Below are 56,151 nucleotides of genomic sequence, written 5' to 3'. Positions count from 1 at the left end.
CAAGCATAACACGACGATTTTGGGACTCATACGAATCAATCCGATTCGCCAAGACTCTAGCGTCCGTGTTCTGCGCCTCCGGGAACACTTGCGAATGGGAATCCGCGCCGTCCCCACAAGTCCCACTGTTAAAGGAACCGTAGGTAATTGTTGATAGGCTCTCCCAATCGGCAAAAGTTCCTCGCGGTGGGGTTGACTCCGTCCAGAGGACTCTGTCCCGCCCGTTCTTGCGGGACGCTGAAGGCGTAATTCGTGCGTACGCGCGGCCTGCGGACTTCCGCGGGCAGCGTCGGGAGAGCCAATGATGCGTGTCGACGGAACGGTGGCGAGCGACGACGACGGGGGCCGCAGCGGCGGCAACGCGGATTACGGGTCCGCCTGGGCGCGGGTGAAGCGCCGGCTGCGGGCTGAGCTTGGCGAAGATGTGTTCGCGAGCTGGTTTGCCCGTCTGGAGCTGGAGGCTGTTGCCGGCGGAACGGCCCGGCTGACGGTCCCGACCCGCTTCCTTAAGAGCTGGATCGAGTCGCACTACCTCGACCGCGTGCTCAACACGTTCAAGGCCGAGGTCGAGGAGATCGCGCGGATCGAGGTCGGCGTGCGCGGGACCGGGGCCCCGGTCCGTCCGGTCGCCGCGGGCGTTTCGAAGCCCGGCCCGGCCAGCGGCCCGCTCGCTCGCCTCCACGCGACCAGCGCGCCGATGCCGGTCGCCGCGGTCTCGCCCTCGCCCGAGGCGCGCAATGCCGAGGCCGGCGGCGACCTCAGCGGCACGCCGCTGGACGCGCGGCTGACCTTCGCGAGCTTCGTGATCGGGCGCTCCAACGCCCTGGCGCATGCAGCTGCCGAGCGGGTCGCCAATCACCAGGGGGAGGGCGCGCTCTACAACCCGCTCTACCTCCATGCCGGCGTCGGGCTGGGCAAGACCCACCTGCTGCACGGAATCGGCCATGCCGCCCGCGAAGCCGGGCGCCGGGTGATCTACCTGACCGCCGACCGGTTCATGTACGGCTTCGTCAACGCCCTGAAGACCCAATCGGCGCTGGCTTACAAGGAGCGCCTGCGGGGTATCGACCTGCTGATCCTCGACGATGTGCAGTTCATCCAGGGCAAGTCGATCCAGGCCGAGTTCGGCCACACGATCAACGCGCTCATCGATGCAGGCCGTCAGGTCGTGGTCGCCTCGGACCGGCCCCCGACCGAGCTGGAGGCCCTGGACGAGCGAGTGCGTTCGCGGCTCGGCGGCGGACTCGTCGTCGAGATCACCGCCCTCGACGAGGCCCTGCGCGTCTCGATCCTGTCGGCGCGGCTCGCCGCGGTGCGGGCATCCCATCCGGGCTTCGATGTCTCGCCGCAGGTGGCGGCCTACGTGGCCCGTGCGATCACCGCCAACGGCCGCGACCTCGAAGGCGCGGTGAACCGCCTGCTGGCCCACGCGACGCTCACCGGCACCGCCGTGACGATGGAGACCGCCGAGAGCGCGATCCGCGACCTCGTGAAGAACCGCGAGCCGAAACGCATCAAGATCGAGGACATCCAGAAGCTGGTCGCCTCGCGCTACAACGTCTCGCGCTCGGACATCCTGTCGGAGCGGCGGACCGCCGCCGTGGTCAAGCCGCGTCAGATCGCCATGTACCTCTCGAAGGTGCTGACGCTGCGCTCGTTGCCGGAGATCGGCCGCCGGTTCGGTGGACGCGACCACACCACGGTGCTGCATGCCGTGCGCAAGATCGAGAAGCAGATCGGCGAAGATTCGGTGCTCGGTGATGAAGTCGAGCTGCTGAAGCGGATGCTCCAGGACTAGTCGAGCATCTTGATCTTCTGGAAGAACCTGCTCCCGCCGGAGCAGGTTCGCTCCGGAAAGGCTGCGGGAATCTTCCCGTTCCGGCGTGATCGATGCCGCCCCCGGACGATCACTGCCAAATCATTGCTGCTGTCACGCGCGGTTCGCCAGCGCCCTGCTTTCGGGGCTGGCGGAGGGCGCGCGCCCCGTGGCAGACTGGCGCGAACCGAGACGGCCCTGTAAGGCCGCGTCGCCGACCGGCGAAGATCGACGCCCCGGGGGAGTGCTGATGACGGACGCCTTCATCTACGACCACGTTCGCACGCCGCGCGGGCGCGGCAAGGCGGACGGCTCCCTCCACGAAGTCACCGCCCTGCGGCTGGCCGAGACGGCGCTCCGCGCGCTCAAGGACCGCAACGGCCTCGACACGAGCCTCGTCGATGACGTGGTGCTGGGCTGCGTCGATCCGGTCGGGGAGGCGGGGGGCGACATCGCCCGCGCCGCCGCACTGGTGGCCGATTACGGCGCGCATGTCCCGGGCGTGCAGATCAACCGCTTCTGTGCCTCCGGTCTCGACGCCGTGAACTTCGCCGCCGCGCAGGTCATGAGCGGCCAGCACGAGATGGCGGTGGGCGGCGGTGTCGAATCGATGAGCCGCATCGGCATCGGCGCCTCGGGCGGCGCATGGCCGGTGGACCCGGCGATCGCCATCAAGTCCTACTTCATGCCGCAGGGCGTGTCGGCGGATCTGATCGCCACCAAGTACGGCTTCAACCGGGACGATTGCGACGCCTATGCGGTGCGCTCGCAGGAGCGCGCGGCGAAGTCCTGGGGCGAGGGCCTGTTCGACCGCTCCGTGGTTCCGGTCCGCGACGTGAACGGCATCACGCTCCTCGACCGCGACGAGCACATGCGTCCCGGCACCGACATGCAGTCGCTGGCCGCGCTGAAGGCCTCCTTCGTGCAGATGGGCCAGATGGGCGGCTTCGATGCCGTTGCGACGGACGCGCATCCGGACGTCGAGACGGTCGAGCACGTCCACCATGCCGGCAACTCCTCCGGCATCGTGGATGGCGCGGCCGCCGTGCTGATCGGCTCCCGGGCGGCCGGCGAGGCGGCGGGGCTGCGCCCGCGCGCCCGGATCCGCGCCTTCGCCAATATCGGGTCGGACCCCGCCCTCATGCTCACGGGCCCGGTGGACGTCACCCGCAAGGTCCTGGCGAAGTCGGGCCTGAGCCTGTCGGATATCGACCTGTTCGAGGTCAACGAGGCCTTCGCGGCGGTCGTCCTGCGCTTCTGCCAGGCGTTCGACCTCGACCCGGAGGCGGTCAACGTGAACGGCGGCGCGATCGCCCTCGGCCACCCGCTGGGCGCCACCGGCGCGATGATCCTCGGCACGGCGCTCGACGAACTGGAGCGGACCGGCAAGGAGCGCGCGCTGATCACGCTGTGCATCGGCGCCGGCATGGGCACCGCGACCATCATCGAGCGGGTGTGAGCCACCGCGTGCGAGGGAGCGGCGCACCGCCGCTCCCCAAAGTCCGGGAACGCTGCTAGAGGCGCGGGCGACGTCCGGCCCCATCAGTGGGCCGGACGATAAAACAACGGGAGACAAGCCCTTGAACCGCCTGATTGCGACGCTCTGTCTGGGCGTCACCCTGAGCCTGCCGGTCGCCGCACGTGCCGATGAAGCCGCGGACCGCGTCGCTGCGGCCACGACGCTGGTCAACAAGACCCTGATCAAGAACCTCCAGACCGGGTTCAACGTCGCCCTGGAGAAGACCGTGGCGCCGATGCCGGAGGCCCGTGCCGAGGCCGTGCGCAAGGAATTGCTGGACGAGTTCGAGAAGCAGCGAACCCTCATGGTCCAGGGGCTGTCGAAGGATTACGCCGAGAAGTTCAGCCTCACCGAGCTGAAGCATCTCGACGAGATCTACTCCGATCCGACCTACCTCAAGTTCCAGACGATGAACGCCGATCCGAACTCGTCGGTGACGGCGATCTCGCAGAACTCCGTCACCAAGCTGCTCAACATGCTGGCGGTCGCTTCAGCGACCGACAACACCCCGAAGCCGGGCGCCGCGCCGGTGCCGCCGATTGCGGCGCCGGCTCCGGCCCCGAAATAGGCGGTGGACGCCGCGCGTGTCGGGCCGGCCTCAGGCTGCGCGCGCGGCCGCCACGGGGGTGAAGCCCGCGACCGGGGGCAACGCCTGCAGAAGGGGCTTGGCGAAGTGATAGCCCTGAACCAGCGTGATCCCGATGCTACGCAGAGCCTCGAGCTCCGCCGCGGTCTCGACCCCCTCGGCGAGCACTGTCACGTCGAGGGCGCGAGCGATGGCAACGACACCGGAGACGATGGCGTATCGTCCGGCATCGCTGTCGAGGCCGCGCAGCACGTCCATGTCGATCTTGATGAGGTCGGGGCGGAAATTGGCAAGCAGGCTCAGGCCCGCGAAGCCCGCGCCGAAATCGTCGAGGGCGGTCAGGAAGCCCTGCTTCCGGTAGGCGGCGACGATGCCCTTGACGTGATCGAGGTCCCGGAAGCGTTCCTGCTCGGTGAACTCGAACATGATCCGCCGGTGCTCGAAGTCGATGCGCCGCGCCGCCTCCAGCGAGGCGCGGATGCAGGCATTCGGCTCGTAGACCGCATTCGGCATGAAGTTGATCGAGAGCCGCGTGGCGCTGTCGCGCGGAAACAGCGCGCCTGCGAGTTCGATCGCCTTCACGCGGGCGGCCTGATCGAACTGGTAGCGGGTCTCGTCGGTCACCCGATCGAGAATCGTGTAGGCCGGCTCCCCGTTCGGGCCACGGACCAGGGCCTCGTAGGCCCAGACGGAGCCGTCGGCGAGGTCCAGGATCGGCTGGAAGGCCATCGTGAAGTCGAAGTCGAGTTTGGTGCCGGCACGACAGGCGCGGCAGCCGATATCCTTCGTCATGTCTGGCTTCCGTCGGTGCCCCCCGACCGGCGGATCCTGGACTCCGCCGCTCTACGCAACCTTAACGTCACCACCTTGGTACTTCGCTAACGCTCTCCTGGGAGGACGGCACCGTGACGCTGACCGATTTCCGCTTCGAGACCGATCCCGACGGCATCGCTGTGGCGACCTGGGACATGCCCGGCCGCTCGATGAACGTGATCACCGAAGGGGTGATGGACCAGCTTGACCAGATCATCGAGCAGGTCGCCTCCGATCCGGCGATCAAGGGCTGCGTCATCGCCACCGGCAAGGACAATTTCTCCGGCGGTGCCGACCTCACCATGCTCCAGGGCCTCGGCCGGGCCTACGAGCAGTTGAAGGCCGAGCAGGGCGAGGAGGTGGCGATGCGCCACTTCTTCGACGCTTCCCGGCGACTCTCTCTCCTGTTCCGGCGGCTGGAGACCTGCGGCAAGCCCTTCGCGGCGGCGATCCGGGGACTTTGCCTCGGGGGGGCCTTCGAGCTGGCGCTCTCGTGCCATTACCGGGTCGCCTCCGACGACGGGAAGACGCGGGTCGGCCTGCCGGAGATCAAGGTCGGCTTGTTTCCGGGCGGCGGCGGCACGCAGCGGGTCGCCCGGCTGATGCAGACCGGCGACGCCCTCCAGATGCTGTTCAAGGGCGAGCAGATCCGCGCGCCCATGGCCAAGGGCATGGGGCTGATCCACGCGGTGGCGCCGCATGCCGAGATCGTCGAACGCGCCAAGGCCTGGATCCGCGAGGGCGGCTCGGCGGTGGCGCCGTGGGACGTGCCGAAGTTCAAGGCGCCCTCCGGCAAGGTCTACTCGCCGGCCGGCATGATGATCTGGCCGCCGGCCAACGCGATCTACCGGCGCGAGACGCACGACAATTACCCGGCCGCCAAGGCGATCCTGGCCTCCGTCTACGAGGGCCTGCAACTGCCGATGGACCTCGCCCTGCGGGTCGAGAGCCGGTACTTCGCCCACATCCTCCGATCGACCGAGGCGGCGGCGATGATCCGCACGCTGTTCATCTCCATGGGCGAGCTGAACAAGGGCGCCCGCCGGCCGAAGGACGTGCCGGCCACCAATCTACGCAAGGTCGGCGTGATCGGTGCCGGCTTCATGGGCGCGGGCGTGGCCTACGTGACCGCGCAGGCGGGTCTCGAGGTGGTGCTGATCGACCAGTCGGTCGAGGCCGCCGAGAAGGGCAAGGCCTACGCCCACACGCTCATCACCGGCCAGATCAACAAGGGCCGGGCCAAGACCGCCGACCGCGATGCCTTGCTCGGCCGGATCACCGCCACGGCGGATTACGGCGCGCTTGCCGAATGCGACCTCGTGATCGAGGCCGTCTTCGAGGATCCGAAGGTGAAGGCCGAGGTGATCCAGAAGGTCGAGGCGGTAATCCGCCCCGACGCGATCTTCGCCTCCAACACCTCGACCCTGCCGATCACCGGGCTGGCGAAGGGCTCGCAGCGCCCGGCGCAGTTCGTGGGCATCCACTTCTTCTCGCCCGTGGAGAAGATGATGCTCGTCGAGATCATCAAGGGCGAGGCCACCGGCGACGCGGCGCTCGCCACCGCCCTCGACTACGTGCGCCTGATCAAGAAGACGCCGATCGTGGTGAACGACGCCCGCGGCTTCTTCGCCAACCGCTGCGTCGGCGCCTACATCCTCGAAGGGCACAAGATGCTGGCCGAGGGCGTGCCGCCCGCGATGATCGAGAGCGCCGGGCGGCAGGCAGGCATGCCGGTCGGGCCCCTGTCGCTCAACGACGAGGTTGCCCTCGACCTCGTGCTCAAGATCGCCAAGGCCACCGAGGCCCAGGTGGGGCAGGGCGCCGTGGATCCGGCGCAGAAGGCGATCCTCTCCGAGATGGTCGAGAACCAGGGTCGCCTCGGCCGCAAGAACCGCAAGGGCTTCTACGATTATCCGGAGGGCGCGCCGAAGCGCCTCTGGCCCGGCCTCAAGGATCTGCAGCCGAACCGCCTCGATCCCGATTCCGTCGACTTCACCGAGCTGAAGCAGCGGCTCCTGGTGGTGCAGGCGCTGGAGGCGGCCCGCACGGTGGGCGAGGGCGTCGTCACCGACCCGCGCGAGGCCGATGTCGGCTCGATCCTCGGCTTCGGCTTCGCGCCGTTCACCGGGGGTGCCTTGTCCTACATCGACTTCATGGGCGCGGCGGCGTTCGTCGACCTTGCGCGGAAGCTCGAGGCCAAGCACGGGCCCCGGTTCCATGTGCCGGACAACCTGTCTGCGATGGCCGAGCGTGGCGGCACCTTCTACGCGGGGGCCGAGAAGCGCGCCGCCTGAGGTCGACTGGCCGGACGCCCGTTCGCGGCGTCCGGGAGCTGGGCGAGTTCCTCCAAGAGGATTGCCCGTGCGCAGGCGCCGAAGGCCCGCATCAGCCGACCCCGGGCGTGGTCGGGCGGGAACAGCAGCGCGAAATGCACCGGAAGGGCGGGGGCGAAGGGCCGGATCGCGATCGGCGAGACCTTTGCCTCCTCGTAGGCGGCCAGCGGGTTCATCACGCTGACCCCGAGCCCGCCCGAGACCAGGGTGCAGATCGACGCGCCGAGGCCCGCCTCGGCGGTGATGGTCAGGTCGACGCCGGCCGCTTCGAAGATGGCCTCGGTCCGGCTGCGCAGGGCGCTCCCCAGCGAGGAGGCGACGAAGGGAACGCCGCGGAAATCCTCGGGTGCGAGCGCGGTCCGCGCGGTGAGCGGATGATCCTGCGGCAGGACGGCGACGCAGGCGCGCGTCTCGACCTGTTCCAGGCGGGCTTCCGGGGCTTCGCCGTAGAGCATCGTCAGCGCCGCATCGCAGAAGCCGGTGGCGACCCACTCGTTCACGGTCCCGTCGTCGCCGGAATGGATGGCCACGATCACGTCCGGATGCGCGGCGCGGAATCGCACGACTGCCCGCGCGAGGAGCCCTCCCGCCAGACGCGGCATCGCCGCCACACGCAGCCGCTCGGCGCCGAAGGCACGGATCCGTGCGGCCGCTGATTCGAGGCTCGTGAGGCCCACGAAGGCGCGCTCGACCTCCGCGTGGAAGCGCGTCCCGTCGAGGGAAGGGACAACACGGCTCCCGCTCCGATCGAACAGGGGCAGGCCCGTGATCGCCTCCAGCTGCGCGATCAGGCGGCTCACCTGTGGCTGCGAGGTGTGGAGCCGGCGGCTCGCCTCGGTCATCGACCCGGTGGCCACCACGGCCCGGAAGGCCTCGATGTGCCGGAAGGTCATGCGCCGTTCGGCCATATCAGATCCGTATGCTCGGCGGGTGAATCGGCATTGGACGATGGCGCGCGGCCGCTCCTAGGATCGTGCGGCAAAGCTTCCGGACGAGGCCGGGGCGGGACGATGGTTCGGTGCTTCGCCGGGTCAGACATAACGAGGGGGTTCGGATCATGTCGAGGACGCTGTCGCTCCTGCTGGCTTCCCTATGCTGGGCCGGGCTTGCCGCGCCGTCCTGTGCGCAGGGGCGCCTCGACAAGATCCGCGCGACCGGACAGATCAGCCTCGGCTTCCCGGACGCGTCGCCGCCCTTCGGCTTCCTCGATCAGAATGCCAAGCCGGTGGGCTATTCGCTTGAGATATGCGAGCACGTCGCGCAGAAGCTCAAGGCGGCGCTTGGCCTGCCCAAGCTCGACGTGCGGCACATGCCGGTGATGTCGGCAACGCGGATCCCGCTGATCAACAACGGCACGATCGATCTGGAATGCGGCACCGCCAGCAACCTGCCCGAGCGGCACAAGCTGGTCTCGTTCGCGCCGACCACCTTCGTGGCGCAGGTGGTGCTGGTGGCCAAGAAGGACACGCCGGTGGATGTCGACGACATCGCCTCGTTCCGCGGCAAGTCCATTGCGGCGCAGGCCGGCGGCGAGACCCAGCGCGTTGCCACCCGGATCAATGTCCGCGACAAGCTCGACATCCAGGTGATGCCGGCCAAGGACACCGCGGAAGTGTTCCTGCTCGTCGAGACCGGCCGCGCCACGGGCGCCATCAACGACGACGCCCTGGCCCACGCGACGGTGGCGGGCGCCAAGCGGCCGGCGGATTACAAGATCGGCACCAAGGGCCTGGAATTCGCACCCTACGGTATCCTGGAGCCGAAGGACGACCCGGCCTTCAAGGCGGCCGTCGACAGGGCGGTGATCGAGCTGATCCAGGACGGCACCGTGGGCCGCCTCTACAGCCGCTACTTCGAGCAGCCGATCCCGCCCAGGGGCATCAACCTTGAGCTGCCAATGAGCGACGTCCTCAAGCGGGCTCTGGCCCATCCGACCGATTCCGGTGACGAGGCCGCGTACCGATAGGGCGGCGAGAGCGACATGCGAAACGATCAGACCCAAGCGGCGGGGACGCCGGCCGTGGTCGACCTGCGGAGCGACACGGTCACGCGGCCGACAGAGGCGATGTACGCGCGGATGCGGACGGCGCCGCTGGGCGACGACGGGCTCGACGCCGACCCGACGGCCTGCGCGCTGGAGGAGACCGCCGCCGCAATGCTCGGCAAGGCGGCCGGTCTGTTCGTGCCGAGCTGCACGATGGGCAATCTTCTGGCGATCCTGGCCCAGGTCCAGCGCAGCGAGCAGGTCCTGCTCGAGGCGCAGGCCCACATGCTCCACACCGAGCGCGGGGCCGCCACCCTGACCGGAGCGTTTCTCTACGGGATCGGCGGCACGGACGGCGCCATGGACCTCGACCGGCTGGAGGACGCCCTCCGGCCGGGCGCGAGCCCGCTGCGGACGGCCATGATCGCGCTGGAAACCTCCCACAACGCCGCCGGCGGCACCGTCCTGCCGGAGGCCCACATGGCGGCGGTGGCGGACATCGCCCGGGCGCGCGGGATCCCGGTCCATCTCGACGGCGCTCGCCTGTTCAACGCCGCGACCCATCTCGGGGTCGCGCCGGCCACTCTCACCGCCCATGTCGACACCGTGTCACTGTGCCTGTCGAAGGGCCTGAGCGCCCCGGTCGGCGCGGTGCTCGCCGGCGACGGGCCGGTGATCGCGGCGGCGCGGCGCCTGCGGAAGATGATCGGCGGGACGCAGCGACAGGTGGGCATCGTGGCCGCGGCCGGCCTTGAGGCGATCACCGTCATGGGCGCGCGCCTCGCCGAGGATCATGACCGCGCCCGGCAGCTGAGCGACGGGTTGAATGCCCTGCCGCGCCTGTCGGCGAACGCGCCGCAGACCAACATCGTGCAGGTCGATCTCGGGCGGACCGGCCGCGACAGCGCGCGCTGGGTCGCGGATCTCGACGCGGCCGGCATCCGCACGCGCCCGCTCGGTGAGCGGCGGCTGCGGCTCGTCACGCACCGGCACATCGCGGCTGATGATGTCGTGCGCGCCGTGGCGGCCTTCCGCGCCTGCCTCGACGCGGCCTGAGCTGGGTCAGGCCGCGCCCGCGACGGGGGTCTTGGCTCCGAGCATCCGGGCGAGGAGGACGACGTCGCCGGCATTGTCCGAGAGTAGGTCGGTGATGTCGCCGACCTCCAGCGCCTTCACGTGGCGGCAGCGCATCCCGTAGCGGCCGGCCGTGCAGGTGCAGCGCAGCTGCGGGCCGCCCGGTCGTTCCTCGAAACTGACGTGGTAGCGGTTGCCGGTCGATCCCCGCATGGCGAAGCGCAGGGCCGCGGGCTCGTCGCCGAAGGCCGCCAGAACCCGGCCGCTGATTGCCCCCGGGCTGCGACGCGGCACGGCCGGACCGCCAACCGCCCGCGTGACCGGCAATCCGAGCGCGGCCGCGAGGGCGTGCACGTCCGGGACCGCCCGCTCGCGCATCGCGGCCAGCGCGATCTCCGCGCAGGCATAGGCGTCCTCGCCGGCATCGTGGTGCTCGAAGCGGATGCCGAGGCGTCGCGCGACCTTGCCGAGCCCGCAACCCTCCGGGGCGGGGAAGACCCGGCGCGCCACCTGGACCGTGCAGAGATAGGCGAGATCGGGCACGGGCAAGCCCGCCCGCGTCAGGCCGGCGCGCAGGACGCCGATATCGAAGCTCGCGTTGTGCGCCAGGATCAGACCGCGGCCGAGATCGCCGAGATAGGGCGCCATCACGCCGGCGAAATCGGGCTTGTCGGCGACGTCGGCCGGCAGGATGCCGTGCACGCGAATGTTGCCGGGCGCGAAGCGCAACTCCGGCGGCCGGATCAGGTGGCTCTCGCGGCGCACGACTCGGCCATCCGCGATCCAGGCGAGACCCACCGCGCAGGCGCTGTCACGCCGCTCGTTGGCCGTCTCGAAGTCGAGGGCCAGGACCGTCATCGCGGTTCAACCGTGCCGGGTGTGAGTTCTCGGGGTGTTCCCCGAGAGGTCTAGGCCGCCACGACTCGGGCTTCAACCCTGCGCCACCATCGCCAGCCAATCGTCCTCCGAGACGACGCGGACGCCGTGCTTCTCGGCATCCTTCAGCTTCGAGCCCGCCCCCGGGCCGGCCACCACGAGGTCGGTCTTGGCCGAGACCGAGCCCGAGACCTTCGCGCCGAGGCGCTCGGCCACCGCCTTGGCTTCGTTCCGGGTCATCTTCTCCAGGGTTCCGGTGAAGACCACGGTCTTCCCCGCGAAGGCGGAGGCCGAGGCTGCCTGCTCCATCGGCTCGACCGTGACCGCGTCGAGCAGTGCCGCGACGGCGTCGGCATTGTGCGGCTCGGAAAGGAACAGGATCAGGGCATCGGTCGCCACCGGGCCGATCTCACCATCGTCGGCGAAGACCCGGTAGGCATCCCCGGGGCGCTGCGCCGCAGCCCGCGCGATCGCCGCGCGCACCGCGTCGGCATCGCCGTAATGGCTGAGGAGGTTCTCGCGCTGAACGGTGCTCAGGCGCGCCCGCTCCTTGGCCGGTGCCGCGTCATCCTCCGGGAAGCCGAGATCGAGCAGACGATCCCGGGTGGTGCCTCCGACGCGCGGAACGGCGGTGAGCTCGATCCAGTCGGGACCGGGCTGAGTCGCCGAGGCCTCGCGGATCGCTGCGATCAGCGTCGGCATGTCGGCGAAGCGCTTCGCCAGCGCCTTGGCGGTCGCCTCGCCGATCTGCGGGATGCCGAGGGCGAAGAGCAGGCGGTTCATCGGCACCGCGCGGCGCGCCTCGACGGCGGCGAGCAGGTTCTTGATCGCTTTGTCGTCCTCCTCGCCCTTCTTCTTGGCGGCTTTCTTGGGCGGCTCGGCCGTTGCAGCTTCCGCGCGCCGCTCGGCTGACAGCGCCTCGCGCCGCGCTACGATGGCGGCCTTGAGCGTCTCGAAATCGAGCCGGAACAGGTCGGCGGGCTGGCGCACGAGCCCGGCCTCGAACAGGACCTCGATGTAGGTCTCGCCGAAACCTTCGATGTCGAATCCGTTGCGCGACACGAAGTGCTTCATCCGCTCGACGCCCTGCGCCGGACAGATCAGGCCGCCGGTGCAGCGCCGCACCGCGTCGGGCCGGCCGGTGCGCGGGTTGATGGCGCGGACGGCGCGGCTGCCGCAGGCCGGGCAGGTCTCCGGGAACGCGTAGGGCCGCGAGTCGGCTGGGCGCTTGGTGAGGTCGACATCCATGACCTTGGGAATGACGTCCCCGGCCCGGACCACCGTGACTGTGTCGCCGACGCGGATGTCGCGGCCGTCACGGATCGGCTCGCCGTCCGCGCCGACGCCCTTCACGTAGCCCTCGTTGTGGAGGGTGGCGTTGGACACGACGACGCCGCCCACCGTCACGGGCCGGAGCTTGGCCAGCGGGTTCAGCGAGCCGGTGCGGCCGACATTGATGACGATGTCCTCGAGTACCGTCGTCGCTTCCTGCGCGGCGAATTTGTGGGCGAGCGCCCAGCGCGGCGAGCGCGACACGAAGCCGAGCCGCTTCTGCAAGCCGAGATCGTCGACCTTGTAGACGACACCGTCGATGTCGTAGCCGAGCCCCGCCCGGTCCGCCTCGATGCGGCGGTAATGGGCGAGCATCGCCTCTGTGTCGGTGAAGGTCTCGGTGCGCGGGTTCACCGGCAACCCCCAGGACGCGAAGCGCTGGAGCGCGCCGAATTGCGTGTCGGCGATGGGCGCCGACAGCTCGCCCCAGGCATAGGCGAAGAATCGCAGCGGTCGTGACGCGGTGATCCCGGGATCGAGCTGGCGCAGGCTGCCGGCGGCGGCGTTGCGCGGGTTGGCGAAGAGCGGCTTGCCGGCCGCTTCCTGGCGGGCATTGATGGCGGCGAAATCGGCGTGGGACAGGTAGACCTCCCCGCGCACCTCGCAGATCTCCGGCCAACCGGACCCCGAAAGCGTCGCCGGGATGTCTTGCACCGTGCGGGCATTGGCCGTGACGTTCTCGCCGACCTCGCCGTCCCCGCGGGTGGCGGCGGTTTCGAGCCGCCCGTTCACGTAGCGAAGCGACAGGGACAGACCGTCGATCTTCGGCTCGGCCGTGAAGGCGAGGGGGGCGTCGTCGGGCCAGCCGAGGAAGCGGCGCACGCGCGCGACGAACTCGGCCACCTCCGCATCGTCGAAAGCGTTGCCCAGCGACAGCATGGGCACCGCATGCCGCACCTTGGCGAACTTCTCCGAGGGCTTGGCGCCGACCGACGTGCTGGCCGCCCCGGTGCCGGCGAGATCCGGATAACGGGCTTCGATCGCCTCCATGCGACGGCGCAGGCTGTCGTACTCGGCGTCCGAGATCTCGGGCGCATCCTCCTGGTAGTAGAGCCGGTCGGCCTCCAGAATCGCGTCCGAGAGGCGCGCATACTCGGCGCGCGCTTCCTCGGCGGTGAGGTCGAGATCGAGCGGTTCGGATTTCGTGACGGCCATGCCGGGGTTCTAACGCATCGGCGGCCGAGGGGGAGTCGGCCGGGGCCAACACTCCCCGCTTCTCTCAAGGGCGGGAGGCGAGCAGATCGCCGCGCTTCGCCATCCGGAAGGCTGCGAAGAACGCCGCGGCGACGAGGGCGGCGACCGCCTGGAGCGGCAGCACGGGGGCCAGCCAGCCTGCGACCGCGGTCCCGGAGACCGAGCCGAGATTCATCGCCGCCATGTACACCTCGAACTGCGTGGCCGCGCCCGGGCGGCCCCGGCTCGCCTCGAGCAGGGCCGGCATCAGGGCGACGATCAGCAGGCCGGGCAGCACGCTGGTGAGTGCCAGGATCGCCGGTGCCGCGGCCCCGACGAGGCCGGCGCTGATCAAGCCCCCGGCCAGTACGAAGGTGACGGCGCTGCCCAGAAGCAGGACGCGAAGCGGCGCTGCAGCCCCGGCGCGGTCCGACCAGAGTCCCACCGCGACGGCGCCGGCTGTGCCGCTCACCAGGGTCAGCACCGCCTGGAGGCGCGACAGGCCGGCGGCCTCCCAGCCCTGCTGCTGGAGGAGGTCGACCGAGAAGGGCAGCTCGAACAGGCCGAGCGCCGCATCCAGGCCGAAGCACAGGGCGAGCAACCGCAGGGCGCGCGGACGGCGCAGGGCGAGGACCGTCCGGCCCAGGAAGCGCCGGAACGGGACGCGTCGCGGTGCCGGTCCGCGGCGTTCGAGCGACCAGATCGGATCGCTCGGCGCCTCGCGGACCAGGAGCATTGGCAGGCTTGCGAGGATCGCGGCGGCGAGCAGCCAGCGGGTGCTCGCCGCCAAGCCGCAGCTCGCGAGCATCCAGCCGAGGAGCGCGGCGCTGAGGCTGGTTCCGGCCACGAAGCCGGCGCGGGTGCAGGCGCTGACCCGGCCGAGTTCATGAGCCTGCACATGGTCCATGATCATCCGGTCGCAGGCGGTGTCGAGGAGGGACGCGAACAGGCTGTGGACGAGGAAGACCAGGCCCAGTGTACCGATTGCGTCGTCTCCGACGACGAGGAGGAGCGCCAGACTCGCGTGGCAGCCGAGGAGCGCGGCGATCGCGAAGGGCCGGCGCCGTCCCATCCGCGTATCGCCGGCCCGGTCCACCCACGGACCCCAGAGGAACGGCTGCAACGTCCAGGGCAGGCCCGCCAGGGCGAAATGGAGGCCGACCTCGGCCGGCGAAACGCCCTGCGCCGCGAGGTGGTTGGCAAGCGCGGTCAGGGAGAAGCCCGCAATCAGACCCTGATAGAGATAGGTGGCGAAGAACACCCCGTAGCGGACGATCCCCCGGCCGAGATTCAGCCCTCGGAAGGGAAAGCTGCGGAGATCCGCGACGTCCAACGTCATGAAGCCCCGTGCTTCTTGCACGCGACAGGCCGGTTCCCGATGCTGCTCATACCGTCCTCACCGGATCACTGCCCGTGCCGTTTCGCCCTGCCGACGCTAGCGCCAGCCCTCAGTCCCCGCGAGGCGTCGCGTGAGCGCGGCTCAGGTCTGGGTCGTGGACCTCGCCCTCCGTCCGGGCGATCTCGACCGGTGCGGAGCCGTCCTCGACGGTGCGGAACGCCTGCGCGCCGACCGTTTCCTGCGGCCGGCCGATCGGGCGCGCTTCGTTGCCAGCCACGCGGCACTCCGCCTGATCCTCGCCGATGCGCTCGGTGTCTTACCGGCCGCGGTCGAGATTGCGGTCGGCCCCAACGGCAAGCCGGAGCTTGCGGACGCGGCGGAGGGCGTCTTGCAGTTCAACCTGTCGCATTCCGGTGAGCGTGCATTGATCGGCCTCGCGCGCGACACGCCGATCGGCGTCGATGTCGAAGCCGTGCGACCGATGTCGGACGCGCTGCGTATCGCACAGGGGCATTTCGCCGCCGATGAGGTGTCTGCCCTGGCCAAAGCTCCGCGGAGCATGGTCGAGCGGCGCTTTTTTGGCCTGTGGACGCGTAAGGAGGCTGTGGTGAAGGCACTCGGCAGCGGTCTGTCGCTGCCCCTCGATCGGTTCAGCGTCAGCGTCCCGCCCGATGTCCCGCGCCTTCTCCGGGCCGTCGGCGACGAATCCTGGGACCTGGACGGTCCCTGGACTCTGATGGATCTCGATTGTGGCGCAGACCATGTCGCCACGGCAGCGGTCCAAGCGGCCGAGGCAGCGGTCACATGTCACCGGCTCTCCGACGACTGGCCCGATCATCTCGGCCGAAAAGGCGCAACACCGCGCTTGCGGTAGGGGAAAGGCGCGGCTATACACCCGCTCGCCGGCCCTGGCGGTCACGCGGGTCGGCCTTCGGAGTGTAGCGCAGTCTGGTAGCGCACCACGTTCGGGACGTGGGGGTCGCAGGTTCAAATCCTGCCACTCCGACCAAGATTTCCCGAGATCACTGAAAGTAGGCGCCGGTCGGCCTAGTGTTGCCGAACAGGCGTGATGCTTGGGTGCGGGTAACGCGCCGCAGCCGCCTCGACAGCGTCCCGTGTCCGCACGAACGCGTTCATCGGCCTCGCGCAGGCCTCGACGTGTGTCCGACTTGCGCCCCTCGGTCCGATTTTCTGCGCGGGCCGCCTCTGGGTCTTGGTCGACGTGAGGCCTGCCCGGCGGTCGGAGCGCAGACTATCCCCCGCCTCGCCCGTCCGGGCGTCCCGCACTCTGCTTCTGCGGTCGGCGCGGGCCAGCGTCGAGATCCGTCCTTTCGGATCCGACACCGGGAAGCGTGAGCGGCGCGGCGGGTACACTCTCCACCAGTAGCGCGATCATCGCGGATCGCGAGTTCAGGAGAACGGCCGGCGGCTCGCCCGTGATTTGACGCCATCGGGTGACAAAAACGCCCGTCGGCAACACGGCGAGGGCATCCGACTCCGTCGCATGACGGTCCGTTTCGGGAGGCGCGGACTGATCCATGCGCCTAAACGGCCTGGACCCCGATTCAGCAACAGCATCCGCGTGGGATGGTGAAGCGGCCGTTGCCCTGCTCGGAGAAACATCTTCCCGCCGCGACGGGCGGGCCGAAGGAGACGCGATGTGTCGACGAGCAGCGCGGCCGAGCCCACGGGCGATGGGCGAGCTTGGAAGCCCGCCGGCGAAAGGGATCGGGCCACAGGAAGGGACGCGCCGGGCAAAGGCCTACATCCAAGCCTTCAACCAGCGCTCAGCGCCAGCATGAGCCTCTGTCCGATCACGGCCAGGCCTGCCAAGAGGCCACCGATCATGATCAGGTCGGCAAGGCCACGCTTCGGTTCGGGGCGAGCCTGCGTTCCGGGATTGCGGGACCGCATCACGTTGTCCGACAGGCTCATCACCGACCTCCGTTCGTGAGGTCATCCCTATCGCGGTTTGCGTATCCCGGGGTTGCGCAAGCGCACACGGCCGCGCCTGTCGGCGAGCTCCGGGAGACTTCAGGGCGCTCGGTTCAGGCCGGCAGGAGCCAAGGCGTCGACGCACCGCGAGTCCGGGGCTGCGAGATCAAGCCGCCCGGGGAAGACCGGTCCGACGGTCGCTGTGCGCCGCCGCGATGGTCTTGGGCTGGGGCGACAACCGGCCAATTCGCGAGCAGTGAAGCGCCGGGACGTTCTGCTCCTCCGCCATGGCGCCTGCGGCGCCGCTGAATCGGCCATTGATCATCACGCACGCCGTGGAGGATCCGGCACGTTCCGCCGCTGCGGCCACGTCGGATACCGGGAGGCACGCGAGATCCTGATCGGTCCCGTACAGGCACAGGACGAAGCGAATGCGGTCGCGGATCAGAACGAGGTGCTCCTGATCCTGATAGTCCAGATCTCAGCCGGCCGCCCTGACGCACCGCAGCATCGGCGCCTCATAATTGGCCCGAGAGGAGCTGACGTTCACGGACTTCGTCGATCTGACTGTGCGGACACGTGAAGGATCGATCGTTGCGCTGCCCAAGATTGATGCGGCCTGTCTCCGCGCGCGATCCTGCGACGCGGCTCGCAGAACGGGGTAAGGAACTGGCTGATGAAAGCGCCCTCGCACCGCCAAGCCGGTCAGCCCGCAGGATGGACCGGTTTTGCACGCAGCTTCGTCGTCAGTGCCGCCGCTCTGGGCTTGGCGGTGATTGGCTTCGTGGCCGCAATCGATCCCTACGGCTTGCGGGCCGCGCCAGGCCGCCCACCCGGTCCGATCCTGGACGCCAACCAGCGGCTTTCCTACCCTCAGATCGCGCGCGGGGGTCCCTTCGACGCGGCGGTCTTCGGCACCTCGACGGCGCGGCTGCTCGATCCGCAGGCACTGGATGCGGCCTTCGGTGTGCGGTTCGCCAACTTGGCGATGAATGCCGCGACGCCCGACGAGCAGACGCGCCTCGCCACGCTGTTCCTGGCGCGCCGGCCGATCCGCGCGGTCCTGTTCGGTCTCGACGCCACATGGTGCTCCGCCGATCCGCCGGCGCGAACCGCCAACGCTTTCCCGGACTGGCTCTACGCGGATCGGGCTCCCGGTGACGTCCTCCGGCAGGTCAACCTGCGCTCGGTGACGACGGCCGTCAGAACCGGGCTCGCCGATCTCGGGCTGGCACGGTCCAGGATCCGCGGCGATGGCTACGCGGTGTTCACGCCGCCGGATGAGCACTACGATCTCGGCCGCGCCCAGGCGCATATTCGCGCGGGGACCGTCGACGCGACGGCCGACGACCGCCTCGACGCGCCGATGCCGGCGCTCACCCGGCTTGACGATCTGCTCGGACGCCTGCCGGCAGAGGCGCTGAAGGTCGTGGCCTTCATGCCGGTCCATGCGGCGGCACAGGGTCCGCCGGATTCGGCTGCCGGCCGACGCGCAGAGGCCTGCAAGGCGCGGACCGCGATGATCGGGAAACGCCGCGGAGCCGTCGTGGTGGATTTTCGCCTGATCTCGCCGCTCACCACCCGAGACGAGAATTACTGGGACGCGCTGCATTACCGTCTGCCCGTCGCTGCGCGCCTCGTATCGGATCTGAAGGCCGCCGTCGCGACCGGCCGCGACGCTCCGGACGGCGTCTACCGCGTGCTCACGCATCCCTGACGCGAGCGGTCAGGCGGCGGCGCGCTCGGCGCTGGCCCAGCCCGCGCGCGTGCTGACGCAGTAATCCGCGTAGCATCCATCCCGGATCGCCGCGCGGGCGCCGGCCATCAGGTCCTGGTAATAGGCGAGATTGTTCCAGGTCAGCAGCATCATCCCGAGGATCTCGTTCGAGCGCACGAGGTGATGCAGATAGGCACGGGAATAGTCCCGGGTGGCCGGACAAGCGGAAGCCTCATCGAGCGGCGCGGAGTCCTCGGCGTGGCGGGCATTGCGCAGGTTGACCCGTCCGTGGCGCGTGTAGGCGAGGCCGTGCCGTCCGGCGCGGGTGGGCATCACGCAGTCGAACATGTCGATGCCGCGGGCGACCGCGCCCAGGATGTCGTCCGGCGTGCCGACGCCCATCAGGTAGCGCGGCTTCGCCGCCGGCAGGTGCGGTTCCACGGTCTCGATCATGGAAAACATCACGTCCTGAGGCTCGCCGACCGCGAGGCCGCCCACCGCGTAACCCTTCAGATCGAGATCCGCGAGGGCGCGGGCGCTCTCGATGCGCAGGGCCGGCACGTCGCCGCCCTGGACGATGCCGAACAGGGCCCGCCCCGACTGCTCGCCGAACGCGACGCGGCAGCGTTCAGCCCAGCGCAGGGACAGGTGCATGGCCTTCTCGATGGCCGCGTGATCCGCTGGCAGGCGGACGCACTCGTCGAGCTGCATCTGGATGTCGGAGCCGAGCAGGCCCTGGATCTCGATGGAGCGCTCCGGGCTCATGTGGTGGGCAGTGCCGTCGATATGTGAGCGAAAGGTCACGCCCTGCTCGTCGATCTTCCGCAAGGCGGAGAGCGACATCACTTGAAATCCGCCGGAATCCGTCAGGATGGGCCGGTCCCAGTTCATGAAGCGGTGCAGGCCGCCGAGCCGGGCCATGCGCTCCGGGCCGGGCCGCAGCATCAGGTGGTAGGTGTTTCCCAGCACCACGTCGGCACCGAGGTCGCGGACTTGGCCGGGATACATGGCCTTGACCGTCGCGGCGGTGCCCACCGGCATGAAGGCCGGCGTCCGGATCTCACCGCGCGGCGTCGCGATCACGCCGGTGCGGGCCGTGCCGTCCTGCGCCAGCAGATCGAAGCGGAAGTTGGTGCTGTCGGTCATGGGATGTCCGCGCACGGGCCCGGGAAGAGCAGGCTGGCGTCGCCGTAGGAGTAGAATCGATACCCGGCTCTGATCGCGTGCGCGTAGGCCGCGCGCATCGTCTCGAGGCCGGAGAAGGCAGAGACCAGCATGAACAGCGTCGAGCGCGGCAGGTGGAAGTTGGTCACGAGGGCGTCAACCGCGCGGAACCGGTAGCCCGGCGTGATGAAGATCTCGGTCGGCCCCGAGAACGGCGCGAGGCTCCCGTCCGGGCGGGCCGCGCTCTCAAGCAGGCGCAACGCCGTGGTGCCGACCGCGACGATCCGGCCACCCGCGGCCCGCGCGGTATTCAGGGCATCGGCGGTGGCGGCGTCGAGGATGCCGATTTCCGCGTGCATGCGGTGTGCGTCGGTGTCGTCTGCCTTGACCGGCAGGAAGGTCCCGGCGCCGACATGCAGGGTGACGTGATGGCGCACCAGGCCCGCGGCATCGAGATCGGCGAGCAGCGCGTCGGAGAAGTGCAGGCCGGCCGTCGGTGCCGCCACTGCGCCCGGATTTTTCGCGTAGACCGTCTGGTAATCGGTGGCGTCGCGGGAATCCGTGGCGCGCTTGCCGGCGATGTAGGGGGGGAGCGGCAGGGCCCCCTCGAGCGCGATGGCGGCGTCGAGGTCGGGCCCGGCCCGGTCGAAGGCCAGCACGATCTCTCCGGCGTCGGCCTTTTCGATTACCGTGGCGCACAGTGTGCCGAAGCGCAGCGCGTCCCCCGCGGCGAGCCGCTTGGCCGGCCGAGCGAAGGCGCGCCAGCGGTCGGGAGCCTCGCGCAGGTGGAGCATCACCTCCGTGCGCTGTCCTGGGGCGCCGGGGCGGGTGCGAACGCCGTTCAGCCGGGCAGGGATCACCCGCGTGTCATTGAAGACCAGGGCATCGCCGGCCCGGAGGGCGTCAGGCAGATCGCGCACGGCCCGGTCGGCCAAAGGCGCGCCGGGGCGCACCACGAGCAGCCGCCCGGCGTCGCGCGGCTCAGCCGGGCGCAGGGCGATACTGGTCTCCGGCAGTTCGAAATCGAAGAGGTCCACGCGCATCGCCGGCTGCGTGCACCGAACGTCCAGAGGTTTCAACCGCGGAACCGCCTGGGAGCGCGTCCGTTTCCGCGTCACCGAGACGCGAGGCCCTCGATCCATGCCCTGGTACGCCGTTCGCCCCCGTGATGACGCCGACCCCCGATGGCCGTTGCCCGGCACACCCGAAATCGTGCTGAAGGCCGAGGATCCTGCCGACGCCCGCACAAAGTTCGAATCGGCCTATCCGAGCCAGCCCTTCGGCAGTCCGGGCGTGCCGGTCCCGGATGCCGGTGCGGGCAGCTTCCGCGGCGATCCCGACGCCCTGACCGTGGCTGAGACCGGCGAACCGCCCGCACCGCGAGATCACGAACGATGACGCCTCGCCCCCGACTCAGGCGGATCACCCTCGACGGCCAGCTCCTCGGCTACTGGGAGCGCGAGGCCGCCCGTCTGGAGGCCCTCGCCGCCGCGACGCGCTTCGTCTGGCAGCGTCGCCGCTATCTCCGCAAGGCCGAAACCGCGCGGTCCAAGGCGGAACTGAGCCGCCGGCGCGAGGCCGCCCGGGGCGACGGCGGCAGGTCGGAGACTTAGCCGCGGCTAATACGTTTTCGATGGCGTCGAACCTTTGCCGTGGCCTTGGCCGTAGCGGGTGCCGTATGGGCGCGGCGTCACTCGAACGGCGCGCACCATGGACCGCACCCAGAAAGCCGCCCTGTTCAGCGCGGGCATCGGCCTCGCCGTCACGGCGATGAAATTCTACGCCGCGTGGCTCACCGGCAGCCTCGCCCTGTACTCCGACGCGCTGGAGAGCATCATCAACGTGGTCGCGGCGGTGGGCGCTTTCGTGGCCCTGCGGGTCGCCGCCCGCCCGGCCGACGAGGACCATCCCTACGGCCACCACAAGGCCGAGTTCTTCTCCGCGGTCATCGAGGGCGCGTTGATCGTGGTGGCGGCGCTGCTGATCCTGCGCGAATCCTATTACGGGCTGCTCGCCCCGAAGCCCCTCGACGCGCCGACCCTCGGCCTAGCGATCAACTTCGCGGCGGGAATCATCAACGCGGTTTGGGCGGCGGCGCTGATGCGCTGGGGCCAACGGTGGCGGTCGCCGGCCCTGATCGCCGATGCGCGCCACGTCTTCGCCGACGTGGTCACGTCCTGCGGCGTCCTCGCCGGCGTCGGCGCCGTGGTCCTGACCGGCTACCCTGTCCTCGACCCCGTGGTGGCCGGGCTGGTCGCCATGAACATCCTGTGGTCCGGCTTCCGCATGGTCCGGGAATCGGTGGACGGCCTCATGGACCGGGCCGCTCCGGCCGAGATGGTGAGCCAGATCCGGTCGCTCATCTCCCAGCACGGGGAGGGCGCGCTGGAGGCGCACGACGTGCGCACGCGCTCCGCCGGTCAGGCGACCTTCATCGACTTCCACCTCGTCGTTCCCGGCATGATGACCGTCGAGGATTCGCACGCGATCTGCGACCGGCTGGAGACCGCCCTGGAGACCACGATCCCCGGCGCCGTGGTCACCATCCATGTCGAGCCCGGCGATGAGGCCAAGGCCCGAGGATTGCCCGTGCTGTAGCCCTCCGGTCAGCTCCAGGCGTGGAGCGGCGGGTTCACGCCGTTGAGGGCGTGGTTGCCGACGATCGCGTATTTCCAGCGGACCGGATCGTGCAGCGTGTGCGTGCGGGCGTTGCGCCAGTGACGGTCGAGATTCTCCGCCGCCAGGGTCGAGCGCGTCCCCGACAGCTCGAACAGCTTGTTCGCCGCCGCCAGGGCCACCTCGGTGGTCAGCACCTTCGCCTCCGCCACGGCGAGCTGCGCGGCCGCGACGGTCTCGGCATCCGGCCGCGCCACGGCCGCATCCAGGGCGAGGCCGGCCCGATCGAGCAGCGCCTCTGCCGCGTGCTGGCGGATGGTCAGATCGCCGACCGCCTGGATCGTGTAGGGATCCTCCGAAGCCCGCTCCAGCCCGCTGTCGATCCACGGACGGGCCTTGTCGCGGACGAAGCGGATCGTATCGTCGAGGGCCTCGCGGCCGATCCCAGCATCGACGGCCGCCTGGATGATCTGGAACACCGCGCCGTCGGCGGTGGGCGCCTCGTAGCCCTTCCAGGCGGGAACCAGATGACTCTTCGGGACACGCACATCCTCGATCAGCACGGTCCCGCTCGCCGTACCGCGCTGGCCGAAGCTCGACCAATCGTCGATCACCGTCAGGCCGGGCGCATCCCGCTCGGCGATGGCGTACCAGGCGCGCCCCTCGGCATCGAGGGCGACGATCGGGACGAGATGCGCGAGGAGCGCGCCGGTGGCGTAGAATTTCTGGCCCCGCACGACGACGTGATCGCCGTGATCCGTGAAGCGCGTGTCGAAGTCGGCCGCCCGCTTGGTGCCGCGCTCCGAGAAGGCGTTGCCGAACCGCGTTCCGCGCAGAACCTCTCCGAAGAGCAGGTGCTTCTGCGCCTCGTCCGACACGGTCCGGATCGCCGCCAGGATGCCGAGATGGTTCTGGGCGATCTGTGCGATGGCGGGATCGGCGGCCGCCAGAATGGCGATCACCTGGGCGAGGGTCCGGTACGAGACCTCGGGTCCGCCATAGGCCCGCGGCACGTTGATCGACCAGAGGCCGCTCTGGGAGAAGGCATCGAGTTCCGCGAGCGGGCGTACGGCGTGGCGGTCCCGCTCAGAGGCGCCGGCCCGGAATTCGGCGGCCAGCCGTTCGGCGACCGATAGCGCTTCGGCATCGTCACGGATCACATGGGCGGGGGAGGGCGGCCGCGCGGGTCCGGGAGCACCCGGGCGGTGCTCCGGCTCGAGCGTGCGCGCATCGACGGCGATGTTCATGGCTCACTCCGGTCAGACAAGATTCGCATCGGCAGGCGGCGTTCAGGCCGCCTCGGCGCGCCGGTCGCGCGCGGCTTCGAGGGCGCGGACCCGCGGGATCACGTGCGCGCCGAAATACGCGACGTCCTCCTGGAAATGCAGGAAGGCCAGCAGGGCGAGGTCGGCACCGGCATCCTTCAGCGCCAGGATCCGCTCGGCGATCTGGTCGGGCGTGCCGATCAGGTTGGTCTTGAAGCCGTCGTTGTACTGGACGAGGTCCTCGAAGCTCGACTTCGCCCAATTGCCTTCCCCTTCCGGAGAAGCCTTGCCGGCATTCTTCACCTCATGGCCGAAGGCTTTCACGGCGTCCGGATCGGCGTGGTCGATGATCTCCTGAAGGACGGCGCGGGCTTCCGCCTCGCTGTCGCGGGCGATCACGAAGGCGTTCACGCCGATCCGCGGATGATTGCCGGTCTCGGCCGACTTGGCGCGGATGTCATCCACCTGGGCGCGGATCGTCTCCGGCGTGCCGCCATTGGTGAAGTACCAGTCGGAGACGCGGGCCGCCATGTCGCGCGCGGCGCGCGACGAGCCGCCCTGGAAGATCTCGGGCAGCGGCTGGGCAGGCTTCGGCTTCAGCGTGTAATCGCTGTAGCGATAGAAGTCGCCGCGGAAGGTGAAGTTGTCCTGCGTCCAGATCCCGCGCAGGCTCCGGATGAATTCCTCCGATCGGCGATAACGCTCGTCATGGTCGAGCCAGGGTTCACCGATCGCCCGGAATTCGCCCGAGAACCATCCCGAGACGATGTTGACCGCGATGCGGCCTTCGGTGAGCTGCGAGATCGTGGCGATCTGCTTGGCAGCGAGGGTCGGATGCCACGGCCCGGGAAGGAGGGCCGCGATCACCTTGAGCCTGGTCGTGGCGGCCAGCAGGGCGTGGCTGAAGGCGACCGATTCGTGCTGGTACTCGGCCCCATAGCCGGCGGTGAACCGGATCTGCGTCAGCCCGTAGTCGAATCCCGCTTCCTCAGCGATCTGCGCCAGCTTCCGGTTGTACTCCGCATCCCAGCCCGTCCGCTGGGGGATCTTGCTGATCACCAGCCCCCCGGAGACGTTAGGCACCCAATAGGCGAAGCGGATCGGCTCCCGCGGTGCGTTGTCGAAATGGCTGGTCATCCGGCGTTACCTCAGTTGCACGGCGGTCCAGCGCCGTGTCGTCTTCGGATGATCGCCGCGAACTGAATACACTATGCAGGACGCGGCCGATCGCTCAAGAACACTGAAAGTATTCCGGGGCGATGGCGCGCGGTCAAAGGAACGGGATGCCGTTTTTCAGCCGATCCAGGCGAGACCTTTCCTCGCCAGGGACGCGAAGCCGTGGCTTTGTCCTAGGCGATACCTGCCGTGGGCGAATCGTGCAGGCGGCGCCACGCGAAGACCGAGAAGACGCCGATCAGACAGGCTGCGAGGCCGAACCACGTGAACGCGTACTGCAGATGGTTGTTCGGCAGGTCGACCCGTAGCTGACCGCCGCGCGGCCAGGTCGTCTGACTTGGCACGGCATCGGCCTCGATCAGGTAGGGAGCGACCGCGCTGAGGCCGCGCGCCGCCGCGATTCCCGAGACGTCGCGGTTGAACCACTCACCGCGGCTGGGGTCCGGCTCCGGCACGAACAGGCCTCGCGCTTCGCTGGCGCGGAGGATGCCGGTGACCCGTGTCGGCCCTTCGATCAGGCCGTCACGGCGATCGCCCTGCGCCTTCAGCTCGGTGGGCACGAAGCCCCTGTTGATCAGCACAATGCTGCCATCGTCCCGGCGAAGCGGCGTGAGCACGTAATAGCCCTGCAAGGCGCGGCCCGGTGTCTCGCCGGCTGCCAGCCCGTGGACCAGGGTCTCCTGGTCATTGAGGAAGCGCCCCGAGACCTGGACATGTCGAAACTCATCGCGCGCCGGATCCCAGGACTCAACCGCCGGTGGCGCCACCGGCTCCGCCCGGGTCTGCCGCACGATCCGGGCGATGAGGTCCTCCTTCCAGGCCTTGCGCTCAAGCTGCCAGACCCCAAGGCTCAGCAGGATGGCCAGTGCGATCAGCGACGCGACTCCCGGCGCGACGAGATCGCGCCAGGCAGCCCGCTGCATTTCGGCTGCGGTCACGGCTCGAAGCGTCCTTCCTCCGCCCGGTTGCTGTATTGCAGGGCGATCAGAAGACCCTTGAGCGGTCGAACCAGGAGCAGGCTAAGACCGACGGAGAGTGTCAGGGCCACGGCGGCGTGGACCCAGATCGGCGGCTCGTAGGTGATCTCCAGCCACAGGGCGAGGCCGACGACGATCAGTCCGACGATCGACATGACGAAGAAGGCCGGCCCATCTGCCGAGTCGAAATGCGCGTAGTCGAGGCCGCAGGCCTCACAGGTGGGGCGCAGAGTCAGGAAGCCGCGGAACAGATGCCCCTCGCCACAGCGGGGGCAGCGTCCGCGCAGGCCGGTGGGGATCGGGGGCGGCGGAGAATAGGTTCGGTTGTCCACGGGCACACTCCAGAACTGATCCGCGCGGGCCCCGATCGCCCCGCGCCCGGGCCGTCCTATCCGCATATGGGGTTCTCGATCCCTCGGAAACGCAAAAGGGCGGCCTGAGCCGCCCTTCGCAGGTCCGCCATGCAGCGGCGGGATGGTTCGGTTCAGTGGGCGCTGCCGTGGAAGACGCCCGAGCCCCAGACATAGATGGCGGCGAAGAGGAACAGCCACACGACATCGACGAAGTGCCAGTACCAAGCGGCGAATTCGAAGCCGAGATGCTGACGCGGGGTGAACTGGCCCGCATAGGCGCGGAACAGGCACACCGCCAGGAAGATCGTGCCGATGATCACGTGGGCGCCGTGGAAGCCTGTCGCCATGAAGAAGGTCGACGAGTAGATGCTGCCCGAGAAGCCGAACTCGGCGTGGCTGTACTCGTAGGCCTGGCAGGCAGTGAACAGCACGCCGAGGATGATGGTCAGCCAGAGGCCGTATTTCAGCCCCTTGCGGTCGCCCTCGATCAGCGCGTGGTGCGCCCAGGTCACCGTGGTACCCGAGGTCAGCAGGATCAGCGTGTTGAGCAGGGGCAGGTGCCAGGGATCGAAGGCCTCGATGCCCTTCGGCGGCCAGACACCGCCAGTGAACTCCACCCGCGAGACCTGGATCGGGTCGGCTGTGTAGAGGGCAGCCTCGAAATAGGCCCAGAACCACGCGACGAAGAACATCACCTCGGAGGCGATGAACATCATCATGCCGTAGCGGTGATGCAGCTGAACGACGCGGGTGTGGTCGCCGGAATTGGCCTCGTGCGCGACGTCCTTCCACCACGAGAACATCGTGTAGAGGACACCGATCGCGCCGGCCCCGAAGATGTAGGGGCCCGGCGTCAGGGTCCCGATCTGGAGGCTCTTCATCCAGAACACGGCGCCGAACGCCATCAGGAAGCCCGAAAAGGCCCCGATCAACGGCCACGGGCTCGGATTCAGGATGTGATAGTCGTGATTCTTGGCGTGCGCCTCGGCCATCGTCCCGTCGCTCCTCACCCTCGCGCCCCGCGCCGTTCCCGGCATCCGGCCTTACGCTGTTCGTTGCTTACTCTTGGCCGGGCGCGGCACGCACCACGCCCAAGCTTGCCCGAACGTTTAGTCGGTGCAGCCCCGTGTTGTCACGGGCCCGCGATCAGAAATCGCCCTTCGTTCCCGAAGATCCGGACCTCGCCACCGTCGCCTTGACCGGCTGACCGTTCTTCGAGGCGAAGTACGTGTAGGACAGCGTCATCTCCGAAAGATGTGCGGTGTTCGAATCGTCCCGGAGGGCCGGATCGACGTAGAACACCACCGGCACGTCCAGCGTCTCGCCCGGCTGAAGCGTCTGCTCATTGAAGCAGAAGCAGGCGATCTTGACGAAGTAGCCGCCCATCAGCCCCGGCTGCACGTTGAAGGTCGCCACCCCCGCCGAGGGCACGCTGCCGGTATTCTGCACCCGGAAGAAGACCGTCTTGGTCTCGCCGAGCTTCGCCTCGACGCGGCTGACCTCCGGGATGAACTTCCAGGGCAGTCCCGGCGCGACGTTCGTGTCGAAGTGGACGACCATACTGTCATCGGTCCGAGCCGCCGAGTCAGCCAAGGCCGGACCCTGTCGGGGCGTGCCGTCGTAGCCGGTCGCCTTGCAGAAGGCGTCGTAGAGGGGCACCGACGCGAAGGCGAGGCCGATCATGCCGACCGCGAGGCCGGCACAAGCGAGAGCGGTCCGCTTCGCGCCTCGGCTTGGTCCAGGAGGAGTTGCTGCCATCGCGAAAGCCTCAGAGCGGCCGGCTCAGGATCTGCGGTCCGAGCTTGACGATCGTCAGCACGAAGAACAGCAGCACCCATGCGCCGAGGGCCAGCGCGATCGCCACGGAGCGCTTGCGGCGCCGCGCTTCCTCCTCGGGGGTGAGCGGCCGGTAGTGGATCTCGGGATCCGCCATGGCGCTCAGCCCAGGACCGGGCGGAACAGGCCGAAGCTCTGCTCGGCCAGGAGCGCCGAGAACAGCGCGAACAGGTAGAGGATCGAGAACCCGAACATTCCCATGGCGGCGCGCTTCTCGGCATCGCCCTCGCGGTTCCGCAGCACCCGGATGCTGAAGGCGATCATGCCGAGGCCACCCACCAGGCCGATCACCGCGTAGACGAGGCCGCCGAAGCCCAGAGCCACCGGCACGAGGCCGAGGGGCGCGAGGAGCAGGGAGTACCAAACGATCTGGCGGCGGGTGGAGGCCGGTCCGGCGACGTTCGGCATCATCGGGATGCCGGCGCGGGCGTACTCGTCGGCCTTGATCAGGGCCAGCGCCCAGAAATGCGGCGGGGTCCAGATGAAGATGATGGCGAACAGGATCAGGGACTCGACGCCCACCGAGCCGGTGACCACCGCCTGGCCGATCACCGGCGGCAGCGCTCCGGCGGCACCGCCGATGACGATGTTCTGTGCGGTCGCCCGCTTCAGCCACATCGAGTAGACCACTGCGTAGAACACGATGGTGAAGGCCAGCAGCCCGGCGGCCAGCCAGTTCGCCGTCAGGCCCAGCACCAGGACTGAGGCCACCGAGAGGAAGAGGCCGAAGCCGAGGGCTTCTTCGGACGTGATCTTGCCGGCCGGGATCGGCCGCGTGGCCGTGCGGCTCATCACGGCGTCGATATCCGCGTCCCACCACATGTTGAGGCAACCGGAGGCGCCGGCGCCGACCGCGATGGCGAGCAGCGAGATGGCGCCGATCGCCGGCTGCACGTGACCGTGGGACACCACCATGCCGACCAGCGCGGTGAAGATGACGAGAACCATCACCCGCGGCTTCAGCAAGGCGAAATAGTCCGGCACGTCACCACCGGCGCTGGTGAGGGCCGGGGCCGGGAGGTCCGGTCCGATGCTGTTCGTCAGGCTCGTCATCGCGTCTGCCGCTGCTGTGTCGGCGCCCGTCCGCGCGCGTCACGGCCGAGTCGTGTGTCGAATTCGACGTGTTCCAAGAGTCGGCGTGAGCGGGGCCCAGGAGATCTCCCTCGGCCCGTGCAGTTCGCCCTCATCGCTCGCCCTTGCCGGGAGGTCGGTGACCGGCCTCCGGGGAAGGGCGAGGGCCGCCGATGCGGCCCTCGCGAGCTGTCTATCAGTGCGCGCCCGGCTCGTCGACGATGCGGGGCAGGGTCTCGAACTGGTGGAACGGGGGCGGGGAGGAGAGCGTCCACTCGAGGGTGGTGGCGCCTTCGCCCCACGGGTTGTCCGCCGCCCGCTCCTTGGACCGGAAGGCCAGAACCACACCGATCACGAACACGAACATGCTGAGGCCAAAGATGTGTCCGCCGTAAGTCGAGACCTTGTGCCACTGCGCGAACGCATCCGGGTAGTCGGCGTACCGCCGCGGCATGCCGGCCAGACCGAGGAAGTGCATCGGGAAGAACAGGACGTTCGCGCCGATGAAGGCCAGCCAGAAGTGCAGCTTGCCGGCCCATTCCGGAATGATGTGGCCGGTCATCTTCGGGAACCAGTAGTAGACACCGGCGAAGATGATGAACACGGCACCCAGCGACAACACGTAGTGGAAGTGCGCGACGACGTAGTAGGTGTCGTGCAGGTACTTATCGACCGCCGAGTTGGCCAGCACGACGCCGGTCACGCCGCCCACGGTGAACAGGAAGATGAAGCCGACGGCCCAGTGCATCGCCGCGGTGAAGCGGATGGAGCCGCCCCACATGGTGGCGATCCACGAGAAGATCTTCACGCCGGTCGGCACCGCGATCACCATCGTGGCGAAGACGAAGTAGGACTGCGTCTGCAGCGACAGGCCGACCGTGTACATATGGTGGGCCCACACGACGAAGCCGACGACGCCGATCGCCACCATGGCGTAGGCCATCGCGAGATAGCCGAAGACGGGCTTGCGCGAGAACGTGGCGATAATGTGCGAGACGATGCCGAAGGCCGGCAGGATCATGATGTACACTTCGGGGTGACCGAAGAACCAGAACAGGTGCTGGTACAGGATCGGGTCACCGCCGCCGGCCGGGTCGAAGAAGGTCGTGCCGAAGTTCCGGTCAGTGAGCAGCATCGTGATGGCGCCCGCGAGCACCGGCAGCGACAGGAGCAGCAGGAAGGCGGTGACCAGCTCGGCCCAGGCGAAGAGCGGCATCTTGTGCAGCGTCATGCCGGGGGCGCGCATGTTCAGGATGGTGGTGATGAAGTTGATCGCGCCGAGGATCGAGCCTGCGCCCGACAGGTGCAGGGCGAAGATCGCGAAGTCGACGGCCGGTCCCGGATGGCCGGCGGTCGAGAGCGGCGGGTAGACGGTCCAGCCGGTGCCGGCGCCGGACGCGCCGGGTGCGCCCTCGACGAACAGCGAGCAGAGCAGGGAGCAGAAGCCCGCCACCGTCAGCCAGAATGAGATGTTGTTCATGCGCGGGAACGCCATGTCGGGCGCGCCGATCATGAGGGGCACGAACCAGTTGCCGAAGCCGCCGATCAGCGCCGGCATCACCATGAAGAACACCATGATGAGGCCGTGACCCGTGACGAACACGTTGTAGGTCGCGGGGTTCGAGAAATACTGCAGGCCGGGCTGCTCCATCTCCATCCGGATGCCGAAGGAGAGGAACGCGCCGATCATGCCGGCGCAGAAGGCGAAGAGCAGGTAGAGGGTGCCGATGTCCTTGTGGTTCGTCGACAGGAACCAGCGGGCGAAAAACGACGGCTTGTGGTCGTGGACCTCATGGGCCTCGGCATGGGCTGCGGCTGTAGCCATGGATTCGGGTGCCTTGTGGATCTGATGGGTTCGGGTCGGTCAGCCGGGGCTTAGCGCGCCTCGGCGACGCTCGTGCCGTTGTCGATGCGGGCGTACTTGGTCTTCGCCTCCTTCAGCCAGTCGGCGTAGGCCTGCTCGCTGACCACGCGGACCACGATCGGCATGTAGGCGTGGCGCTGGCCGCACAGCTCGGAGCACTGGCCGTGGAAGGTGCCTTCCTTGTCGGCCTTGAACCACATCTGGTTGAGGCGGCCGGGCACGGCGTCGATCTTGAAGCCGAAGGCCGGCATGGCCCAGGAATGCAGCACGTCGGCGGCGGTGACCTGGATCTTCACGATCTTGCCGACCGGGACGACCATCTCGTTGTCGGTCTGGAGCAGGCGCGGCTGCTTGTCCTCGTCGAGGTTGGCGTCGAAGGTGAAGCCGCCGCCGGCCTCGGTCTGCGGGTACTCGTAGGACCAGTACCACGCGTGGCCGATGACCTTGACGATCATGTCGGCCTTCGGATCCGAGAGCTGCGTGCGCAGCAGGCGGAACGAGGGGATCGCCACGGCGACCAGAATGAGAACCGGGACGATCGTCCAGGCGACCTCGATGGCGGTGTTGTGCGTTGTCCGCGAAGGCGTCGGGTTCCGCTTCTCGCCGAAGCGGAAGACGCACCAGAGGATCAGGCCCAGTACGAAGACCGAGATGCCGAGTGACAGCCAGTGCAGGCCGATCTCGAAACTGAGGATGTCGCGACCGTTCTCGGTCACCTGAACCTGGCGGCTCATCTCCCAAGGCTCGGGCTGACCGAAGCCCGCCGCATGAGCAAGGGATATCGGGGAGAGCAGGGCGCCGAAGGCGGCGAGGCTCCAGAGTGACCGGTTGATCGTCCGCACCGTCCGCATCTGCCTCTCGTGGCTCCCCTGGCTAACTGGCTGCCGCCGGACCTTCCCGTCTTGATTGCGTGCGGGATTGTACCGACGTGACGGAGTACCGGTTGTGTCACCCGGCATTATCCGACCGGGGCTTCAGACCACAAGGGCCGACGCGGTGCAACCGCACAAGCGTCGCATCGCGCGCTTTCCGCCCGGTTGACGACCTCTCGTGGCGTCGGCGCACTAGGGGCCCGCGGATATGGCCCCGGTCGCGTTGCGTTGGGGATGAAGCGGCGCCTAGTGTTCGTATCGCCCCATCGGAGTTCAAGATGTCGACCGAAACCGGAGATCGATCATCCGGTCCGCTGCCCTGTGCGGTACGCGTGCCCATGCAGGTGATGGCCTATGGGGGGGCGGCGCCGAAGCCGGATACGCGGGCGCTCGCCGTCGAGGCGCCGGTTAACCTCGTCTACGGCAGCGTGCCGCACGCCGTGATGATGGCGACCCCCGCCGACCTCGAGGATTTCGCCTACGGGTTCAGCCTGACGGAGGGCATCGTGGACAGCGCGGAGGAAATCCGCGCGACCCGGGTCGAGGCAACTGTGGACGGCCTTCGCCTCCACGTCGACCTGGCGCCCGGACGGCTGCGCGAGCACCTGGCGCGCAAACGCGCCATCAGCGGCCGCACCGGCTGTGGGGTCTGCGGAATCGAGGATCTGGCACAGCTGCCGCGGGCCGAGGCGCGGGCGGCAGCTGGAGTCCGCGTCGCGCTGCCGGCCATCGCCCGCGCTTTGTCTGGTCTGGATCGCGCCCAATCGCTCGGGGCAGAGACGCGCGCCGTCCATGCGGCGGCCTGGGCCCGCCTCGACGGAAGCCTCGCGGCGGTGCGCGAGGATGTCGGCCGCCACAATGCCCTCGATAAGCTGATCGGCGCCTTGATCCGGTCAGGCGCGGCCACCGACGCGGGCTTCCTGGTCATCACCAGCCGCTGCTCGTTCGAGATGGTCGAGAAGGCCGCGCGTCTCGGCGCAGCCGTGATCGTCGCCATCTCGGCGCCGACCTCCCTGGCCCTCGAACGCGCTCATTCCTACGGCATGACACTCTGCGCCATCGCGCGGGCCGATACGGTGACGGTCTTCAGCGGTGCCGAACGGCTGACCACCGACCCGTGAGGCGACTGCTGCGGCTTCGTTCCTACTCGGATGGGCCCGGAACGATCGTGGCGCCGCCGATCACGCGCACCGGCTTCTTGTCCGGTGGCGGGTCCTTCCAGTCCTTCGCAGCCGGCTTGGCCGCCTCCGCGACGGCAGCATCGGCTGATTTCGACGACGTGGTGGTCTGAGCCGCGGGGGGCGCTGACGGAGCCTTCTCGATCGACGCCGCCTTGGTCTCCGGTCTGGAATCTGGCGTCGGATCGCTCTTGATCGCTTCGGCTGGAGCGATCTTCGGAGCCGGCGCCTCGGGTGAGGTGCGGTGGGACGGCTTCATGTCGGGCGTACGCGCTGGCGCCGCGCGCGCGGCCTTCCTGGGCGGAGCGCTTCGGCCGACGCCGTCGGGATTTACGCCATCGGGATTGGCGTCAGGTTTGACGGCTTCAGGTCTGAGGGCTTCGCCGCTCGACCGGCGCTGCGGTCGCGCCGCCGGAACATCCTCGGAGGGGACAGGACGGATCACGCGGTGCGGGACGGCCTCATCCTCGGTCCAGCCGAAGCCGGGCGCCGGTCGCTCCAAACGCGCGTAGGATTCCGGTGCGCCGATCCGCTGGCGGCCCACGATCGCCGCGGTCATAGGGTCGACGAAGAGGCGGACTGGCATGCCGGTCGGACCGACCGCATCGACCACGTAGACCCGCCCGTCGAAGCGCGGGCGACTGAGGCCGCCGAAGCCGCGCTCTGCGAGGCGCCAGGCCACGACCCGCGGCGGCAGGACCTCGTCCTCGAAGGCGAATTGCGCATGCGCGCCGCTGGACGCACCCAGAAGGGTCGCCGCCGATATGACGATCGCGCCAAGCGTTTGGCTGCGGAAGCGTGCGGCTCTGCTCTTCATCGTCACTCTTGTGCGTTCCCGATTCGGAGACCCGCAGAGTATCCGGTTCCGGCATGGTCCGGGCCGGTGGACCCGGACCTCGACCATGCCGGCGAGGTCGTTGCCCCGCATGCCGCTTGTGCTCGGCTCGTCCCGTAGATCCCCCGATTCGGGCGAGATTGCGGAGGCCGGAACCCGGCGCCGGCCGGCTATCCAGAGCGGCAACGCTGCAGACGCGCGCGGTCTCTTGCTGAAAACATTTCAATCTGGCAGTTTCCCGCCGTTAGGACAGCACAACTGTCCCATCGGCCGTGCATCCCGGCCGTCGCCGTCTCGCGCGCGGGCGAGTTCTTCGGCTGACGGATACGGGCGCGCCAGCGCACCGCTCCTCGAGCGGTCTGGGTCCTCGATGAACGTGAGCCGACGGACGTGTCCAACCGGACCGGCCGGATGGCCTGCGGCAAGAGGCCGGAGCGCCGGGCGCCGACGGCTTGCGGGCATGAAACATGCTCGCGGGTTCATTGGCTGCGGACGGGTTCGAGGGAAGGACGAGACGAAGCATGTCACAACGCAGACCCGCCGAAGAGTTTGCTGCGTCCACGGTCCAGGCTGCCGCCCCGCGCGGTGGCGCGATGCCGCTCATCGTGCGCGATCCCGCGCTCCCGAAAGCCCAGGGTTCCTACGATCCGGCGAACGAGCGCGACGCCTGCGGCGTCGGCTTCATCGCCGATATGCATGACCGCCGGACTCACGCCATCGTCGCGCAGGGTCTGAAGATCCTGGAGAACCTCGATCACCGCGGGGCGGTCGGCGCCGATCCCAAGATGGGCGACGGCTGCGGCATCCTCACGCAGATCCCGCACGGCTTCTTCGCCGAGGAGTGCTCGCGCCTCGGCTTCGAGCTTCCGCCGGCCGGCGACTACGCCATCGGCCAGTTCTTCATGCCGAAGGCCGAGGAGCCGCGCGCGATCATCCAGGACATCGTCGAATCGGCGCTCGCCGCCGAGGGGCTGCCGCTCCTCGGCTGGCGCGATGTTCCGGTCGATCCGGAAGATCTCGGCGAGGCCGTGAAGGCCACCGAGCCGCATCACCGTCAGGTCTTCATCGGCCGGCCCGCCTCGGTCACTGACCAGGACGCGTTCGAGCGCCGGGTCTACGTCGCCCGCAAGGTGATCTCCAACAAGGTCTACGGCCTCGACGACCCGCGGGTGAAGGAATTCTACCCGGTCTCCGTCTCCACCCGGACCATCGTCTACAAGGGCATGGTGCTGGTCACGCAGCTCGGGAACTACTTCCTCGACCTGAAGGACGACCGCTTCGTCTCGGCGATCGCCCTCGTCCACCAGCGCTTCGCCACCAACACCTTCCCGACCTGGCGGCTCTCGCACCCGTACCGGATGGTCGCCCATAACGGCGAAATCAACACGCTGCGCGGCAACGTCAACTGGATGGCGGCCCGTCAGGCGAGCGTCGATTCCGACCTGTTCGGCAACGACATCTCGAAGCTGTGGCCGATCTCCTACGAGGGGCAGTCCGACACCGCCTGCTTCGACAACGCCCTCGAGTTCCTCGTGCAGGGCGGCTACCCGCTCGCCCACGCGATGATGATGCTTATCCCGGAGGCCTGGGCCGGCAATCCGCTGATGAGCGAGGAGCGGCGCGCCTTCTACGAGTACCACGCCGCCCTGATGGAGCCGTGGGACGGCCCCGCCGCCGTGGCCTTCACGGACGGCCGCCAGATCGGCGCGACCCTCGACCGCAACGGCCTGCGCCCGGCCCGCTACATCGTCACCGACGACGGCCTCGTGGTGCTCGCCTCCGAGATGGGCACGTTGCCGATCCCGGACGAGAAGATCGTGCAGTCCTGGCGCCTCCAGCCGGGCCGGATGCTGCTGATCGACCTGCAGAAGGGCCGCATCGTCTCCGACGAGGAGATCAAGGGCGAGCTCGCCGCCGCGCACCCCTACGCCGACTGGGTAAAGAACACCCAGATCGTCCTGGAGGATCTTCGCCCGGTGCAGCCGCGCGAGTCGCGCGGCGACGTCAGCCTGCTCGATCGCCAGCAGGCTTTCGGCTACACGCAGGAAGACCTCAAGCTGCTGATGCAGCCCATGGCCGTCACCGGCCAGGAGGCGGTCGGCTCGATGGGAACGGACACGCCGCTCTCGGCCCTCTCCGAGAAGTCGAAGCTGCTCTACACCTACTTCAAGCAGAACTTCGCGCAGGTGACGAACCCGCCCATCGACCCGATCCGCGAGGAGGCCGTGATGAGCCTCGTCTCGTTCATCGGGCCGCGGCCGAACCTGCTCGACATGGAGGGCGCGTCCCGGCGCAAGCGCCTGGAGGTCCGCCAGCCGATCCTCACCAACGCGGATCTGGAGAAGATCCGCTCCATCGGCCATTTCGAGGACCGGTTCGATACCAAGACCCTCGACATGACCTACCCGGCCGAGACCGGCGCGGCGGCCATGGACGGGGCGCTGGACCGCCTCTGCGACCGTGCCGAGGCGGCGGTGCGCGGCGGCTACAACATCATCGTGCTCACCGACCGGGCGGTCGGGCCGGACCGGATCCCGATCCCGGCGCTGCTCGCCACGGCCTCGGTGCACAACTACCTGATCCGCAAAGGGCTTCGGACCTCGGTCGGCCTCGTGGTCGAGTCGGGCGAGCCGCGCGAGGTGCATCACTTCGCGTGCCTGGCCGGCTACGGCGCCGAGGCGATCAACCCGTACCTCGCCTTCGAGACGCTCCTCGAGATGAAGGACGAGTTCCCGCCGGATCTCACCGACGACGAGATCATCTACCGCTACATCAAGGCGATCGATAAGGGCCTGCTGAAGGTGATGTCCAAGATGGGCATCTCCACCTACCAGTCCTATTGCGGCGCCCAGATCTTCGACGCGGTCGGCCTGAACTCGACCTTCGTGGGCCGTGACTTCTTCGGCACGGCGACGACCATCGAGGGCGTCGGCATGGCGGAGATCGCCGAGGAGACGGCGCGCCGTCACCGCGACGCCTTCGGCGACGCGCCGATCTACCGGAACGCCCTCGATGTCGGTGGCGAGTATGCCTACCGCCTGCGCGGCGAGACCCACACCTGGACGCCCGACACGGTGGCGACCCTGCAGCACGCGGTGCGCCTGAACGTGCCCGAGCGCTACCGGGAATACGCCGCGCTGGTGAACCGGCAGGAGCACCAGCTCAAGACGCTGCGCGGCCTGTTCCGGCTCAAGTCCGCTGCCGAGATCGGCCGCGCGCCGGTACCGCTCGAATCGGTCGAGCCGGCCTCCGAGATCGTGAAGCGCTTCGCCACGGGCGCCATGTCGTACGGCTCCATCTCCAAGGAGGCGCACGAGACGCTCGCCATCGCGCTGAACTCCTTCGGCGGCCGCTCGAACTCTGGCGAGGGCGGCGAGGAGGTCGAGCGGTTCAAGCCGCTGCCGGACGGGCGCTCGCGCCGGTCCTCGATCAAGCAGGTCGCCTCCGGCCGCTTCGGCGTCACGACGGAATACCTCGTCAATTCCGACATGATGCAGATCAAGGTCGCGCAGGGTGCCAAGCCGGGCGAGGGCGGCCAGCTGCCCGGCCACAAGGTCGACGCGAAGATCGCCAAGGTCCGCTACGCAACCCCGGGCGTCGGCCTGATCTCGCCGCCGCCGCACCACGACATCTACTCGATCGAGGATCTCGCCCAGCTGATCTTCGACCTGAAGAACGTGAACCCGTCGGCCGACGTGTCGGTGAAGCTCGTCTCTGAGGTTGGTGTCGGCACGGTGGCGGCCGGCGTCGCCAAAGCGCGTGCGGACCACATCACGATCTCGGGCTTCGACGGCGGCACCGGCGCGGCGCCGCTGACCTCGCTCAAGCACGCGGGCGGCCCCTGGGAGACCGGCCTCGCCGAGACCCAGCAGACGCTGGTGCTCAATGGCCTGCGCGGCCGCGTCGCCCTCCAGGCCGATGGCGGCATCCGGACCGGGCGCGACGTGATCATCGCGGCGCTCCTCGGCGCCGACCAGATGGGCTTCTCCACCGCCCCGCTGATCGCGGCCGGCTGCATCATGATGCGCAAGTGCCACCTGAACACCTGCCCGGTTGGCGTCGCCACGCAGGATCCGGTGCTGCGCAAGCGCTTCAAGGGCACGCCCGAGCACGTGGTGAACTACTTCTTCTTCGTGGCCGAGGAGGTGCGGGAGATCCTGGCCTCCCTGGGCTTCACGAAGCTGGAAGAGGCGGTCGGACGGTCGGATGTCCTCGACAAGGTCGAGGCCATCGCCCACTGGAAGGCGAAGGGGCTCGACTTCACCAAGCTGTTCCACCGGCCGAAGGTGGCCGAGGGCACGGCGATCCGCCACGTCGAGGTGCAGCATCATCCGATCGACACGGTCCTCGATCGTCGTCTGATCGAGGGCGCCAAGCACGCCGTCGAGACCGGCGAGCCGGTTGTCCTCACCGACACGATCCGGAACTCGGACCGGGCGGCCGGGGCGATGTTGTCCGGCATGGTCGCCAAGGCGCACGGCCACGAGGGCCTGCCCGACGACACCATCGTGGTGAAGCTCAGCGGCACCGCCGGCCAGAGCTTCGGCGCCTGGGTTGCGGCCGGGGTGACCCTCGAACTCACCGGTCACGGCAACGACTATGTCGGCAAGGGTCTGTCGGGTGGCAAGCTGATCATCCGGCCGAGCGATGCGCTGAAGTCGCCGCCTGACCGGACCATCATGGTCGGCAACACCGTGCTGTACGGGGCGATTGCCGGGGAGTGCTACATCCGCGGCGCGGCCGGTGAGCGCTTCGCAGTGCGCAACTCGGGCGCCATCACGGTGGTCGAAGGCATGGGCGACCATGGCTGCGAGTACATGACCGGCGGCGTGGTCGTGTCGATCGGGGAGACCGGCCGCAACTTCGCGGCTGGCATGTCGGGCGGCATCGCCTACGTGCTCGACGAGGACGGCTCGTTCTCGGCGCGCTGCAACTTGTCGATGGTCGATCTGGAGCCCGTCGAGGAGGAGGACGACCTGATGCGCCGCTTCCACCAGGACGGCGACCTGGAAACCAAGGGCCGGGTCGACATCCTGGCCGACATGTCGGGGCACGACGAGGAGCGGCTGACGCAGCTCATCACCAACCACCTCAAGTACACGGGCAGCCCGCGGGCGAAGACGATCCTAGACAACTGGTCGGCCTACCGCACCAGGTTCGTGAAGGTGATGCCGGTGGAGTACCGCCGGGCGCTCCGCGAGATGGAGATGGCCCGGATACCGGTGGCCGCCGAGTAGCCGGCGCTCAAGGCCGGGCGGTGCGCCGCCCGGTCCCGCACACACGAGACGAGACGACGCGGGCAGCGCAGTCACAGACTGGCCGGCCCAGGGGCTGACCAATGGGCAAGATCACAGGCTTCCTCGAATTCGACCGGCAGGAGCAGAAGTACCAGCTCGCCGCCGATCGGGTCCGGCACTTCCGCGAATTCACGCTGCCGCTCGACGAGCACGACCTGACGAAGCAGGCGGCCCGGTGCATGGATTGCGGCATCCCGTTCTGCCATGGCCCGACCGGCTGCCCGGTCCACAACCAGATTCCGGACTGGAACGACCTCGTCTTCCAGTCGGATTGGGAGGAGGCCTCGCGCAACCTCCACTCCACAAACAACTTCCCCGAATTCACCGGCCGCGTCTGCCCCGCGCCCTGCGAGGAAGCCTGCACGCTGAACCTCGAAAACCAGCCGGTGGCGATCAAGACGATCGAGCAGGCCATCGCCGACCGGGCCTGGAACATGGGCTGGGTCAAGCCCGAGTTGGCGCAGTCTCGCACCGGAAAGCGTGTCGCCGTTGTCGGCTCAGGGCCGGCTGGCATGGCGGCGGCGCAGCAGCTGGCCCGCGTCGGGCACGATGTCCACGTCTTCGAGCGCGAGGCGAAGGCCGGCGGTCTCCTCCGCTACGGCATCCCGGACTTCAAGATGGAGAAGCGGCACATCGACCGACGCGTGCGCCAGATGGAGGCCGAGGGCGTCGTCTTCCACTACAACCAGAATATCGGCGTGACGAAGTCGGTGGATGAACTGAAGGCCGAGTTCGACGCCGTGATGTTCTGCGGCGGCGCCGAGGATCCGCGCAACCCGCAGCTTCCGGGCCAGGATCTCGACGGTGTCCACTACGCGATGCCGTACCTCGTCCAGTCGAACCGTCGGGTGAGCAACGAGCCGATCCGCGGCAACGGCGAGCAGCCGATCCTGGCCAGCGGGAAGAACGTGGTCGTCATCGGCGGCGGCGACACCGCCTCCGACTGCGTCGGCACCGCCTTCCGCCAGGGCGCCCTGTCGGTGACGCAGCTCGACATCCGCCCGCGGCCGCCGGAGCGGGAGGACAAGCTGACCGTGTGGCCCTATTGGCCGACGAAGATGCGGACCTCCTCAAGCCAGGCGGAGGGGGCGGAGCGTGAGTTTCAGGCCGCGACGCTTCGGCTCCAAGGCAACAAGAAGGGTCAGCTTACCGGCGTGGTCTGCGCCCGGGTCGATGCCAAGCGCCAGCCGATCTCCGGCACCGAGTTCGTTCTGCCCGCCGACCTCGTCTTCATGGCGATCGGCTTCGCCGGCTCGGTCCAGAAGGGTCTGCTGGAGCAATCCGGAATCGGCGTCAGCAAGCGCGGCAATGTCGAGGCGAACGAGGACGATTACCGCACCTCGGATCCGAAGATCTGGGCGGCTGGCGACATGCGGCGCGGCCAATCCCTGGTGGTCTGGGCCATCCGCGAGGGGCGTCAGGCGGCGCGAGCCATCGACGAGACGCTGATGGGGGCCAGCGTCTTGCCGCGCTGAGGCCGAGCGACAGGCGCGCCCTGTTCAGCCGGGCGGCCAGCGGAAGTCGTCGGCGCGGCCGGGTTGTGGCATCGGCGCGTTGCCGCGCAGCAGCGTTCGCTCGACGGTGCCGAAATTATCCGGCTCGCGCGGCCGCCCGTTCAGCAGCGCGCCGCCGGGCGAGACCTCCGTTCGGCTCAGCGGGACTACGGGGCCGGCCGCGGGCTTGACCGGCAATGCCGGAACGCCGGGTGGTTCCGGCAGGCTCGGTAGCATCGCGGTGATCTGGCGATCGATTGCAGCGGTGTCGGTCGCAGGTGCGGTCCCGTCAAGGCTCGGCCCGGTGGTCGGGGTCGCTGCGGTCGGCGCCACGGTTGCGGTGGGCGCAGGCTCGGCCGTACCCGGGACTGCCCCCATGAGTCGCTTCAGCTCCACATCGGCGAAATGGGCGAGCTTCCGGTCGCCCGCCTTTGTGAAGTGAACACCATCCGCAGTGCGAAGCTTGGCGATCTGCCCCTCCGGATCCGGTCCCGATGCGGCGTAGCGGTCGCGGTCGTCGACGAAGCCCGGCCAGATGTCGACATAGGTCCCGCCGGCCTTGGTGACCGTGTCCCGAACGATGTCGTTCAGCGCGGCGAGATCGCGGCTCAGCGCTTCACTCTGCATGGGCGGCAGGCCGACCCAGATCAGCGGGATCTTGCGATCGACGAACACCTTCGCCAGGGCTTCCACCCGCGCGTGGTAGAGGGCGCGCCATCTGTCCGTAAGGGGCTCGACCGTCTCGTCTCCCTCGCGCATCGCCTGCCGGTCGTTGGCGCCCATCATCACGATGGCATAGCGAACCTTGGAGTTACTCTGCAGGTAGTCCTGCGCAATTTTCGGCCAGTCGACCGCATCCTTGCGCACCAGGCCGCTGTCGCCCTTGGCGCGGTCGATCACGGCGACGTCGGCATTGTCCTCGAACACGTCGTCGAGGCCTTTCGCGAGGTGATCGGCCAGGGAATCGCCGAACACGGCAATCTGGACATTGGGCTCGGTCTTGGCGATTGCGGGCTTCGGCGGCGTCGGCGCCCGGGCCGGACGCACCCGACGCTTGACCGCCGGGGCCGGTCGCTGCGCCTCCCCGGTTCCGTAGGGCGTGCGTGGGCGCGGCGCCCGGTAGGTGCGCTCCGGCTGCGGCGCCACCTGCTGCGGCCTGTCCTCCCACGGCCAGTAGAACTGGCGCGGCGCCTCCTGCTGCGGCGCGTAGCGGGGCTGGCGCCCGTAGGTCCCGTCGTCGCGGTAATAGGCATCTCGCGGGCGACGACGCGGCGGCGCCTCGTAGTAGGTGCCGCCCCCGGGCTGCTGGTAGCTGTCGCCCCACTGGGCGCGTGCGGGCCCTCCGCCGAAGGCCGACAGCCCGGCCAAGGCCATGAGGGCGGCGAGTCCGAGGAGCAACGGGCGTTCCGAGTGACGCCGACGAGCGACTACCATGCGCATCCCGTACGCTGTACGCCGAACGGAAACCGTTCGGAATGCAGCCATTATAGGTGGAAGCGGACCACAGGTCTAAACCTGTCGACAGGCTCAGCGTCGCGGCACTGGTGTCCCGGAGATCCGGGCCAGCAGGGCCGGCGTGGCATAGCCATCGGCCGGTATTCCGACGCTGATCTGGTAGCGCCGCACCGCCTCGCGCAGCTTCGGGCCTGCGCGGCCATCCGTCGGCCCGTCGTAGAAGCCGGCCGCCGCGAGGCCGGATTGAAGGGACTGCAGGCCCGGCCCATCGAGGCGTGCCCCGGCTGCCGGCCAGGGAGCTGCGAGGGGCGGCCCGCCGGCGAGCCGGTCGGCGAGATGGCCCACGGCCAGCGCATAGGCATCCGACGTATTGTAGCCTCGGATCACTTCGAAATTGTCGGTGATCAGGAAGACCGGGGCGCCCAGGCCACCGGGCAGGAAGAGGCTGGCGCGGCCACGCGCGGGCAACGGCTTCCCATCCGTGCGGCGGATGCCGCGCTCCGTGAAGCCACCGAGTTCGCCCGAGTACCGGCTCAGATCGAAATCTTTCGGCAGGCGTACCTCATAGCCCCAGGACAGCGTCGGATCCCATCCGAGATCCTTGAGGTAGGCCGCGATGGAGGCCAGGGCATCCGCCTGGCTCGTCCAGATGTCGCGTCGGCCGTCCCCGTCGAAATCGACCGCATGGGCGAGATAGGTGGACGGCAGGAACTGGACCTGACCCATGGCACCGGCCCAGCTGCCGCTCATCCGGTCCGCGGTGATGTCGCCACGTTGCAGGATCGTGAGGGCGGCGAGGAGTTCGTCCCGAAACAGGCTGCCGCGGTGCCGCGCCTCGGCCAGCGTCGCCAGGGCTCTGATGGTCGGGACGCTGCCCGCACTCGCCCCGAAATCCGACTCGACACCCCAGAATGCGGTCACCATCGGCCCCGGCACGCCGTAGCGGGCCTCGATGGCCTGAAGTGTCGCCGCGAGGGAGGCGGCGCGGGCGCGTCCGCGCGTTATGCGACCGGCAGAGACCGCACCAACAAGATAGTCCCAGACCGGCCGGACGAATTCGTTCTGCCGGCGGGTATGCGCCAGGATTCCGGGATCAGGGCCCGTGATCCCGCGGAACGCCGCGTCGAAGGTCTCGGGCGTGACACCCCGGGCCGCCGCGTCCGGTCGCAAGGCTTCCAGGAAGGTCCGGAAGGCGTCCTCGGCGCGGGCCTGCCCGGTGGCGAGGCACGCCGCCGCGGCGAAAAACCATCTGCGGGAGAGCATCCGGTCAGATCCGGTTTCGCGTCCCCAGGCGCTCCTCCCAGGCGAGCGCCTGGGCGACGATGGCGTCGAGATCGTCATGCCGTGGCTTCCAGCCCAGCCGCTCGCGGATCAACTCGGCTTCGGCGACGATCCGGGCCGGATCGCCGGCACGGCGCGGGCACAGCCGCACCTCGAAATCGCGGCCCGATATCCGCTTCACCACCTCGACGACCTCGAGGACCGAGTAGCCGCGACCGTAGCCGCAATTCATCGTCAGGCTCTCGCCGCCGGAACGGAGATGCTCGAGCGCGAGGCGATGCGCCTCGGCGAGATCCGAGACCTGGATGTAGTCGCGCAGGCACGATCCGTCGGGGGTCGGATAATCGGTGCCGAACACGTCGAGCCGTGCACGCTGCCCCAGCGAGGCCTGCGTGGCGACCTTGATAAGATGCGTGGCATTCGGCGTCGACTGACCGGACCGACCGTCCGGATCTGCCCCGGCGACGTTGAAGTAGCGCAGGACCACGTAGGAGAAGCCGTGCGCGGCCGCCGCGTCGGCGATCATCCACTCGCTCATCAGCTTCGAGCGGCCGTAGGGATTGATCGGCTTCAGCGGCAGATCCTCGGGGACCGGAACGACTTCCGGCTCTCCGTAGACGGCCGCGGTCGAGGAGAAGATCACGTGCCGCACGCCGGCACGCACCGAAGCCTCGATCAGCGAACGGGTCTTCACCGTGTTGGACAGATAGTAGCCCAGGGGATCGGCGACAGAATCGGGCACCACGATCTTGGCGGCGAAATGGGCCAGCGAATCGATCCGATGCTGGAGGACCGTCTGCGTGACGAGGGCTTGGTCGGCCACGTCGCCGACGACGAGCTTAACGCCTTCCGGAACGGCCCAGTCGAAGCCGGTGGAGAGATCGTCCAGGACGACGATCTCCTCATGTCCGGCATCGAGCAGCGCCAGCACCATGTGGCTGCCGATGTAGCCGGCGCCGCCCGTCACCAAAACCGCCATGTCGCCCCCACTGACGCTGTCGCGCCACGCCTGTCTACGCGCTCGCAGACGGACTATTTACGCCCCCCCGCCTTATACTATCGACGTAGAACCCTTGCGACGGCTCGCGTTAAGCTATCTCACTGACGGCACCGCCGACCACGTCGTTCCATCCTGTTCCGGGGTTACCGCTCGATGAAACCGATCCGCAAGGCCGTCCTGCCCGTCGCAGGCCTGGGCACGCGCTTCCTGCCAGCCACCAAGGCGGTCCCGAAGGAGATGTTGACGGTCGTGGACCGGCCGGTGGTGCAGCACGTCGTCGACGAAGCCCGCGAGGCGGGCATCGAGCATTTCATCTTCGTCACGGGTCGCGGCAAGGCGGTGATCGAGGATCACTTCGACATCGCCTTCGAACTCGACCACACTCTGCAGGAGCGGGGCAAGACAGCGGCTTACGAGGAGCTGAAGAAGGATCTGCCGAAGGCTGGCCAGACCAGCTTCACACGCCAGCAGGCGCCCCTCGGTCTCGGCCATGCGGTCTGGTGTGCCCGCGAGATCGTCGGTGACGAGCCCTTCGCGGTGCTGCTGCCCGACATGCTGAGCCGTGGCTGCATGCATCAGATGCTCTCGGCCTACGAGCAGCACGGCGGCAACATCATTGCCGTCGAGGAGGTGGCGCCCGAGGAGACGCATCAATACGGAATCGTCAGTGTCGGCGAGACCTACGGTCAGTCGTTCCAGATCACCGGGATGGTCGAGAAGCCCAAGCAGGGCACCGCGCCATCGAACTTCATCATTTCCGGTCGCTACATCCTGCAGCCCGAGATCTTCGGGATTCTGGAGCACGGCAAGAAGGGCGCGGGTGGCGAGATCCAGCTCACCGATGCCATGATCGAGCTGATGCAGATGCAGGCCTTCTTCGGCATGCGCTACCAGGGCCGCACGTATGATACCGGCTCCAAGCTCGGCTTTCTCACGGCAAACCTCGCCTACGCCCTTGAGCGGAAAGACCTCGCAGCCCCGCTGAGGGCCGAGATCGAGAAGCTCTTGAAGGGACAGGGCTGAGCAGCGCGACCGGCGCAGGCGCGGCGATCACGGTGTCGACCCGAGCCGGCGCCGTCGATCGGTCCAGATGTCGCCATCGAACTCCGATCGTCAGACACCGCGATCAGGGGCTTCGTTCCGCCTCGATCCATCGTCCGGCTGCCGCGGCGTTCCGCGCCGCGTCCGGTGAACGCGGTTCTGGTATGCATGGGATGCGGCCGAGGACGCCGTTTTGCTCTTGCTTCTTGTGCGCCGCACTTTAATTTGTGCATTGCGAGATCGCGATGGCGTCGCGGTCTCGCTGCCCTTCTTGGGCGTTTCCTCCCTAGACTTCGGGCCGCTCCTTCGGGAGTGGCCTTTTTTCTGTGCGGTTCACGGGACCGGCTGTGTTCGATGAGCGGACCTCGCGCTGCCGCTATTCCGCGGCCATCCGGCGCGGCACGAGATCGTCGAGGTCTCCGGCAACATCGAGGATGACGGCGCGCAATGTTTCCGCCAGTGCCGGAAAGCCCGATGTCATCGCGAGGCTCGCCTCGTTCATGTAGAGCCCGCGATTGATTTCGATCTGGAGTGCGTGTCGGTCGAGGTTCGGCTCGCCGTAATGCTCCGTGATGAAGCCGCCGGCATAGGGCTTGTTGCGGACCACGCGGAGGCCCCGCGCCCGGAATGCGGCCTCGAACCCGTCGATCAGGATGGGCGCACAGGCCGTCCCGTAGCGATCGCCCAGCACCACGTCCGCCTTCATCTCCGGATCACGGCCCAGGCTCGATGACGGCATCGAGTGGCAGTCGACGAGCATGCAGCGACCATGTGTGCGCGCCGTGCGCTGGATGAGCCCGCGCAGCACCCGATGATACGGCTTGTACAGGCCCTCGATCCGGGCCGTCGCCTCGGCCACGGGGAGGCGCCGGGCATAGATCTCCTGACCGTCGGCGACGACACGCGGCACCGTCCCGAGACCGCCGGCGACGCGCATCGAGCGGGTATTGGCGAACGGCGGCAGGCGCCCCTCGAACATGCGCGGATCGAGTTCGTAGGGTTCGCGATTCACGTCGAGGAAGGCGCGGGGAAAGTTGGCGCGCAGCAGAGGCGCGCCCAGTTCGACGACCGGCGCGAACAGTCGTTCGACATGGGCGTCCTCGGAGCGACGCAGAGCCAGGGCATCGAGCCGCGAGGCCGCGATGAAGTCGGGGGGGTAGACGGCCCCGGAATGACCGGTATTGAAGACGAAAGGCAGGGTGTGCGCCGCGGGCTCGTCGACCGCGAAGGCCGGGGCAAATCCGAAGGCGTCTGGCTGTACCGGTTCGGATGCAGTCATCGGCTGGTGGACACCCCGGCGTTCGAACGAGGACGACAGGGGTTCAGTGTGCTGTGCGATCGACCGCCTGTCCACTCCGTGCCGGCGCCCGGCATAGTCGCTCGGGAGACACGCGGCCCCCGCTGCGCGCTCCATCCTAACACCTTGTTTACCATCGCCTCCCTTTATGGGATCAACTTCTCGACTCGAAGGCTCGGATCCGGCCGATGAAAATCCTGCTGGCGGAAGACGACAACGACATGCGCCGCTTTCTGGCCAAGGCGCTGCAGAATGCGGGCTATGATGTCCTGTCCTTCGACAACGGCCTCTCCGCCTACAACCGGCTGCGCGAGGAGCCGTTCGAGCTGCTGCTGACCGATATCGTGATGCCCGAGATGGACGGCATCGAGCTGGCGCGCCGCGCCACTGAACTCGATCCCGACATCAAGGTGATGTTCATCACCGGCTTCGCGGCGGTCGCCCTCAATCCGGATTCGAAGGCTCCGAAGGACGCGAAGGTCCTGTCGAAGCCCTTCCACCTCCGCGATCTCGTCAACGAGGTCGAGAAGCTCCTGGCCGCCTGAACTGGCCGCTGCGCGGACTACGTCGCCTGTGACCAGACGGGCATAGGCAAGTCGCGCCCCGCGCTCCTATATGTCGGGAGTTCACGCGCGGGACGACCATCGCGATGCAGCCGGTCACAATCTACACCACGGCCTGGTGTCCCTACTGCTCGGCGGCCAAGAGCCTGCTGAAAGAGAAGGGCGCGGCCTTTCAGGAGATCGACGTCGAGCGCGTGCAGGGCGCCCGTGCCGCCATGGTCGGGCGCGCCGGCGGCCGCACGAGCGTACCGCAGATCTTCATCGGTACCGCCCATGTCGGCGGCTGCGATGATCTCTATGCCCTCGACCGGTCCGGCAAGCTCGACCCGCTGCTCCAGGACACGGCCGATGTCTGAGGCCCGGTTCACGGCTGCCTGCTTGCAGATGCGGTCGGGGCGCGACCCGGTTGCCAACCGCGATGCGGCTGTGGCGGGCGTCCGCGAGGCGGCGGCGCGGGGGGCGGCCTACGTGCAGACACCCGAGATGACCTCCCTGGTGGAGCGGAGCCGCGAGCGCCTGTTCGCCCACGTCACCACCGAGGAGCAGGACCAGACCCTTGCGGCCATCCGTGACGCCGCGCGGGCGACCGGCACCGTCGTTCAGATCGGTTCGATCGCAGTCCGGTCCGGTGACAAGATCGCCAACCGGGCCTACCTGATCGGTGCCGACGGTGCGATCCTGGCCTCCTACGACAAGTTGCATCTCTTCGATGTCGACCTGCCGAGCGGTGAGCGCTGGCGGGAATCGGCGACCTATTCCGGAGGCGCCTGTGCGGTGCTCGCCGAGACGGGGTGGGCGACGCTGGGCCTGACGATCTGCTACGATATCCGCTTCCCCGCTCTGTACCGCGCCCTCGCCGAAGCGGGCGCGGATGTGCTGACGGCTCCGGCCTGTTTCACTCGTCAGACCGGGGAGGCTCATTGGCACGTCCTGCAGCGAGCTCGGGCCATCGAGACCGGCGCCTTCGTGATCTCGGCGGCGCAGGGGGGGGTACACGAGGACGGACGCGAGACCTACGGCCACTCGCTGATCGTCGACCCCTGGGGCCGGGTGCTGGCCGATGCCGGCGGGGCCGAGCCAGGGATCATCATGGCGGAGATCGATCTCGCGCAGGTCGCGGAGGCGCGGGCGCGTATTCCGTCGCTGCAGCATGGCCGGCCTTTCACCATCGAGCGCCTCGGTTCACAGGTTCGAGCGGCGCAGTAGGCACCACAGCAAGCAACAGAATGATCCGGTACAGTCTCGTCTGCGAGGCCGGACACGGCTTCGAGAGCTGGTTCCCGTCCTCTGATTCCTACGACACGCAAATCGAACGCGGACTCGTGACGTGCCCGGTCTGCGACACCGCCAAGGTTGGCAAGGCCCTGATGGTGCCCAACGTCGCCCGCACGGATCGGGGGCGTGAACCGGCGGCGCCTGCAAAGGGGGAGGCTCCGGTGACCATGATCGCCGAGCCCGAGCGGCAGATGCGGGCGATGCTGCGCGCTCTCCGCGAGCACGTCATGGCGAATGCCGAGCATGTCGGCGCGCGCTTCCCCGAAGAGGCGCGCAGGATCCATTATGGCGAGGCCGAAGGCCGCTCGATTTACGGCGAGGCGACCCCCGCGGAGGCGCGCGCCTTGGTCGAGGAGGGCATCGAGGTCGCGGCGATCCCGATCCTGCCCGACGACCGGAACTGATCGGGTTTCGAGCCTGCGCGAGACTCAAGGCCTAACGGCGGCGGTCCCCGCGAACGAGGCCAGCAGCGCGGAGATCAAAGCGCTCCAGCCGGCGAGCGAGACTCCGGCCACGCGCAGCGCTGCCACCGAACAATCGACCACCTTCGTGGCTTGGAGCGCGTTGAGGAATTCGCCGATCTGGCCCGGATTGGCTCCCGTTCCGCCACCGCAATCGGCGGGGCCCCGCCACAAGCCCCATTCGGCGCCGGCATGATAGACCCCGACACCCGCCCCATAGAGCAGGCCGAGGGCGGCCAGCCCGAGCGCGATCCGCGCCAGACGCTCCGGTAGGAACAGGGCCAGCAGGCCCAGCGGGATCGCCGCGTAATAGGGTAGCCGCTCGGTCAGGCAGAGCTTGCAGGGTGCGTAGCCGTATCCGTACTGAAGGACGAGTGCAGCTCCGACGGTGAGGGCGGAGGCGATCGCGAGCCAGAGGCCAGCGGTCTTGAGGCGCAGGGCGGCCGCCGTATTCATCGCTACAGGATCACCTTGAAGAGCAGGAAGCCGAGGACGATGACGGCGACGGAGATCGCCGCGACCGCGTTGAGATGCCGATCGAGCACGCCGCGGATCTGGACACCGTAGCGGCCGAGCAGGCCGGCCAGAATGAAGAAGCGCGCGCCGCGGGTCACGATCGACAGGATTGTGAACCAGAACAAGCTGTAATGGGCGAAGCCCGACGTGATCGTCACGAGCTTGTAGGGGATCGGCGTGAGCCCCTTCAGCAGGATCACCCAGTGGCCGTAACGCGCGTAGGAATCCTGGAAGGTCGCCGCCGAGTTCTGCAACCCATAGAGGCGGATGAGCCACTCGCCGACGGAATCGAACAGTAGAGCCCCGATGGCGTAGCCGACGAGCCCGCCGATCACCGAGGCGACGGTCGCGATCGTGGCGTAGAGCCAGACCCGGTCCGGTCGAGCGACGGCCATAGGCACCAGCATCGCGTCCGGTGGAACCGGGAAGAAGGAGCTTTCGGCGAAGGCCACGGCGCCGAGCGCGTAGGGCGCGGATGGCCTGTCGCTGAGGGCCAGGATCCACGCGTAGAGCCGGCGGAGCATTCAAGATCCCGAATTGAGCGATCGGCCGCCCTTTGAGCATAGGCGACCCACCTTGGCCAGATCGATGCCGATCGCAAAAACACACTTGGCCGGAGCCGCCGACCTATGCGAAGAGCCCCTCGCACGCGGGTATGGCGGAACTGGTAGACGCGGGCGACTCAAAATCGCCAGCCGCAAGGCGTGGGGGTTCGATTCCCTCTACCCGCACCATGCACCCTCGCACGACCGTGCGACGCATTCCTCCCGTCAGGATTGGTGTCGCGATCCCCGTTCGCTTGCGGCATGGAGCGAAGATCGGTCGCTCTGACGTCCTTCGTGATGTCCTCTATGTTCGCTGCCGTGCGGCCATCAGAGCCGCTGTCCGACGCGGAGCAGGGGCGTGACCGAGCAGGGGATTGTCGCGGTTCTCGGCGCCGGCATGGCTGGCGCAGCCGCCGCGCGCCGGCTCGCCGAGGCGGGCTTGCGCGTCCACGTCTTCGACAAGGGGCGCGGAGTTGGGGGTCGCATGGCGACCCGACGTGTCGGCGCCATACAATTCGACCACGGCGCGCAGTTCATGCGGGCGCGCGGGGCCGCTTTCACAGCGCAGATGGATGGATGGGTCGAGCGCGGCATCGTCGCGCCCTGGGCCGGTTCCGAACGATACGTCGGCGTGCCCGGCATGACCGAGCCCGTTCGCGACTTGCTGTCGAATCTTCCGGTCGCGACCGCCACGACCGTCCTGCGACTTCATCGAGAAGCGGCACGCTGGCGTGTCGAGGATGCATCCGGGACCGTTCACGGCCCATTCGACGCCGTGGCTGTCACGTTTCCGGCGCCGCAGATCATGACGCTGCTCGAGTCCACAGGCGTCATGTTGCCCGGGCTCGCCCGCGCTTCCTATGCGCCCTGTTGGTCCCTCATGCTGTCCGTCGAGACGGGCCCGTCCGATGCCCTTTTCGAGCCGCGGACCGATTCGATCGCTCTGATCGCATGCGATTCCTCGAAGCCCGGCCGGCCCGCCGGAACCCGGCTGACGGTGCATGCCACACCGGATTGGTCCCGTCGGCACCTTGAAGCCACGCGCGCTGCAATCCTCGCCGAACTCGTTCGGGCAGCCGGGAACCACCTCGGAACCGAACTTCGACCGACCCACGCGGAGGCGCATCGCTGGCTTTACGCGCAGGTCGAGACGGCCCTGCAGGTGCCCTGCCTGTATGATCCCGCTCTGCGCCTCGGAGCGGCCGGAGATTGGTGTCTCGGTGCCCGGATCGAGGCGGCCTACGACAGCGGGCAGGCGCTCGCCAACGCTCTGCTGGCCGATCTGGATCTGCCCGCGTGATCCCGCCGATCGCCTTCCATCCGGCCTACGAGGCATCCCTCCCGACCGGCCATCGGTTTCCGATGCGCAAGTACGGCCTGCTCGCGGAGACGCTGATCGCCAGGGGCTTGGCACCCCTGGGCTTCGTCACGCCGGAGCTGGCCGGTGCGGATATCCTCATCCGCGCCCACGATCCCGCCTATGTGGATGCGGTTCTGGCCTGTGATGTCGGCCGGGAGACCGAGCGGGCCATCGGGCTCCCGGTGGATGCCGCTCTCGTCCGCCGCTCTCGCGCCTCGGTGGGCGGCACCCTCCTGGCCGCGCGCCTTGCGCTTGCGGAGGGGCTGGCCGGCAGCGCCGCCGGCGGCAGCCATCATGCGCGCCGACAACAGGGTGCCGGCTTCTGCGTGCTCAACGATGTCGCGGTGGCGGCGCGCACCCTCCAGGCCGAAGGGCTCGTCCGGCGCGTGCTCGTGATTGATCTCGACGTGCACCAGGGAGACGGCACCGCGGATTGCCTCGCTCGCGACCCCGACCTGTTCACCCTCTCGATCCACTGCGAAAACAATTACCCAGCCCAGAAGATCGCCGGAGACCTCGACATCGGTCTGCCGGACCGGCTCGACGATGCTGGCTACATCGAAGTCCTGAGGGCCCGCCTGCCACCCCTTCTCGATGCGTTCGCGCCGGACCTCGTCTTCTACAATGCCGGGGTCGATCCGCATCGCGACGACCGCCTCGGCCGGCTCTGCCTCACCGATGGGGGTCTGCTCGCCCGCGATCGCTTCGTCGTAGCCCAGGCCCGTGCCCGCGGGATCGCACTCGCTGCGGTGATCGGCGGTGGCTACACGCACGATGTCGAGGCTCTCGCGCGGCGCCACGCGCTGGTCTTCGAGGCGCTGGCGGCCGCGGCCGCGGCCAGACCGCAACTCCGGTGAGGCCCGATTGCATCACGTCGCCGAGGATATGCAGGTCTCGGCGGCACGAGAAAGGTTTTGGGAAGAGCTGCGGCCGAGGATGCTGGGGTACGGATTGTCGAGGCGGATCCGCCGCTTGACATCCGTAACGCCGTTGGAGTTCGGCCATGCTCGCGCGGGTCTGGGACGTGGTGAAGGCGACGCTGGCGGTGTCGGCCCTGATCGCCGCAGCTCTCGTCTCGGCGGATAAGGTCGACCGGCAGAGGACGCAGCCTGTCATCGGCGCTGCACTGAGCGAGCCCGCCATCACAGGAGCGATCGCGCCGGCCGGGAAGCCGTGAGCCAGCGGGCACCGCGACGGAGCGGCGACGCCCCTGCGTCAGATTGAAACAAGCGCCGTGGGATATCTTATCCGACATCGGCGTTCTCGCCCGATGCCGAGGCTTGGCCATTCGCTGCCCCGACCCGTTCAGGAGAACCCTTCGCGATGAAGTCCGCACCCTTCGCCCTGCTCGCCGTCCTCATCGGCGCGGTCCCGGCGTACGCGGAGACGGGGGCCGACCGGGCCGCCTGCACGCCGGACGTGATGCGCCTGTGCGCCGCCCAGATCCCGAATGCCGGTGCGATCACCCTCTGCCTGCGCGACAAGCGCGTGTCGCTCAGCAATGCCTGCCGGACCGTCGTCGACCGATCCGACCGCTCGGCCCGCGACATCGCCAACCGTCGCTAGGCGCGGCGCCCCGTTTCACCAGCCGTTGATGCGCGGCCAAACCTCACCGGTCAGGCTTCCGTCGGCGACGACGTGGTAGCGGTCATGCTGGGCACCGGTGGCGCAGGCGTGGTTCGGCAGGACCCGCAGGCGCGCTCCGATCGGGAGATCGGGGAGCGCGGCCGCCGAGCCCTTCCGCACCGCCACGATGCCGTGCTCCTGATTGGCATCCTGTACGATCAGGTCGGGGAAAGGCCGTCCGGTGAGGTCACAGGCCAAGCCGTAGCCCTGATCGATTGCCTGCCGCGCCGTGCCCCGGTCGCGCGAGAGCGCCATCCACCCGGCATCCGTGATGATCCAGCCCTTGTCCCGCTGGTGTCCGATCACCGTCGCCAGAACAGTCAGCGCGATGTCGTCCACCGCGCACGATCCGACCCCCGCCTGGAACAGGTCGCCGATCATGAAGACGCCGGCGCGCACCTCCGTGATGCCGACCAGGTTCTCCGCATAGCGGGCGGTCGGTGTCGAGCCGACGCTTACGATCGGGCAGGGCAGCCCGGCCGCGCGCAGGGTCTCGGCCGCCGCAACGGCGGCACGGCGCTCGGCCTCGGCCGCTGCACGGAGCGCGGCGGGATCGCTCAGCCCGTAGCTGTCGCCGGCATGAAGCAACACGCCGCGCAGGCGGGCGCCCGCGTTGAGCGCACCGCCGATGGCGACGAGCGCCTCCGCATCGCGCGGTCCGACACCCGAGCGGTGACCATCGGCATCCACCTCTATCAGCACCGGAAGGGCATCTCCGGTCCGGCGGCTCCAGGTTGCGACGGCCTCGGCCTGCGCGACCGCATCCACGACGATCGCCAGATCCGCCCCCCATCGCCGCCGGATCGCGCCGACCCGGTCGAGCTTCTGCGGCGCGATGCCGACAGCGTAGATCATGTCGCGAACGCCGCCCTCGGCGAAGAACTCCGCCTCCCGCAGCGTCGAGACCGTGGCAGGCCCGGCCGCACTCGCCATCGCCCGGCGCGCGACCTCGAGGGACTTAGCGGTCTTGAGATGGCAGCGGAGTGTCACGCCCAGCCCGTCGAGATGCCTGTGCATCCGGGCGACGTTGGCGTGCAACTTATCCGCATCGAGAAGCAGGCACGGTGTCTCGAGCCCCGCAAATCCGTCGCCACCGGGCGATACCGTGCTGTCACCGATCACCGATCGCTCCCGTGCTGTCCGATGCGCGAGCCTGATAGGCGAGCCTCCGCTCCGGTCCAAGCGGGCGGGACGCCGAGCATGCCGCGCTAGGCGGCTCGCTGGAACGCCGTCACGTAGGCCGCTGCATCGCGCGCGACGTCGGCGGCCGGCTTGCCGGGGCGGTAGAGGTTGGATCCGAGGCCGAAGCCGTCGGCGCCCGCCTGCCGCCAGCTTGCGATCGTTTCGGGCACGACTCCGCCGACCGCCAGAACCCGCGTGCCCGGCGGCAGAATCGCACGGTGAGCCTTGAGCGCCAGGGGCGTTGCGACGTCCGCGGGGAACAGCTTGAGCGCGGTCGCGCCCGCCGCCAGGGCCGTGAAGGCTTCCGTTGGCGTCTGATAGCCCGGCAGAGAGGCGAGTCCGGCGGTGACGGTCGCACCGATCACGGCCGGATCAGCGTTCGGCGACACGACGAGGGCCCCCCCGGCTGCCGCAACGTCGCCGACCTGCCGCGCGGTCAGAACGGTGCCGGCGCCGACCAGGGCCCGCCCGGAGAGGCGCTCGGCGAGCACCGCAATGCTCTGCAGCGGATCGGGCGAATTCAGGGGTACTTCGATGAGGGTGAATCCGGCGCCGGCCAGGGCTTCGCCGATGGCCGGCGCCTCGTCCGGCGTCAGCCCACGCAGGATCGCGACGAGCGGGCAGGCCGCGAAGGCCGCCTCGAACCGGTCGAGGATGGTCATGCCCGCAGACTCCAGATGGCGTGGATACCGGCTGTGGTTGAACCGTCCGGCACGATCACCGGATCCCCGCCTGCTTCGGTGATGGCAACGGCGTAGAGCGCGGCCAGCGGGCCGCCGCCGAGCAGATGAACCGGGCGGCGCTGAAGGTCGTCCCGGGTGCCGATATCGGCGCCGATCAGGATGCCGCTGGCATACGAAGCTGCCTCGGCGGCGGCGAGACGATCGAGGAGGAGCCCGGAGCGGACCTCGAACAGGGTGGCGGCGAGATTCCGGGATGTGATTCCGCGCCGGACCCCCTTGCGGAAGGCGGCTCCATCCGCCACGACCCCGTCGAGCATACCGGCCAGGATGCCCTGCGCCCGCAGGAGGGCGAAGATTTCACCGGTCATCACGGTGGTGAAATCCGTGATGGCGCCGTCGACCGTCTCGATCCACTTGTTGTGTGTGCCCGGCTGACAGAACAACGCCGTCGGCGGCGCGGCACCCGCGCCGATCGCGCCGAAGACCTGGATCTCCTCGCCCCGCATCACATCGGGACGCTTCCCGTGCCGCAGGGCGACGCCGGGGACGATCCATACGTCCGGAGCCGGCGCGATACAGGCCTGCGCCAGGGCAGCGAGGGTCGCCGGCGCGGCCACGTAGGGCGCCGCCTGCCAGCCCCGGTTCGAACCCACCATCCCGACGGCGATGACCGGGTTGGCACCGAGCCGCGCGCGCAGAGACGCGATTGCTGCAGGATAGTCGCCGGGCTCGAGGGCGAGCACGCCCTGTTCGTCCTGCAGGCTGTCCAGCACCGCGCCCTCGGCCGACATGGCGAAAGCCCGGCGATTCGTCGTACCCCAGTCGACGGCGAGATAGGCCGCTCGACCGACCATGCGGTGCCTCCTCGAACGTAGCGGCGTCCGGATTTGTCTGCGTTAAGGGCGCTCTGCCGAGCGGTCAAGTTCGGTTCAGCGGTCGGCGTGACACCGCCGCCGACTGATATCACTCCCGGGGGATTGTCGCGTCGCCGCGAGCGTTAGCGATGGACTGTGCTGCCGCGGATCGGCGATATGGCGGCAAGAAATCAAACCCGGGAGGGACACGCTTGGCACGGGATGTAATCCTGGCGACCGATGGCCTGACAATGGAATTCCGCGGATTCCGGGCCGTCAACGGCGTGGCGTTGCAGGTGGAGCGCGGCACGATTCACGCGCTCATCGGACCGAACGGCGCCGGCAAGACCACCTGCTTCAATCTCCTGACCAAATTCCTGATCCCGACTGCCGGGACGATCCGTTACAAAGATCGCGACATCACCGGGCTGAAGGCGGCGGATGTCGCGCGGCTCGGCCTCGTGCGCTCCTTCCAGATTTCGGCCGTGTTTCCTCACCTCACCGTGATGGAGAATGTC

The 56,151-nt window shown here is 68.7% G+C and carries 53 protein-coding genes and 2 tRNA genes (1 of these 55 only partly in view); 26 read left to right on the top strand and 29 right to left on the bottom strand.

All coding sequences use genetic code 11. The features are described 5' to 3' along the window. The first annotated feature begins 304 nt into the window (after positions 1–304). The 3 genes from dnaA to BLT59_RS15535 all read left to right on the top strand — a co-directional run bounded on the left by dnaA (position 305) and on the right by BLT59_RS15535 (position 3,903). Positions 305–1,798, top strand: a complete 1,494-nt coding sequence (gene dnaA / locus BLT59_RS15545) for a chromosomal replication initiator protein DnaA (protein ID WP_091781882.1) — start codon at positions 305–307, stop codon at positions 1,796–1,798. A gap of 268 nt (positions 1,799–2,066) precedes the next feature. After that, a complete protein-coding gene (locus BLT59_RS15540) occupies positions 2,067–3,275 on the top strand; it encodes an acetyl-CoA C-acetyltransferase (protein ID WP_091781879.1) in 1,209 nt (402 codons plus the stop codon). Positions 3,276–3,396: 121 nt separating this feature from the next. Beyond that, complete coding sequence (locus BLT59_RS15535; RefSeq protein ID WP_091781776.1) at positions 3,397–3,903, top strand: DUF2059 domain-containing protein; 507 nt, start codon at positions 3,397–3,399, stop codon at positions 3,901–3,903. Positions 3,904–3,933: 30 nt separating this feature from the next. Here the strand turns inward: BLT59_RS15535 and BLT59_RS15530 are convergent, their stop codons facing one another. Beyond that, entirely contained in the window at positions 3,934–4,713 is a 780-nt protein-coding gene (locus tag BLT59_RS15530; protein ID WP_091781773.1) for an EAL domain-containing protein, read from the bottom strand. Positions 4,714–4,826: 113 nt separating this feature from the next. Between BLT59_RS15530 and BLT59_RS15525 the strand changes: the two genes are divergently transcribed. Beyond that, the gene (locus tag BLT59_RS15525) at positions 4,827–7,028 is read left to right on the top strand and encodes a 3-hydroxyacyl-CoA dehydrogenase NAD-binding domain-containing protein (RefSeq protein ID WP_091781769.1); all 2,202 of its coding nucleotides are present in this window, start codon (positions 4,827–4,829) and stop codon (positions 7,026–7,028) included. Here the strand turns inward: BLT59_RS15525 and BLT59_RS15520 are convergent. Continuing rightward, positions 6,998–7,975: a LysR substrate-binding domain-containing protein gene (locus tag BLT59_RS15520; protein ID WP_091781766.1), complete on the bottom strand. Its 978-nt coding sequence runs from the start codon at positions 7,973–7,975 to the stop codon at positions 6,998–7,000. The genes BLT59_RS15525 and BLT59_RS15520 overlap by 31 nt on opposite strands. Before the next feature lie 149 nt (positions 7,976–8,124). Between BLT59_RS15520 and BLT59_RS15515 the strand changes: the two genes are divergently transcribed. Both BLT59_RS15515 and BLT59_RS15510 read left to right on the top strand, forming a co-directional pair. Beyond that, positions 8,125–9,033, top strand: coding sequence for an amino acid ABC transporter substrate-binding protein (locus BLT59_RS15515; RefSeq protein WP_091781763.1), 909 nt, complete (start codon positions 8,125–8,127; stop codon positions 9,031–9,033). A gap of 15 nt (positions 9,034–9,048) precedes the next feature. Next, positions 9,049–10,107 carry a threonine aldolase family protein gene (locus BLT59_RS15510; RefSeq protein WP_091781760.1) on the top strand — a complete coding sequence of 353 codons (1,059 nt, stop codon included), beginning with the start codon at positions 9,049–9,051 and terminating at the stop codon, positions 10,105–10,107. Positions 10,108–10,113: 6 nt separating this feature from the next. On the opposite strand, the gene BLT59_RS15505 is transcribed toward BLT59_RS15510, so the two are convergent. The 4 genes from BLT59_RS15505 to BLT59_RS31855 all read right to left on the bottom strand — a co-directional run bounded on the left by BLT59_RS15505 (position 10,114) and on the right by BLT59_RS31855 (position 15,122). Next, positions 10,114–10,983 (bottom strand): 3'-5' exonuclease, encoded by an 870-nt coding sequence (locus BLT59_RS15505; protein WP_091781757.1) that lies wholly within the window; start codon positions 10,981–10,983, stop codon positions 10,114–10,116. Positions 10,984–11,055: 72 nt separating this feature from the next. Then, on the bottom strand, positions 11,056–13,488 hold the full coding sequence (gene ligA, locus BLT59_RS15500; protein ID WP_091781754.1) for an NAD-dependent DNA ligase LigA: 2,433 nt from the start codon (positions 13,486–13,488) through the stop codon (positions 11,056–11,058). Positions 13,489–13,552: 64 nt separating this feature from the next. After that, on the bottom strand, positions 13,553–14,845 hold the full coding sequence (locus tag BLT59_RS15495; protein WP_091781751.1) for an MFS transporter: 1,293 nt from the start codon (positions 14,843–14,845) through the stop codon (positions 13,553–13,555). 109 nt (positions 14,846–14,954) lie between these two features. Then, positions 14,955–15,122, bottom strand: a complete 168-nt coding sequence (locus BLT59_RS31855) for a hypothetical protein (RefSeq protein ID WP_244514006.1) — start codon at positions 15,120–15,122, stop codon at positions 14,955–14,957. Between the two features lie 111 nt (positions 15,123–15,233). Between BLT59_RS31855 and BLT59_RS15490 the strand changes: the two genes are divergently transcribed. Both BLT59_RS15490 and BLT59_RS15485 read left to right on the top strand, forming a co-directional pair. Beyond that, positions 15,234–15,719, top strand: a complete 486-nt coding sequence (locus BLT59_RS15490; protein WP_244514005.1) for a 4'-phosphopantetheinyl transferase family protein — start codon at positions 15,234–15,236, stop codon at positions 15,717–15,719. Positions 15,720–15,777: 58 nt separating this feature from the next. Then, positions 15,778–15,854: transfer RNA gene (locus BLT59_RS15485), tRNA-Pro, on the top strand. A gap of 767 nt (positions 15,855–16,621) precedes the next feature. On the opposite strand, the gene BLT59_RS31315 is transcribed toward BLT59_RS15485, so the two are convergent. Continuing rightward, positions 16,622–16,780 (bottom strand): hypothetical protein, encoded by a 159-nt coding sequence (locus BLT59_RS31315; protein WP_175544024.1) that lies wholly within the window; start codon positions 16,778–16,780, stop codon positions 16,622–16,624. 676 nt (positions 16,781–17,456) lie between these two features. Here BLT59_RS31315 and BLT59_RS15480 point away from each other — a divergent pair. Further along, complete coding sequence (locus BLT59_RS15480) at positions 17,457–18,497, top strand: hypothetical protein (protein ID WP_091781745.1); 1,041 nt, start codon at positions 17,457–17,459, stop codon at positions 18,495–18,497. A 9-nt stretch (positions 18,498–18,506) separates the two neighbouring features. On the opposite strand, the gene tgt is transcribed toward BLT59_RS15480, so the two are convergent. Both tgt and queA read right to left on the bottom strand, forming a co-directional pair. After that, positions 18,507–19,643 (bottom strand): tRNA guanosine(34) transglycosylase Tgt, encoded by a 1,137-nt coding sequence (gene tgt, locus BLT59_RS15475; protein ID WP_091781742.1) that lies wholly within the window; start codon positions 19,641–19,643, stop codon positions 18,507–18,509. Next, the gene (queA, locus tag BLT59_RS15470; protein WP_091781739.1) at positions 19,640–20,704 is read right to left on the bottom strand and encodes a tRNA preQ1(34) S-adenosylmethionine ribosyltransferase-isomerase QueA; all 1,065 of its coding nucleotides are present in this window, start codon (positions 20,702–20,704) and stop codon (positions 19,640–19,642) included. Before queA ends, tgt begins: the two co-directional genes overlap by 4 nt. Positions 20,705–20,801: 97 nt before the next feature. On the opposite strand from queA, the gene BLT59_RS15465 reads away from it, so the two are divergent. The 3 genes from BLT59_RS15465 (at position 20,802) to BLT59_RS15455 (ending at position 22,259) form a co-directional block, all read left to right on the top strand. Further along, positions 20,802–21,059, top strand: a complete 258-nt coding sequence (locus BLT59_RS15465) for a hypothetical protein (protein WP_091781736.1) — start codon at positions 20,802–20,804, stop codon at positions 21,057–21,059. Next, entirely contained in the window at positions 21,056–21,274 is a 219-nt protein-coding gene (locus tag BLT59_RS15460; protein ID WP_091781733.1) for a hypothetical protein, read from the top strand. The genes BLT59_RS15465 and BLT59_RS15460 overlap by 4 nt, the downstream gene beginning before the upstream one ends. 97 nt (positions 21,275–21,371) lie before the next feature. Continuing rightward, on the top strand, positions 21,372–22,259 hold the full coding sequence (locus BLT59_RS15455) for a cation diffusion facilitator family transporter (RefSeq protein WP_091781730.1): 888 nt from the start codon (positions 21,372–21,374) through the stop codon (positions 22,257–22,259). 8 nt (positions 22,260–22,267) lie between these two features. On the opposite strand, the gene BLT59_RS15450 is transcribed toward BLT59_RS15455, so the two are convergent. The 10 genes from BLT59_RS15450 to coxB form a co-directional block, all read right to left on the bottom strand. Next, entirely contained in the window at positions 22,268–23,524 is a 1,257-nt protein-coding gene (locus BLT59_RS15450) for an SfnB family sulfur acquisition oxidoreductase (protein WP_091781727.1), read from the bottom strand. 42 nt (positions 23,525–23,566) lie between these two features. Next, positions 23,567–24,679: a dimethylsulfone monooxygenase SfnG gene (gene sfnG, locus BLT59_RS15445; protein ID WP_091781723.1), complete on the bottom strand. Its 1,113-nt coding sequence runs from the start codon at positions 24,677–24,679 to the stop codon at positions 23,567–23,569. A 212-nt stretch (positions 24,680–24,891) separates the two neighbouring features. Continuing rightward, entirely contained in the window at positions 24,892–25,641 is a 750-nt protein-coding gene (locus BLT59_RS15440) for an SURF1 family protein (protein WP_175544028.1), read from the bottom strand. Between the two features lie 11 nt (positions 25,642–25,652). After that, on the bottom strand, positions 25,653–26,027 hold the full coding sequence (locus tag BLT59_RS15435) for a DUF983 domain-containing protein (RefSeq protein ID WP_173009285.1): 375 nt from the start codon (positions 26,025–26,027) through the stop codon (positions 25,653–25,655). A gap of 152 nt (positions 26,028–26,179) precedes the next feature. Then, positions 26,180–27,040 carry a cytochrome c oxidase subunit 3 gene (locus tag BLT59_RS15430; RefSeq protein WP_091781716.1) on the bottom strand — a complete coding sequence of 287 codons (861 nt, stop codon included), beginning with the start codon at positions 27,038–27,040 and terminating at the stop codon, positions 26,180–26,182. Positions 27,041–27,194: 154 nt separating this feature from the next. Beyond that, positions 27,195–27,806: a cytochrome c oxidase assembly protein gene (locus BLT59_RS15425; RefSeq protein WP_091781712.1), complete on the bottom strand. Its 612-nt coding sequence runs from the start codon at positions 27,804–27,806 to the stop codon at positions 27,195–27,197. A gap of 10 nt (positions 27,807–27,816) precedes the next feature. Further along, positions 27,817–27,981, bottom strand: a complete 165-nt coding sequence (locus BLT59_RS31310) for a hypothetical protein (RefSeq protein WP_175544023.1) — start codon at positions 27,979–27,981, stop codon at positions 27,817–27,819. A 5-nt stretch (positions 27,982–27,986) separates the two neighbouring features. After that, positions 27,987–28,937 (bottom strand): heme o synthase, encoded by a 951-nt coding sequence (locus BLT59_RS15420; protein WP_091781709.1) that lies wholly within the window; start codon positions 28,935–28,937, stop codon positions 27,987–27,989. Positions 28,938–29,151: 214 nt separating this feature from the next. Continuing rightward, positions 29,152–30,780 (bottom strand): cytochrome c oxidase subunit I, encoded by a 1,629-nt coding sequence (gene ctaD / locus BLT59_RS15415; RefSeq protein ID WP_091781707.1) that lies wholly within the window; start codon positions 30,778–30,780, stop codon positions 29,152–29,154. 50 nt (positions 30,781–30,830) lie between these two features. Continuing rightward, positions 30,831–31,670, bottom strand: coding sequence for a cytochrome c oxidase subunit II (coxB, locus tag BLT59_RS15410; RefSeq protein WP_091781705.1), 840 nt, complete (start codon positions 31,668–31,670; stop codon positions 30,831–30,833). Between the two features lie 368 nt (positions 31,671–32,038). Here coxB and fdhD point away from each other — a divergent pair, with 368 nt between their 5' ends. After that, complete coding sequence (gene fdhD, locus BLT59_RS15405) at positions 32,039–32,812, top strand: formate dehydrogenase accessory sulfurtransferase FdhD (RefSeq protein WP_244514011.1); 774 nt, start codon at positions 32,039–32,041, stop codon at positions 32,810–32,812. 22 nt (positions 32,813–32,834) lie between these two features. Here the strand turns inward: fdhD and BLT59_RS15400 are convergent, their stop codons facing one another. Continuing rightward, the gene (locus BLT59_RS15400; RefSeq protein ID WP_091781701.1) at positions 32,835–33,686 is read right to left on the bottom strand and encodes a hypothetical protein; all 852 of its coding nucleotides are present in this window, start codon (positions 33,684–33,686) and stop codon (positions 32,835–32,837) included. Between the two features lie 539 nt (positions 33,687–34,225). Here BLT59_RS15400 and gltB point away from each other — a divergent pair. Further along, positions 34,226–38,941: a glutamate synthase large subunit gene (gene gltB, locus BLT59_RS15395; RefSeq protein ID WP_091781699.1), complete on the top strand. Its 4,716-nt coding sequence runs from the start codon at positions 34,226–34,228 to the stop codon at positions 38,939–38,941. Positions 38,942–39,042: 101 nt separating this feature from the next. After that, on the top strand, positions 39,043–40,476 hold the full coding sequence (locus BLT59_RS15390; protein ID WP_091781697.1) for a glutamate synthase subunit beta: 1,434 nt from the start codon (positions 39,043–39,045) through the stop codon (positions 40,474–40,476). A gap of 24 nt (positions 40,477–40,500) precedes the next feature. Here BLT59_RS15390 and BLT59_RS15385 read toward each other — a convergent pair whose 3' ends face one another. From BLT59_RS15385 to galE, 3 genes are all read right to left on the bottom strand, one after another. Next, the gene (locus BLT59_RS15385; protein ID WP_091781695.1) at positions 40,501–41,928 is read right to left on the bottom strand and encodes an SGNH/GDSL hydrolase family protein; all 1,428 of its coding nucleotides are present in this window, start codon (positions 41,926–41,928) and stop codon (positions 40,501–40,503) included. 93 nt (positions 41,929–42,021) lie between these two features. Then, positions 42,022–43,212: a lytic murein transglycosylase gene (locus BLT59_RS15380; RefSeq protein WP_091781693.1), complete on the bottom strand. Its 1,191-nt coding sequence runs from the start codon at positions 43,210–43,212 to the stop codon at positions 42,022–42,024. Positions 43,213–43,216: 4 nt separating this feature from the next. Beyond that, on the bottom strand, positions 43,217–44,209 hold the full coding sequence (gene galE / locus BLT59_RS15375) for a UDP-glucose 4-epimerase GalE (RefSeq protein ID WP_091781691.1): 993 nt from the start codon (positions 44,207–44,209) through the stop codon (positions 43,217–43,219). Between the two features lie 174 nt (positions 44,210–44,383). Between galE and galU the strand changes: the two genes are divergently transcribed. Next, on the top strand, positions 44,384–45,253 hold the full coding sequence (gene galU, locus BLT59_RS15370) for a UTP--glucose-1-phosphate uridylyltransferase GalU (protein WP_091781689.1): 870 nt from the start codon (positions 44,384–44,386) through the stop codon (positions 45,251–45,253). A 394-nt stretch (positions 45,254–45,647) separates the two neighbouring features. Here galU and BLT59_RS15365 read toward each other — a convergent pair whose 3' ends face one another. Further along, the gene (locus BLT59_RS15365; RefSeq protein WP_091781687.1) at positions 45,648–46,550 is read right to left on the bottom strand and encodes an N-formylglutamate amidohydrolase; all 903 of its coding nucleotides are present in this window, start codon (positions 46,548–46,550) and stop codon (positions 45,648–45,650) included. Between the two features lie 206 nt (positions 46,551–46,756). Here BLT59_RS15365 and BLT59_RS15360 point away from each other — a divergent pair, with 206 nt between their 5' ends. The 4 genes from BLT59_RS15360 to BLT59_RS15345 all read left to right on the top strand — a co-directional run bounded on the left by BLT59_RS15360 (position 46,757) and on the right by BLT59_RS15345 (position 48,810). Then, the gene (locus BLT59_RS15360) at positions 46,757–47,113 is read left to right on the top strand and encodes a cell cycle two-component system response regulator CpdR (protein ID WP_003603128.1); all 357 of its coding nucleotides are present in this window, start codon (positions 46,757–46,759) and stop codon (positions 47,111–47,113) included. 104 nt (positions 47,114–47,217) lie between these two features. Continuing rightward, entirely contained in the window at positions 47,218–47,487 is a 270-nt protein-coding gene (gene grxC, locus BLT59_RS15355; protein ID WP_091781684.1) for a glutaredoxin 3, read from the top strand. Continuing rightward, positions 47,480–48,337 (top strand): carbon-nitrogen hydrolase family protein, encoded by an 858-nt coding sequence (locus tag BLT59_RS15350; RefSeq protein ID WP_091781681.1) that lies wholly within the window; start codon positions 47,480–47,482, stop codon positions 48,335–48,337. The genes grxC and BLT59_RS15350 overlap by 8 nt, the downstream gene beginning before the upstream one ends. A gap of 20 nt (positions 48,338–48,357) precedes the next feature. Next, positions 48,358–48,810, top strand: coding sequence for a DUF1178 family protein (locus BLT59_RS15345; RefSeq protein ID WP_091781676.1), 453 nt, complete (start codon positions 48,358–48,360; stop codon positions 48,808–48,810). A gap of 24 nt (positions 48,811–48,834) precedes the next feature. Here BLT59_RS15345 and BLT59_RS15340 read toward each other — a convergent pair whose 3' ends face one another. Beyond that, a complete protein-coding gene (locus tag BLT59_RS15340; protein WP_091781673.1) occupies positions 48,835–49,323 on the bottom strand; it encodes a disulfide bond formation protein B in 489 nt (162 codons plus the stop codon). A gap of 2 nt (positions 49,324–49,325) precedes the next feature. Further along, on the bottom strand, positions 49,326–49,907 hold the full coding sequence (locus tag BLT59_RS15335) for a YqaA family protein (protein WP_091781670.1): 582 nt from the start codon (positions 49,905–49,907) through the stop codon (positions 49,326–49,328). Between the two features lie 125 nt (positions 49,908–50,032). Here BLT59_RS15335 and BLT59_RS15330 point away from each other — a divergent pair. The 5 genes from BLT59_RS15330 to BLT59_RS15315 all read left to right on the top strand — a co-directional run bounded on the left by BLT59_RS15330 (position 50,033) and on the right by BLT59_RS15315 (position 52,854). After that, positions 50,033–50,117: transfer RNA gene (locus BLT59_RS15330), tRNA-Leu, on the top strand. Positions 50,118–50,286: 169 nt separating this feature from the next. Beyond that, entirely contained in the window at positions 50,287–51,228 is a 942-nt protein-coding gene (locus tag BLT59_RS15325) for an NAD(P)/FAD-dependent oxidoreductase (RefSeq protein WP_244514002.1), read from the top strand. After that, entirely contained in the window at positions 51,225–52,145 is a 921-nt protein-coding gene (locus BLT59_RS15320; RefSeq protein ID WP_175544022.1) for a histone deacetylase family protein, read from the top strand. The genes BLT59_RS15325 and BLT59_RS15320 overlap by 4 nt, the downstream gene beginning before the upstream one ends. A 146-nt stretch (positions 52,146–52,291) precedes the next feature. Then, a complete protein-coding gene (locus BLT59_RS31305; RefSeq protein WP_175544021.1) occupies positions 52,292–52,465 on the top strand; it encodes a hypothetical protein in 174 nt (57 codons plus the stop codon). 146 nt (positions 52,466–52,611) lie between these two features. Beyond that, positions 52,612–52,854 carry a hypothetical protein gene (locus tag BLT59_RS15315; RefSeq protein ID WP_091781667.1) on the top strand — a complete coding sequence of 81 codons (243 nt, stop codon included), beginning with the start codon at positions 52,612–52,614 and terminating at the stop codon, positions 52,852–52,854. Positions 52,855–52,869: 15 nt separating this feature from the next. Here BLT59_RS15315 and BLT59_RS15310 read toward each other — a convergent pair whose 3' ends face one another. The 3 genes from BLT59_RS15310 to BLT59_RS15300 all read right to left on the bottom strand — a co-directional run bounded on the left by BLT59_RS15310 (position 52,870) and on the right by BLT59_RS15300 (position 55,633). Next, positions 52,870–54,036, bottom strand: a complete 1,167-nt coding sequence (locus tag BLT59_RS15310) for an alanine racemase (protein WP_091781664.1) — start codon at positions 54,034–54,036, stop codon at positions 52,870–52,872. 86 nt (positions 54,037–54,122) lie between these two features. After that, positions 54,123–54,758: a 2-dehydro-3-deoxy-6-phosphogalactonate aldolase gene (locus BLT59_RS15305; RefSeq protein ID WP_091781660.1), complete on the bottom strand. Its 636-nt coding sequence runs from the start codon at positions 54,756–54,758 to the stop codon at positions 54,123–54,125. Continuing rightward, positions 54,755–55,633, bottom strand: coding sequence for a 2-dehydro-3-deoxygalactonokinase (locus BLT59_RS15300; protein WP_091781657.1), 879 nt, complete (start codon positions 55,631–55,633; stop codon positions 54,755–54,757). Before BLT59_RS15300 ends, BLT59_RS15305 begins: the two co-directional genes overlap by 4 nt. Positions 55,634–55,845: 212 nt before the next feature. On the opposite strand from BLT59_RS15300, the gene BLT59_RS15295 reads away from it, so the two are divergent. After that, on the top strand, positions 55,846–56,151 hold the beginning of the coding sequence (locus BLT59_RS15295) for an ABC transporter ATP-binding protein (protein WP_091781654.1). 453 nt of this gene lie beyond the right edge of the window; 306 of the gene's 759 nt are visible here — the first part of the coding sequence; it begins with the start codon at positions 55,846–55,848; its stop codon lies beyond the right edge, outside the window.

It is taken from the genome of Methylobacterium sp. UNC378MF (assembly GCF_900103195.1).
Lineage (GTDB): Bacteria > Pseudomonadota > Alphaproteobacteria > Rhizobiales > Beijerinckiaceae > Methylobacterium.
This window is presented reverse-complemented; position numbering and strand designations above follow the sequence as displayed.

Bases quoted from the DNA above. Each gene is read 5' to 3' on its own strand.
- dnaA (WP_091781882.1), top strand. From the start codon at position 305: ATGCGTGTCGACGGAACGGTGGCGAGCGACGACGACGGGGGCCGCAGC.
- BLT59_RS15540 (WP_091781879.1), top strand. From the start codon at position 2,067: ATGACGGACGCCTTCATCTACGACCACGTTCGCACGCCGCGCGGGCGC.
- BLT59_RS15530 (WP_091781773.1), bottom strand. From the start codon at position 4,713: ATGACGAAGGATATCGGCTGCCGCGCCTGTCGTGCCGGCACCAAACTC.
- BLT59_RS15520 (WP_091781766.1), bottom strand. From the start codon at position 7,975: ATGGCCGAACGGCGCATGACCTTCCGGCACATCGAGGCCTTCCGGGCC.
- BLT59_RS15515 (WP_091781763.1), top strand. From the start codon at position 8,125: ATGTCGAGGACGCTGTCGCTCCTGCTGGCTTCCCTATGCTGGGCCGGG.
- BLT59_RS15510 (WP_091781760.1), top strand. From the start codon at position 9,049: ATGCGAAACGATCAGACCCAAGCGGCGGGGACGCCGGCCGTGGTCGAC.
- BLT59_RS15505 (WP_091781757.1), bottom strand. From the start codon at position 10,983: ATGACGGTCCTGGCCCTCGACTTCGAGACGGCCAACGAGCGGCGTGAC.
- ligA (WP_091781754.1), bottom strand. From the start codon at position 13,488: ATGGCCGTCACGAAATCCGAACCGCTCGATCTCGACCTCACCGCCGAG.
- BLT59_RS15495 (WP_091781751.1), bottom strand. From the start codon at position 14,845: ATGACGTTGGACGTCGCGGATCTCCGCAGCTTTCCCTTCCGAGGGCTG.
- BLT59_RS31315 (WP_175544024.1), bottom strand. From the start codon at position 16,780: ATGAGCCTGTCGGACAACGTGATGCGGTCCCGCAATCCCGGAACGCAG.
- BLT59_RS15480 (WP_091781745.1), top strand. From the start codon at position 17,457: ATGAAAGCGCCCTCGCACCGCCAAGCCGGTCAGCCCGCAGGATGGACC.
- tgt (WP_091781742.1), bottom strand. From the start codon at position 19,643: ATGACCGACAGCACCAACTTCCGCTTCGATCTGCTGGCGCAGGACGGC.
- queA (WP_091781739.1), bottom strand. From the start codon at position 20,704: ATGCGCGTGGACCTCTTCGATTTCGAACTGCCGGAGACCAGTATCGCC.
- BLT59_RS15465 (WP_091781736.1), top strand. From the start codon at position 20,802: ATGCCCTGGTACGCCGTTCGCCCCCGTGATGACGCCGACCCCCGATGG.
- BLT59_RS15460 (WP_091781733.1), top strand. From the start codon at position 21,056: ATGACGCCTCGCCCCCGACTCAGGCGGATCACCCTCGACGGCCAGCTC.
- BLT59_RS15455 (WP_091781730.1), top strand. From the start codon at position 21,372: ATGGACCGCACCCAGAAAGCCGCCCTGTTCAGCGCGGGCATCGGCCTC.
- BLT59_RS15450 (WP_091781727.1), bottom strand. From the start codon at position 23,524: ATGAACATCGCCGTCGATGCGCGCACGCTCGAGCCGGAGCACCGCCCG.
- sfnG (WP_091781723.1), bottom strand. From the start codon at position 24,679: ATGACCAGCCATTTCGACAACGCACCGCGGGAGCCGATCCGCTTCGCC.
- BLT59_RS15440 (WP_175544028.1), bottom strand. From the start codon at position 25,641: ATGCAGCGGGCTGCCTGGCGCGATCTCGTCGCGCCGGGAGTCGCGTCG.
- BLT59_RS15430 (WP_091781716.1), bottom strand. From the start codon at position 27,040: ATGGCCGAGGCGCACGCCAAGAATCACGACTATCACATCCTGAATCCG.
- BLT59_RS15425 (WP_091781712.1), bottom strand. From the start codon at position 27,806: ATGGCAGCAACTCCTCCTGGACCAAGCCGAGGCGCGAAGCGGACCGCT.
- BLT59_RS31310 (WP_175544023.1), bottom strand. From the start codon at position 27,981: ATGGCGGATCCCGAGATCCACTACCGGCCGCTCACCCCCGAGGAGGAA.
- BLT59_RS15420 (WP_091781709.1), bottom strand. From the start codon at position 28,937: ATGACGAGCCTGACGAACAGCATCGGACCGGACCTCCCGGCCCCGGCC.
- ctaD (WP_091781707.1), bottom strand. From the start codon at position 30,780: ATGGCTACAGCCGCAGCCCATGCCGAGGCCCATGAGGTCCACGACCAC.
- coxB (WP_091781705.1), bottom strand. From the start codon at position 31,670: ATGCGGACGGTGCGGACGATCAACCGGTCACTCTGGAGCCTCGCCGCC.
- fdhD (WP_244514011.1), top strand. From the start codon at position 32,039: ATGGCCTATGGGGGGGCGGCGCCGAAGCCGGATACGCGGGCGCTCGCC.
- BLT59_RS15400 (WP_091781701.1), bottom strand. From the start codon at position 33,686: ATGAAGAGCAGAGCCGCACGCTTCCGCAGCCAAACGCTTGGCGCGATC.
- gltB (WP_091781699.1), top strand. From the start codon at position 34,226: ATGTCACAACGCAGACCCGCCGAAGAGTTTGCTGCGTCCACGGTCCAG.
- BLT59_RS15390 (WP_091781697.1), top strand. From the start codon at position 39,043: ATGGGCAAGATCACAGGCTTCCTCGAATTCGACCGGCAGGAGCAGAAG.
- BLT59_RS15385 (WP_091781695.1), bottom strand. From the start codon at position 41,928: ATGGTAGTCGCTCGTCGGCGTCACTCGGAACGCCCGTTGCTCCTCGGA.
- BLT59_RS15380 (WP_091781693.1), bottom strand. From the start codon at position 43,212: ATGCTCTCCCGCAGATGGTTTTTCGCCGCGGCGGCGTGCCTCGCCACC.
- galE (WP_091781691.1), bottom strand. From the start codon at position 44,209: ATGGCGGTTTTGGTGACGGGCGGCGCCGGCTACATCGGCAGCCACATG.
- galU (WP_091781689.1), top strand. From the start codon at position 44,384: ATGAAACCGATCCGCAAGGCCGTCCTGCCCGTCGCAGGCCTGGGCACG.
- BLT59_RS15365 (WP_091781687.1), bottom strand. From the start codon at position 46,550: ATGACTGCATCCGAACCGGTACAGCCAGACGCCTTCGGATTTGCCCCG.
- BLT59_RS15360 (WP_003603128.1), top strand. From the start codon at position 46,757: ATGAAAATCCTGCTGGCGGAAGACGACAACGACATGCGCCGCTTTCTG.
- grxC (WP_091781684.1), top strand. From the start codon at position 47,218: ATGCAGCCGGTCACAATCTACACCACGGCCTGGTGTCCCTACTGCTCG.
- BLT59_RS15350 (WP_091781681.1), top strand. From the start codon at position 47,480: ATGTCTGAGGCCCGGTTCACGGCTGCCTGCTTGCAGATGCGGTCGGGG.
- BLT59_RS15345 (WP_091781676.1), top strand. From the start codon at position 48,358: ATGATCCGGTACAGTCTCGTCTGCGAGGCCGGACACGGCTTCGAGAGC.
- BLT59_RS15340 (WP_091781673.1), bottom strand. From the start codon at position 49,323: ATGAATACGGCGGCCGCCCTGCGCCTCAAGACCGCTGGCCTCTGGCTC.
- BLT59_RS15335 (WP_091781670.1), bottom strand. From the start codon at position 49,907: ATGCTCCGCCGGCTCTACGCGTGGATCCTGGCCCTCAGCGACAGGCCA.
- BLT59_RS31305 (WP_175544021.1), top strand. From the start codon at position 52,292: ATGCTCGCGCGGGTCTGGGACGTGGTGAAGGCGACGCTGGCGGTGTCG.
- BLT59_RS15315 (WP_091781667.1), top strand. From the start codon at position 52,612: ATGAAGTCCGCACCCTTCGCCCTGCTCGCCGTCCTCATCGGCGCGGTC.
- BLT59_RS15305 (WP_091781660.1), bottom strand. From the start codon at position 54,758: ATGACCATCCTCGACCGGTTCGAGGCGGCCTTCGCGGCCTGCCCGCTC.
- BLT59_RS15300 (WP_091781657.1), bottom strand. From the start codon at position 55,633: ATGGTCGGTCGAGCGGCCTATCTCGCCGTCGACTGGGGTACGACGAAT.